The following is a 57,671-nucleotide window of genomic DNA, read 5'->3' as shown; positions in this document are numbered from 1 at the left end:
TGATCTTGGTCCCAGAGCGCTGATACCAGAGAACCGTGTGTGAGGTTGCCGTATTCTGGTTCCAGCGTTCTGCATCGTTAAACCATTGGAACACGCCCAAAGGTCCATCGAAACTCACCGTCCCCCCACCCACAATTGTTGTGCGGACACCGGCCCCCTGGCCATTCCAAACGAAAGCTTTCGCCGGGCTACTGGCGTCCTTGAACTCGCCACTCTGGCCGTCGATGGAGAGTTTCACTTCCCGCTTCATCTCCGGATTCAGCTTCACGGAGTAGCGGAAGCTCGGACTCGGGTTCATCCCGTAGGCCGTCGCCGTCACCGCCGCAAAGCGATTGAAGGAGGCCACAAACTGCGGCGTCAATGCCATCGACGGTGTGGGCACGGCACGGTATTCCCCGCCCTGGTGCACCAGCATCGCCTTCAGCTTGGTTTCATAGAAGCTCCACAGCGAGCCGGTCTGCGGGGCGAAGATCGAATTGAACTCGGCGATCGTGGCCTGATTCTTTGCGGCCGGGTTGAAGGGATACTTCGAGATCAGGTCGCTGAACGCTTTGCAGAAGCCGGCGCCGGCGCCATTCAATTCCGCCGGGCCCAGGCCACGCAAGAAAGTCTCGACATAAGTAATCGGGTCTTCCATCAGCTTCAGCACTTGCCCGTCGATCTTCTCGAGCGGATCGGGCCGGAACTTCTGCGCAACATTGCGCGCCGTCATCTTGGCGGTCGTCGCCAGATTCAAACTCTGAGCGGCAGCAGGATCCTGAGCCGCCTGGCTCGCCGGCATCGTCGAGATCTGCTCGATCGAACCCTGCAACTGCAACAGACCGCCCATGTAGGGCTGATTCTCCCCGCCGATCAGTTGACCGGCACTCCCGGGCGCCACCAGCAACTGCGTCGGCTGGAACAGGTCTGCAATGGTCTTCTCCGAAACAGCCGTATTCTTCGAGGCGAGATAGATCGCCGCCAGCAACGGACTCTGGTTGCTCGAATGCATCTTCAACTTATCCGCAGCGTCCTTCAAGCTCGCATAGCGCAGCACCGTCACGCTTTTCAGATAAGCCTTCCACTGCTCAGCAAAGTCCTTGTTGTAGCGCGCACGCAAGCGCTGCTCCAGCTCACTCAAATTGACGCTGATCTTGACCTCTTCCCCCAGCACCCAGGCTTCGCCGCCAAAGTACTTCGGAAGATTCTTGAACGCATCCTGCATCCAGGCAAAGCCTTCCTTCGAGAAGGATCCTTGTACTTCCTTATCCACCCGGACGGCCTTATATCCATCTGGATACAACTTGTTGTAGTTGATCGGCGGATTGGCCCGATTCGCTTCGGCAAGAATCGCGTTGTACAAGCGCTCTTCCCCGGAGAACTGCTTGAGGAAGCTCCGTGTGCGATCGATCGTATTCGTGTCGTTCTCCCGCGAGAAGGGGTTCGATTCCTTCAACTCCTCGGCATAGAAATCAAACTGCTTGCCGATCAAGCCATAGCGCTGTGGCTCCACTTGCTTGGCCCCTTGCCAGTACTTCAGCAACACCGGAGTGAGAAAGCTCTTCGTGCTCTTGTCCGGGTTCGAGGTCGTGATCAGATAAGCCTTCAGCGCGTTGTAGGTCGTCATGTAATCGTCCTGCGGCGTCGGTGCTGCCGGCAGGCGCTTCATGGAGTCGAGAACAGCCGTCTGCGTCTCGCCAAACATGACATTGCGGAAACTCTCGAAATACAACTTGCGCGAGGTCGGGAGAATCGTGTCGCCCGTATACAAACCAAAGCGCATCATCATCGGCGCGCCATCGCGCTGGTAGCTGCGCAGCCGTTCGAGAACAGCGCGCAATCGATCGAGCTTGGTCAGACTATCGAGACTCGGCACCTCGCCCGGGGCCACTTGCACGCCACGCAAAGCCTTCGACGCTTCTCCCAGTTCGTTCTCGAGCGACCGGTTATTGAAGTAACTCACGGTAAACAGTGTGGTTGCAATCACGCCCAGCGCGCCGGCCACACCCAGCAGCAAGCGCCGGGTTGTGTTCGTCTTCATGCTGGAGGAGGCAGCGCCCAGCGCGGCCCGGTCCTTCAGCAACACTTCACTAAAGAAGCGCGTGACAAACAGCCACTGCGGCACGCGGCGCTGTGTGCCCGCCGCGTCGGTCGTCAGCACCGGACGCACGCCGGTGAAATAGAAACCGCGCACAAAGGGTGATACGGCCAATTGGCTCGGCCGGCAAAGATCAACCAGAAAGGTGGTTGCGGCCTGCTTCAGCTTGCGAAACTCACGCGGAAACTCATAGACCGGCGGGCGCCCCTGCTGATTCGCATCGCGCTCCTGCAAACTCACCCGGCGCTCAGCCAGGCTGCGGAACAGTTCTTCGAGCAGATCGGAAAACTTCTTCGCTGCCGTCTCGGCATAGACTCCCTGCGAGGCCATATCCGCAATCGGAACCGTCGCGCCCAAAATCTGCGTCGCTTCCTCATTGCTCATGTAGGCGACATACGGCGGGAAGTGCGGCATCTGGTCTGCCTTCGTGAACATCACGTAGACCGGGATGCGTGCCCCCAGCATCTTCGACATCTCAATCAGGCGCTGGTTCAGGATGCGGGCCTTCGCCGCCATCGCCTCACCCGCGTTTTGTTGGAAGAACTCTTCCATGCCAACAAACATCAGCACGCTACGCGGAGCCGGTGCGGCATTTGCCTTCAGCGCCGTCATGCCGGTCGGGGCAAAGCGCTGCGCAAAGGCATTCCAAAGCTTGTCGCTCTCGAGCAAGGTCGGCGCCGCTTCGACAAAGACGGTCTGCTTGGCCAGCCAGACATTCGCTGTGCGCGTCTGGACGAGCTGGTTGCCTTCCTGGTATACCAACCCAGCGAGCAACTCCGGCTCCACGCCACTGCGTGTGATCAAAGTCGTCTTAGCCGAGCCTCTGGCGCCCATGACAAAAACCACTGGCATCGTGGCCAGACTCTTGCCGCTCGCCTGCAACTTCTTGTCCGCTTCCGCCAGGACAAATTCCAGTTCCGCGCCTTGTTCTCCAGCCAGGGCGAGCGCCTTTTTGCGGCGATCGGCCATCAGCTTCCAATAAATCGCAAACCCGGCAAATGCGGTGCCAATCAGCCAAAACAGGATGCGGACAAACCAGACATCTTTGCCTTTTAAACTCACCCAGTCCGGCATAAACCAGCCGAGGACCATCCAACCAATCCAAAGTATTGCGGTAATTCCGTAGAAGAGCATTCTGGGTATTCTCCTGGCTTACCTACGAGTCAATTCTTGCGCCAGCGAGCGCAATTCATCGGCGCCCGAACCGAGGAGCACTTTATAAACGACAAAGGCCAGCACTGCCATGACACACAAGCCTCCACCAATCAGAACCATGCGCTGGAACCAGGGGTCCCGGCTCGCCAGCACCGCATCGGTCGGAGGCAGTTCCCCGGACGGCGACAAGGGCGGCATCGCCCCACGAATGCGGCGGCACTTATCCATGCAGGCATCGACAATCCGCTTCAGTTCCGCTTTCCCTCCAGCACTATAGCGGCCCTGAAAGCCCAGGCTGATCGCCAAGGCATAGATTTCCAGAAGATCGGAATTCGGCAGGCTGTCCGGTTGCCGGATGATGTTCTCAAGATTCTGGAAAAAAATCTCACCGGCGATATGTACCCCAAACAGTTCTTCCTGGAGCGGCTTGCGGCGCCAATCGGCAAACGCAGGCTGATTCTGGGTCAGAATCGTCTCATCCAGATAAGCGACAATCGCGAACATCGCCAGCTTTGTCTCTTCTTCTGAAAAACTCTTGCGCCGCGCATCTTCTATCGAAGCCTTCAGCGACGACTTCATATGCTCCCGCAGTCCGTAGGGATCCTGCGTCATCTGCGGATTCGACCAGACGCGCACCACCGCCGTCATCGGTTCTTGAAAAATCACCGCGAGCGTCTCTCGCTCCATCAAACTCGGTGCCTGCATCTGTCCCCCTTATGCTTCCAGGATCACGATCAATTCCACTTCGGCCGAGGGAAATTCTCCCGGCACGTAAACACCTACCTGTTTCAAACGCGCAATCTGCTGCCAACAAGGACCAACGCGCGAGATGGAGAAATACTGCATTTCGGTTTTGATCTGAATCTCCGTTGGAGGAATCGGCATGTGGATCAACTCCAAACCCGGATAAGCAGTCTGCACCAGCCGCTCGATAAAGTCACGCGAGCAAACCTTGATCAGTTGGGGTGTCCGCAGAATGACAACGCTTTCCGCGGCTTGCGCCCGTACGCCCAGAATCCATCTGGCCTTCGCAAGACATCGATCGTCTGCAATGCTGCCTTCCTGTAGATAAGGGGCGTAGGGAGTCAGTGGAATCTGCATCGCACTCGACGGCAGAATCGTTTCGAGCGCTTCGCGGATATGGGCATCCAGTTGCGGAAAACAGCGTTCCGGCTCGGCGTGGTTGTAGAGCGGAAGATCAGCGGGGTCACGCTTCAAATTGAAGGTACAGAGAGCCCCTCCCAACTTCAGCAATTGCCGGTAGAGTTCTTCCGGATGCCCTTTCTTCACTGCAGCGGTATGTTTCAGATCTGCAATTGCAGAATTAATGCAATGCAGATACCAGAAGCTGGCCACATCGCGCTGGCTCATACCGCCCAGCTTGGCACTCGCCCGTTCGGGACGCAAAGCCGTCCCCTTGGAGCCCAGAATCTCCACCAGGCGATTCAACATCACCATCAGGCGACGGGAACCGGAGATAGTCACGAGGGGGGGAATGAAGTCCGGATCAAACACCAGATTCCCCGCCCCATCGCGCATCACACGGCCGATCGGCATGCTCGTCAGCTCGGGCGTCAGTTCCTGCTCGAGCAGCAATCGAAAATTCTTATGCCCTAAGACGACTGGACGTTCTTCGGTGCCACCGTTTTCGTCGACAATCTTCTGCTCGCCGGGAGCAAAGCGCGTCGTTTCGTCGCTGCAGTTTGCCCCGCCAGGATTGTAGGGCGGCACCACAAGATAAATGGTGGAGTAACGTGCCACGGGACTGATCAGGTCGGCAATCGGACGGCTTTCCGGTAAGCCATCGGATTCAGGCATCACAAATGCGAGCCCATCCGGCATGAAACCACGGGCATGCAAAAGCTCTACGCGCCCGTTGCGTAGTGCCTCCTCACTCCATTCGATACCGGCAAAGCCATAAGCCGCGTAATAAAGGGATTGTGAGGTGAAATCGATCAGGTCTTCGAAATACCGTTTTTGCGCCTGAAAATGATGAGGCGCAAGATGCATTCCTTCGGACCAAACGACACGAGAGAGTTGCTTCATCGCCAATGAGATCTCAGGCTATCATAAAGGCACGATTTCCTAGGTTTTTACTACGATGTCCTTCGAATCCACATACCAACTCATTTCCCCCGTCGCCGACTCCGCAGAGGCACTCTCTTATCGCGCTGTAATTAAAATGACCGGCGAAGAGGTGTGGATTCACATCATTCGCCCGGATGCCCATAACCTTTTCGAAATCGCCAAGAAGCAGTTTGCCGCGGCAAGCTTTGGCGAAAAGCCGATCCTCGAAGTGGTGCAGGATGGAGCCAAGGCTTATATCGTCACGCGTCCCCTCCCCGCAGGAGCTACTCTGAGCGACTGGCTCAAGACGCTCGGACATGCGAAGACTCCCGATCCGCTCACACAGGCTGGAGCCTTCAAATTCAATCCCTCCGCTCCAGTGGAGCCCGCAACGCAGGAGATCCCAGCCTTCCGTCCGCCTCCTCCCGCACCTGCTGAAGAAGCCACCAGACTGATGCCCGTCGCGCCAATGCCAACGCCTCCTGCGCCAGTTCCTGCGCCCGCGCCACCGCCGCCTCCACCGGCCTGGACCCCAGTTCCACCCACACCAGCGCCATCCGCACCCGTCCCGCCGGCGCCCGTCGAGCAAGGCCCCGGTGAATTCACACGCATGTTCCAGGCACAGCCGCAACCGGTGGCAAAACCTGCCCCGCCTCCTCCTCCTGTCACCCCACCTCCGGCCTCTGCACAGCCTACTGCGCAGTTCCCAACCTTCTCTGCACCGCCTCCTCCCCAGCCAGCACCGCTCTTTCCGCCCGTGCCCCCTCCCACGGCTTCCCAGGAACCGGGCGAGTTCACACGCATGTTCCAGTCTCCACTGGTGAACCACACGCCTGCGCCTGTCAATCCGATCACCAATCCCATTGCGCCACCGCCGTCCCAGCAGGCTGGCGAGTTTACGCGCATGTTCAAGGCAGTCGAGACGCCGAGCGTCCTGCCTTCAGCGCCCCCGCCCTCCGCAGCACCAGCGTCCGGCCCCGGAGACTTCACCCGCCTCCTCCAGACTCCTTCGCAGACTGGCGGGCACAATAGTGGAGGGAGTGCAGCAGCACCTCCGCCCTTTCCAATGGGGCAACCCACTCCCGCGCCTCCTCCTTTCGGAGCGCCACCTCCGGCTTACGGCCAGCCCCAGGCCCCTCCGCCCTCCGCGTCGGGCGGTTCGTCCTTACCCGGCCTGAACATTTCAACGCCTTCCCCCTCGCTAAGCGGCCCCCGCATCTCTGCTCCCTCCGTCAGCATCCCCAGCTTGAGCGGCCCCTCCATCTCCAGTTCCGGACAGATCAGCGGCCCTCATATTGGAACGCCGTCCTTCAATGCGGGCAGCGCTTACGGCCCGTCCTTATCCACGCCGTCCATGAGCGGCCCATCCCTGTCTTCAAATTCTCTGGGCGGCGGAAGCTTCTCTCTCGACAATCTGCCTGGGTTCGGCGCCGGCTCTGGGGCGCCCCCGCCTAATGTTGCGCCGCCAGCCGCGGGACCACTGTCCTCAGGCAACGCGCCCATGAATCCGAACGCGCTTTCCAGCCCCGATGGAGCCACCAGCTTCTTCAAGGCGCCGCAAGCCTCCTCGGCTCCTGCAGCACAAGCCCCGGTCCATCAGGGCCCTGGCGACTTCACCAGGATGATGCAGTCTCCAAAGCCGGCCTCAGCGCCAGCCATCGGCGTCCCGGTGCCGCAACAGAATCAACCTGCCGCTGCGGCGGCCCCGATTTTCTCGCAACCCAGTGGCGTACCCGCACCACCGCCGGTTGCTGCCCCGGCGCCTGCCGCCGCTCCTGGCTTCCTCAAGGGAATGAGCCCCATGCTGCTCGTCGCCTGCGTGGTGGTCGTACTCATGATCGCCGCACTCCTCTTCGTCATCATTCGCACGAGCCATTAGGCACCCATGGATAAGATCCTTGCCATCCTTCTCGCTGGCGGCGCTGGAGAGCGGCTCTCTCCGCTCACCCGCAATACAGCGAAACCAGCTGTTCCTTTTGGCGGGATCTATCGCATTATCGACTTCACCCTGTCGAACTGCCTGAACTCCGGACTCCGTCAGATCTACATCATGACGCAGTACAAGAGCCTCGATCTCACACGGCACATTCGAGACGGTTGGGCAATCTTCTCCGGCGAAATCGGTGAGTTCATTGAGACCATGCCGCCCATGAAGCGCATGCACGACGACTGGTATCTCGGCACCGCCGATGCCGTCTACCAGAACATCGAATCAATCGAAGCAGAAGCTCCGGAATCTGTTCTGATCCTCTCTGCCGATCACATCTACAAGATGAATTACAGCGAGATGAGAGACTGGCATCGCCGGCAGCAAGCCGACATTACCATTGCCACCATCCAGATCGCGCCCGAAGAGGCAGGACGTTTCGGTGTCGCCCAGATCAATCCGAGTTACCGCATCATCGGGTTTGAAGAGAAACCGGCGCATGGACATCCGGCGCGCTCCCCCTTTGACCCCAGCATGGTCTCGGCCTCGATGGGCATTTACCTTTTCAATACAAAGATTCTGCTCGACGCCCTGCGCACCGACGCCGCTGATCCCCATTCCTCCCACGACTTCGGCAAAGACATCCTCCCCAAGCTCATCCACCAGCACAAAGTGAGCGCCTATGACTTTCACGACTTAAACGCCAAGCGGGTGCGCTACTGGCGCGATGTCGGCACCCTCGATGCCTACTACGATGCGAACATCGATCTGGTCTCGGTCATTCCGGAGTTCAATTTGTACGACAAGGCTTGGCCTATCCGGACGAATCCGCCGATGTACCCGCCCGCAAAGTTTGTGCTCGCCTACGAGGGGACGCGCATGGGGGTTGCGATCGATTCCGTCGTTGCACCGGGGGTGATTGTCTCAGGAGCCCGCGTCCAGCGTTCTGTCCTCTCCCCAGGCGTGCGCGTGAATTCGTATACCGCCATTGACGATTCGATTCTGCTCTCCAATGCAGAGATCGGCCGCCATTGCCACTTGCGCCGTACCATCGTATGTCCGAACGTGCGGATTCCAGAAGGAACTCGTTCCGGGTTCGACCGGACAGAAGACCTCGCCCGGGGTTATACCGTCACCGAGAGCGGCATCACCGTCATCGCGTAGCGGTTGACTTCCGCGCTACCAAGTGAACATCCAGTTCACGATTCTCCACCGCCGGCACGTACTCCTTGCCACTCCCCCGGATCTTCGCCAGCAGAATCTCCGTCGCCACAACGCCGGTCTCATACTTCGGTTGCGCAATCGTCGTCAGCGGCGGATCGAGAAGCGCGGCAATCGGAATGTCATCGAATCCAATCAGGCTCACATCCTGCGGCACCAAGATGCCAGCGAATTTCATTGCCTCCAACGCACCGATTGCCATTGAGTCGTTCACCGCAAATACCGCGCTAAAGTCCAGAGGAGCTGCCAGCAGCTCTTCCATCATCGCCTTCGCCCCGGCGTGACTGTTTTCCCCCAACACCACCCGATAGCCCGATCCAAAGCTCTCTTCGAAGCCTTTCAGCCGCTCCGTCAAATTCCTTTGCTTCAAATTCGATCCGAGTACAACAACCTTCGTGTGCCCTAGCTCGCGCAGGTGCTGGCCCACCAGACGCCCTCCCCCGCGATTGTCAACGCGAACGCTACTGAACGGACTCTTCCGCTCGGTCGCCGCCAGCACGACAACGGGCAAGCGGTAACGGGCCAATTCATCCGTTGCTTTGGCGCCCATCACACCGGCCGGATTCAGAATCAACCCGTCGATTTGCTTGGAAGCCATGGCATGCACGTGGTGCATCTGCCGCTCCCATTTCAGATCGGAGTTCCCCAGTACCAGATCGAAACCCGCTTCAAATGCTGTATCTTCAACGCCACGCGCCAGCTCGGCATAATAGGGGTTGCGGATGTCGTTCACCAGCAGCGCGATGGTTCTCGAGAGTCCCGTGGCCAGCCCGCGAGCCAGGCTATTGGGGATATAGTTCAGTTTCCGGGCAGTCTCCACCACCATCGCTCGAGTGTCTTTATTGATGCCATAGGCGCCCGATAAACATCGGGAAACGGTGCTGATGTCGAGACCGCTTTCACGCGCAATATCCCGGAGCGTTGTCTTCATATCCGGAACTGATTGTATAGGTTAAATCACACTCTGCAAGTGTCCGCTCTCCAATTTTTAATCGACTTTTTGATTTCCTTGCCACTCTTCAGTTGTCCCGACAGCACCTGTCCCACCAAACCAGCCAGTTCTCCATCCGAGGCAAATCGAAGCGCTACAATCTTGCCGACAGGCAACTCGCTGGCCCGCGCAGCAAGGTCGGGAGGAAGAACCGCAGCATAGCGCAAACGTTCCTCCAGGCGAATCGTCCGGTCTTGCGCCTTGAGTGCGGAAGTGCGCGAGACAACCGCCAGCGCCAGCAGTCCGATGGCGACCAACAGCGCTTCTGCACTGTTCCAGCTGGGTTGACGCCACATCCCCCTTGCCGTCCATACAAAATGGAACACAAAGATAGGAGCCACGACGTAGTGAAATGGCGGATGAAACCGCGCATGATTCTTGAAGTTCTGTCCAGCTTCAGACATATCGTACCTTTACTTTCCTACAGCCAATAGAGACGTAAAATCTTCCCCAGGATTGATGAACTGGTTCTTCTCGAACTCGTGCTGCCGATCGTGCAACTCACGATACCGGCCCGCCATTGCCATCAGTTCCGCATGGGTGCCCCGCTCCACAATCTCGCCATCTTCGATCACCAGAATTTGATTGGCAGCGCGAATCGTCGAAAGGCGATGCGCAATCACAAAGGTCGTCCGGCCATGGCGCAAAGATCGCAGCGCATCCTGAATCAAGGCTTCACTTTCGCTGTCCAGGCTCGAAGTCGCCTCATCCAGAATCAGAATCTTCGGGTCCGCCAGGATGGCACGCGCAATCGCCACGCGCTGCCGCTGTCCGCCGGAGAGCTTCACGCCACGCTCCCCGACAATCGTGTCATAGCCCTTTTCAAAGCGTTCAATAAACTCGGCGCAATGCGCCACTCGGCAGGCTTCTTCGATTTCCGCCCGTGTCGCCCCCGGCTGCGCGAAGGAGACATTCTCGGCGATGGTCCCATCAAACAGAAAGTTGTCCTGAAAAACAACACCGAGATTCGATCGATACTCTCGCATCTTCAAACTCTGCAGATCCCGGCCATCCACCAGCACGCGGCCACTCTTGGGTTGATTGAAGTTCATCACCAGGCTGATCATCGTGCTCTTTCCAGAACCGCTGGAGCCCACCAACGCAGTCGTACTTCCCGCTGGCGCCGTGAAACTGACATCCTTCAGCACGAGCGCCCCTGGGGTGTATTCGAAATTAATGTGATCAAACACAATCTCACCGCGGAGTGGCCCGACATTTTCTTTCGATCCATCTTCGGCATCCTCCGTCTTGACGTCCAGCACTTCGCGAATGCGATCCAGCCCCGCAAATGCTTCCGTAAGCTGCGTCCCGATGGAAGCAAGCTCCACCACCGGCATGGCCATCAGGCCGGTGAATGCGGCGTACATAAAGAGGTCGCCCAAGGTCATCTCGCCGCGGATCACGGCACTCCCGCCAAACAGGAAGATCACCATGCCAATGGCGCCCACAATCATCGAGGAGAAAGCCATCACAAACGACACACCAGTCATCGATTCGGCAATATTGCGGAAGAGGCGGTGCACGCCTTTCGAGAATACAAGCCGCTCGCGCCGTTCTGCGGTATAGGCTTTTACAACCCGAATCCCACCAAGACTCTCCGTCAGCCGGCCCGTCACCTGCGCCGTAATCTCGCCCCGCAACCGGAACAGTGGCCTGAGCTTCTTAAAGGCAAATGACATCACGCTACCGAACACGCCCAGCACCCCAATGGTCAGCAACGTCATTTTCCAGTTCAGGTAACACAACACACCCAGGCAAAGTACAGCGGTCACGATGCCGCCGGTCAGTTGCACCAACCCGGTCCCCACCAGATTTCGCACCCCCTCGGCATCCTGCATAATGCGCGAAATCAGTTGGCCGGTTTTCATCGAATCGAAATAGCTTACCGGCAGACGCTCGATATGCGCCTGCACCCGCTTCCGCATCTCCGTAATGGCCCGTTGCGCCGCAACGCCCAGCACCTGCGACACCGCAAAGGACGACAAGGCTTGGACAATCGTTGCCCCGAGCGCAACGACAGCCACCTTCCAGAGCATGTCGCTCCGGCCCTTCCCGATCACTTCGTCGATCACGTACTTGGTCGATGCCGGAAGCACAAGCCCCACGCCTCGGGTAATCAACATCAAGGTCAGACCCAGAACAAGCCGCCAGCGATGCGCATGCACGAGAGTGCGCGCTTCTGCAAACGCTTTCGAATAGTTAATCTTTTTCTTAGGCGGCTTAGCGCTCATTTTCTTGGCTCCAGTTCCACTACAGGCATGGCATTCGTCCAAATCATTCATAGCTACTCGCGATCAACTGCCTTGATCACATCAGCTAATTTCGTTCGATCCAGTCGTCGCAACATATCGTCTTCCGCGGTGGAGAAGAAACGCCGCAATACCTTACCCACTACCATTCCCACCTTGCATTCACACTTATGGCTGGCTTGTGGCACAGCAAGAACCGGACTGTGTTCCACCGCGCGATAGATGTCCCCGAGCGTAATCCGATCCGGGGGCCGCGTCAGCAGAGCTCCCCCATTCTGCCCTTTGCGCACCTGCACAAGACCAGCCCGCACCAACATTCCAAATACTCGCCGCACCACCACCGGATGAGTGCCGACACTCTTCGCGATCGTCTCTGAGGTCACCACCATGCGGTCCCCCAGCGCAATCATGCCTGCACTGTGTACCGCAACCGCAAATCGGGTATTCGTCGCCATCGTGAATTGCAACCAACTCTGTTACGTAATCGCTATTGTTACATAAGCAGCCACTGGATTCGAGCGAGCAAACACAGTCACAGAAAAAGTAAATTCTTTCCCTGAATTGTTAACTGCTTTGTACTGAAAGCCTTAGCTTCTCCAATAAGCTCTCATTTTCTTTGCCGAAAGTTCGTTATCGCCACACCTGCTGGTACCTTCAATTCGTCATGAAACCCCTTCCGTTCAAGCATTCGGTTGCGCTGGACTCGCTCTCGCTTACCTCTGTTCTGATGCCGATTCTGCATCACTACCGGACAGGACTCGATCAAGCCGTTCTGGCCGACCGGATTCAACTGGAACTCGAACTGGCCTACCGCGCCGATGCCGATGCTGTGTGGAATGCCGTGCCCTCAGACGGGCAATATGGCTTCATGAAGTGCGCCGCCCGGGTCTCGCTTCAGATTCAGAAGGCGATGCGCTGTTGGTTGCAGATGTATTGGTTTGCAAACCCGGAAAACTTTGTCAACACAGCCAAATCGTCACAACTCCTCACCTATCTGGCCTGCAGGCCTTATCATCCGAAGGCAAAAAATGCCTATGCGTATGATCCTCTCGATGACTGGTCGATGACTTCGATGGAACGCAGTATTCGGGGAGACCTGCCGGATTCGCTGTCAAGAGCCGCAGGCCTCCTCCGCATCCTCGGAAAGCATGATCTTGCCGACTTTTACCTTCCCACCCATGCCACATGGTTCCTTGAGGAAACCAATCGCGATGGGAAGTTCTTCTTTGAGATCCTGGCGCGTGAGGCCCGCATCATCAACGCCTGGGCTCCCCACATTGGGCAGCCGATGGGTCCTGATCGCCTGCGCAAGTCACGTGAGGCAACCGCCGCTGCCCTACAAGGCCTCTTCCGCCGGGGCGATCCCCTGGCCCACCTCGCACCGATTTTTGAAATCGAAGCCGTGGGCGCGCTCGATCTACAGATTGGCCGGCCCGATAGCCGCTCGCTCGTGCTGACTGGAAATCCGGAGCGCAGTCCCGAAGCCGCCGCGTTGTCTCATGTGATGCCCATCTCCGCCCCACGGCACCGTTTCCGGCGGAGCGGCGAACTCGCAATTCCGTTCTCCTTGATCGACGACGAACAGGCCGCTTGAGAGCAAAAAAATCCCGCCGGGAAGGATGAGGCCATCCCGGCGGGTGTTGAGGGAAAAATTGTTGTTCTAGCGACGGCCGCCACTGTGGCCGCCGCCTCCACCACTCCGGCCAGCAGAGGAACCACCACCGCCACCGCTGTGGCCTCCGCCGCCTCCACCAGACGGGGCACCCCCGCCTCCGCGGAATCCGCCACCACCAGAGGGCGCCGAAGGAGCACTCATCCTGGGAGCGGAGCCACCGCCGCCATAGGAGGGTGCCGAAGGGGCACTCATCCGCGGAGATGGCGAATAGCCTCCACCACCGCCGCCGTAGGAAGGCGAAGTCCGGGGAGCCGATTGCTGGACGGCGGGTCCAGAGCTCCCACCGCCACGAACGCCACCAAAGCCGCTCCAACCGGAATTGCTATTGGCATTCCCACGGCTGCCGCCACCATAGGGGTCACTCGATCCCTGATTTTGGCGTGGCTGCTGTCCGATGTTCTGCGACTCAGAACCCCAAGCGCGTCCGCCATTCTGCACGATGCGCGGACTCACATCCACCGCACCCACACCGCGTCCACGCATCGAGGAGGGATCTGACCCCGAGACCGGCGCACTCGCCGAGCGATCGCGCTGAACGAAGCCATTGTTGTTCTGGCCGCCACCCCGGACTCCAGAGTTCACCCCTGCATCTCCAAAGCGCTGCCATCCACCACGAACGTTATCGTTGCCCGATCCGCTGCTATTACCGCGTTGCACGAAGCCATCGCTTGTCTGTCCGCCGCCGCGGGTGCCAGCTTCAGCCCCGCGTTCGCCGCGTTGCACGAAGCCCTCACTCGTTTGTCCGCCACCACGACCGGCGCCGCTTTCCGCACCGCGTCCGCCGCGCTGAACGAAGCCATCGCTGCCCTGCTGGCCGCCACGAGTGGCTGCATTCGAATCGCCGCCCAGCCTCCGGAATCCTTCATTCGGACTCGAGGCATTGCCGCCGCGATCCACCATACCCGTCTGCCCATTGCCGCGCGAGGCGCCAACAAAGTTCTGCCGCTGCTGCTCAAACGGCACTCGTTCGACAGAACTCACTTCACGACGGGACTGGAAGCGCTGGTCCGGACGGTTGGCAATCGAGCCACCACCCCGGACTCCATCCTGCCGCGAGAATCCGAGACTCTCCCGTCCAGGAACGATTCCTAGCTGTCCGCGCACTTCTCCGGCATTGCGGATGTCATGCAAGTTTGCCGCCTGATAGCCCTTCCCACCGAGATGGCTCACCCCACGATTGAAATTGTTCGCATCGACGAAACTCGCCCCACCCTTGACCCGGGCATTCCGGTAGATGTTCGTGATGTTCGTGTTGTTGATGATGGTCGTGTTTCCAAAGCCACGGCCACCGTAATAGCCGCGTCCCCACCACCGGTTGTAGGTTTCATAGGGAGCAAGAGGCACCCAGCCGACATTGCCGAAATTGAAGCCAATTCCGAATCCGCCGCCACGGCCACTACCGAACCCGAAGAAGCTGACCAGCGCGGGCGACCAGTAGCTCCGTGAGCCACGCGCTCCAGGCCACCAGCACCAGCGGCCTCCGTTGTTAAACCAACGGCCATAGTGATAGGGAGCCCAGCCCCAGGGATCGTAGCTCACCCAGCTCCATCCATACCAGTCCAGCCAGCTCCAGCGGCCGTCGCGATAAGGAGCCCAATCAGCATCGACGCGAGGTTGCCACACATAGCCATAGGGTTCCGAATAGGTCCAGTCTCCGGAATTATCCAGTTGCTCAGCACCATAGGCGCCCTGTGGCAAGTACTGCTGGCTTCGCGACGTAAGCAGTTCCTGGTCGCGCGACCGGTTCCACTGGTCCCAGCCATCGATGCTCTGCGCGTTGACAATCTGGAAGGTGCCGTCAGTACCCTCCGCAGCGGCGCGCACAATCAAAGTCTTGCCTTGTCCCAGACGGCGGGAACCCTGCGGCGTATAGAGGTCGACTTCTCCTTCGCGAACTGTCACCTCGGTTGTGCCATCCTCATTCACCTGAATGCGATATTGGCCCTGCCGCAACGGCCGGACACTCACGCTCGGCGTATTGAGATCGACTTCTGACTGCGAATTCTGCAGCATGCGGAAAGTCACCAGTCCGCCAGCAATGTTCAACTGCACGCGTTGGCTCTGCAGCTCGGCAATGCGGACCTCCGTATTGCCCGACAAGCGCACCAGATTCGCAGCATCAAACTGCATCTCGGCCCGCGCCCCCACACCAGTCATCAAACTGTCCTGCGCCATCAACGGCGCGTTCACAGTGGCAGCAACTTGATCGCCACTGTCTCCTCTTCGCACGGAAACATCTCCGGCGATCACGCTCACTCGTGCAACGCCGCGCGCGGCGTCGTCATCCTGCTGCCCTAAAGCAGGCAGGACCAACCCAGCTAACATGCTCAGCGAATAGATAAAGCGGCGCATATCCTCAATTTCCCTTCGTGGGTTCTCTATACACTTCCTTTGCCAAACGCCTAACTCATTGGAGATACTAGACTTTACCCTTGCCATGACCACTCGTTTCAGGCCCATCGCTGGTGCATTTCAACCACTCTTGGTTCAGGCCAACCGCTTCGGAGGCCCGCTTCTCCTGTTTGCCCTGATGGTTCTTGCTTACTGGCGCATCCTTCTGACCGACCAATACTCCTGGTTAAATGGGCAGGATCTGAGTAGCCAGGTCCTGCCCTGGCTCCAGTTCCAGGCAGGCGAACTCCACGCTGGACGCTTCCCCCTTTGGAGTCCCTACGAATGGGGCGGGCAAAATCTGATCGGACAGGGACAACCAGGCGTCGTCAATCCCTTGAACTGGCTTCTGTTCGCGATGCCCCTACGCAGAGGTTGGCTGCGGGAAGGGGCACTGAACTGGTGGTTCTTCTTCATCCACTATGTTGCGGCGCTCAATCTCTACGCGCTCGCCCGGTCTCTCGGCACCTCTCGCCTGCCAGCCATTTTCGGTGGTCTCGCCTTCGGGTTGCTCGGTTTTCTCGGGTCCAACGACTGGCCGCAAATGATCTGCGGCCTGGTTTGGGCTCCGCTCGTTTTCCGCTTCCTGCTCCAGGCCAACTACGCCTGGGCAGGCTTCTTCCTGGGTTTGTGTTGGCTCAGCGGGCACCACCAGCTTCCGATCTTTGTCAGTCTGGCAGTTGCGGCAACCGCCATCGCATTCCGCCTCTACCCTGCCATCCTCACCTTCATCGTCGCGGGGCTTTTGGCAGCCCCCCAACTCCTGCCCGGTCTCGCTTATGGCCGGACCGCACGCCGTTGGGTTGGCATGGACATGCCCGTTGGATGGCAGGATAAGGTGGCCTACTTTGTTCACGAACAGTATGCGAACGGCCCCAGCGCACTCTTCTCGATCCTGCTGCCCGGCGCGGAGTTGCACACCAGTCTCTTCCTCGGCTGCACCGCGCTGGTGTTGGCCATCTGGGCCATCCGTACCAACTGGATCCGCCGCGAAGTCAAGCTCTTCACCGGCCTCGGCATCGGCGCCTTACTCTATGGCCTCGGCCGCTTTGGGGGATTGGAGCCGCTGCTCTACAGCCTCTTGCCAATGATTGAGAAGGCGCGCAGTCCTTCCATGGCAGGCGCCATCTTTACGATGTCTTTTGCCGTACTTGCCGCCCTGGGCATGGAACTCCATCGCTCCAAGCCCGCACACCCGATTTCCTGGAGAATCCACTGGGGCTTTGGCGCCTTGGTGATTCTGCTCTTTTCGTTTGCCAAGCTACTGCCGGCGAATCAAACCCGATTGGAAGAACGCTGGTTTGCGGTTGCCTTCGTTAGTCTGCTGGTTGGTCTCGCCTACTATGCCGTGGCGAAGGGACAAATGTCGCAACGCACCCTGTATCCACTGCTGCTCTGCGCCATCCTGATCGAAAGCGCCAATATGAATTACTTCAATATGGGGAATCGCCATGACAAATACGTCACCAGCCTGCTGACTCCGATGTCCCGCCATATGGACATCCGTGAGTTCCTTCTCACCTTGCCGCAGCCACTACGCGTCACGATCGATGAGAAGGCGATCCCTTATAACTTCGGGGACTGGCAAGGGGTCGACGTCATGGGAGGCTATCTGGCCAGCCTCGATTCGGCTCATGTCGACCTCAACTGGTCCAATCCCCGAGCCGCGCAACTGATCGGAGTTGGTTATCACATCGGCCCCACGCCGCGAACCGAAGGCTCCCAACTCCTATTCCAAGGTGAGCACGGCATCAACCTCTGGCAGAATCCCCTGCCTCCATTTCCGCGCGCCTGGCTCAGTTCTTCTACGATCTCGTACCGCAATCGGGACGAAGCTGACGCTTATATCGATAACCAGTCGATCGACTTGCGCCAGGTCACGCTCACCCACAACCCGGTGGCCGGCCTCGAGAGCTGCCCACCCGGTGACACCGCCGTCCTCCTCCACAACCCGGGACGCGTCCTGATCCGGACCCACGCCAATTGCAACAATCTGCTGGTGATCTCGGATTCCGACGATGCCGGCTGGAGTGTCACCGTCGACGGAAAACCCGCCCAGCGGATCAACGCCTTCCATGCCCTCCGCGCCGTGCAAGTTCCCAAAGGCAGTCATACGGTCGAGTGGCGCTATAGTGCTCCTGGCTTCCGGCCGGGCCTGGCGCTCGCAGCCGCCGGCTTGCTCATTCCACTGTGGAGCAGTTATCGCCGCAAGAAACAAAACACAAAGGGCGGCATCGGTTAGCTCCCGAAGCCGCCCTTTGACGATGCGTTGGATTCTTATTGCTGCGGAGTAGTACCGCCGCCGACAATCTCAAGAAGCTCGATCTCAAAGATCAACGTAGCGCCACCGGGAATGGTAGGACGCCCCTCGTCACCGTAAGCAAGATTGGACGGGCAAACGAGTTGGGCTTTCTCGCCCACCTTCATTTTCTGCACGCCTTCGGTCCAGCAAGGGATCACTTGATTCAGGCCAAACGACGCAGGCTCGTTCCGTTTGTAGGAACTATCGAATTCGGTTCCATCCACCAGGGTGCCGCGATAGTGCACTTTGACCGTATCCGTCGCTTTCGGCGAGGCTCCAGTGCCGGGTTTCAACTGCTTGTAGATGATCCCGGAATCCGTCTTCAAGGCGCCAAGCTCGGCCGCCGCTTTGGTGAGATAAGCAGCCGAAACCACCTTCTCCTTGGCAGCACGCGCCGACTGGCGGGTTTGCGCGAGTGCTTGGATCTTCGGGCCCCATTCGGAGAGTTCGACGGCCGGCTTCTTTTCAGCAGCATCGCTTAAGGCGCGCTTGACCAGTTCCAACTCAGAAGGGGTCAGATCAAAGGTGCCGAGAGATCGTGCGATCGAAAGACCAAGCGAGTAAATTGTCTTGTCTTCATCGGTGTTCAACGCCGCAGCGGCGACAGGTTTTGGCTTCACTACGGCCACTCTAGCAGTTGCCGGTCTTGCTGCGGGAGTTCCCGGCGCCGCTGGCTTGGCCGGAGCGGGAGTCGGAGATGTTTTTGCGGTACTCGCGGTCTTGGGCGCCGCTGCGGGAGTCTTGGCCGCAGGAGCCTGTGCCAGTACGGAAAGCAATAGGATCGAAGAAGAAATCACTCGTTCAGGCTAACATTCCGAAGAGGTTTGAAGCTTGAAGTAGACACTCGCCCCGACGCCGGGGTGCCCTTCCGCCCAGATCTTCCCCCCAAAGCGTTCGATGATCCGCTTACAGATGGCCAGTCCTAGACCGGTACCGGGATAGTCCTCGTTGTGGAGCCGCTTGAAGAGTCCAAAGATCCGCTCGGCATATTGGGAATCAAAGCCAATCCCGTTGTCTTCGACGCTCACTAGCCATTCCCCGCCCTGGCTTGCCGCGCGGATGTGAATCATCGGCGCCACATCGGCACGTCGATATTTGATCGAGTTGGAAATCAGATTCTGGAATACCTGTGTCATTTGCAGCTCATCGCCGTATACACAGGGAAGCTTTTCGTTTTTGATCGTCACCCCACATTCCTCAATCTGCGTGGCCAGACTCAGCTTTGCTTTTTCCAGTGCCTCGCTGAGATTGACCGATCCAACCACCTGTTTTTCGGAAGTGATCGTTCTCGAATAGGAAAGCAAATCCTTGATCAATTCCTCCATCCGTGTGACGCCCTGATGAATAAATGCTGCATATTGCTTTGCCTGGATGTTCTCCGCAGGTACGCACTTCCGAATCAGTTGCTGCGTAAAGATATTGATCGCCCGCAAAGGTTCCTGGAGATCGTGGCTCGCCACATAGGCAAATTCCTCCAACTCCCGGTTCGCAGCCTCAAGCTCCAGCCGGGCAGTACGTTGCGCAGTGACATCGCTGGCAACAACAATCACGCCACTGACAGATTCGTCATCGTCACGCAACGGGTGATAGAGGACATTGAACCAGTGATCCTCAACATTTCCATCCCGGTCCCGATCGTACTTCACCAACTCCTCGATCCCCACGTAGGACTCTCCAGTTTCCCGGACACGGCGGAGCGTCTCATACACAGGAGCCCCACTCAACTCCGGAATCACCTCAAGAAAAGTGTGGCCCAGTACATCGGACGTGGAGAGCAGATCCAGATAGGGAGCATTGGCTAGTTCGTAGCGCAGCTCTGGTCCACGCAACACACAGATCGGAACCGGAGCCTGTTCAAAAGTACGGGTCATCTGGTCGTTCATCTCTTTGCGCGCTCTCCCCAAGGAGACATGGGCGGCAACGCGCGCCAACAGTTCCCTTGAGGTAAAGGGCTTGACCAGATAATCATCCGCACCTGCTTCCAGGCCCTCTACGCTTGCCTCTTCTCCCGCACGAGCCGACAAAAGCATGACCGGCACAGCACGGGTTTTGGGTGAAGCTCGAAGCGCACTTAACAACCCAAAGCCGTCCATCTCCGGCATCATCACGTCCGCCAGAATCAGTTCCGGGAGATTCTCCGTGGCAGCCGCCAGCGCGAGCTTTCCATTGGAGACTGCTTCCACGGCATAGTTCGCACCGAGAATCCTCACGATGTAACTCCGTGTATCCGCGTTATCATCGGCTACCAAAACCCTGGGGAGCCCTTCGGCTGCGCTGGGCCGGCTGGAAGGAATGGAAGTCTCAGACAGATCCAGCCACATCAGAGCTTCTTCCACAAACGAGTTCTCTTGCACCGTATGAGAAAAAAGCGGCCGCAGCGATTGGCTTTGCTCTACCGGCAGATGTGCGGTACCCAAGGGGATCGCAACTCGAAAGCTGCTCCCCGTTCCCTCTTCGCTCTGGACCGAAATTTCACCTCCATGAAGCCGGACCAGCTCCTGCACGATCGTCAGCCCGATTCCTGTCCCTTCGCTGGTGCGGCCCAAAGCTCCTGCAACGCGATGAAAGCGTTCGAAAATATGGCTCAGTTCCGAGGAGGGAATGCCGCTTCCCGTGTCCGAGACGACCAGCACCGCCGAGCCCTCCTCCTTCGTCAAGCGAACCGTGACTGTGCCGCTCAGCGTGTACTTGAAGGCATTCGAGATCAGATTCAGCACCACCTTTTCCCACATCTGCCTGTCGACATAGACAGATTCTGTCAGGCTGCTGCAATCCACGACATAGCGGAGACCCGCACGGTCCATCGCCGATCGAAAGCTGGAGGCGAGATCGGCAGTGAAGGAGGCCAAATCGGTGGCCTCATAGTTGGCTTGCGCCCGCCCCGCTTCCAGCCGTGAAAACTCCAACAGCGAATTCACCAGCCGTTGCAGGCGTTTGCCGTTGCGATACACCAGATGCAGTTGCTCCCGGTGCGCCGTCAGGTCAATGGGCCCGGCCCCCCAAAGAATGTCCTCCACCGGACCAAGCATCAAGGTCAAAGGGGTGCGGAATTCGTGACTCACATTTGAGAAGAACGCCGTCTTGGCTCGGTCCAGCTCAGCCAACCCTGCGGAGCGGCGTTGTTCCTCTTCATAGGCTCTGGAGCCCGCCAGGCTGGCGGCAATCTGGCTCACCATCAACTGGATCGAGTTCTGATACGACTCATCCCATTGCCGGTAGGGATTCATCGCCGCTGCCAGAAAACCAGCCGGCTGTGCCTGGCCTTGGCGGGGGATGGGCACGAACACGAGTTGATCCGGCTCCCGGTCCCAATCGCCCGTAGGCACCGCAGCCGGTTGCCAGCGGGAAGCAAAGCCGCTGACAATGCGCGTCTGAGGATTCGTATCCATATCGCCCGCCAGCCATGCATCGGCGACACCGCAGATGGCGGGATGGCCCTCTGGAAAACCTGTACTACAGGCCAGCCGCGGGATCCCCTCCGGGTCATAAAGATACAGGAGAGAAAACGGGAAGTCTTTCTTATTGGCGCCCAGGCTTCCCTCAACCGCTGCCAGAACATTGCGTTGGGTCGTCGTTCCCGCTAAGGAGGCGCCCAGTTGCCGCAGTGTCGTCATCCGACGATCCCCGACAATCCGCTCCGTCTCCTCGTTGACCACACAGAAGAGCCCCATCACGTTGCCGTCATCCCCAAACAAAGGGCAATAAGAGAAGGTGTGATAGGTCTCTTCCTTGAAGCCGTTTCGCTCCAGAAGGAGCAGCAGTTCGGCAACGTATGTCGATTCCCCGGTGCGCAACACTTCGAGAACAAGCGAGCCAACCTCGGACCAGATTTCAGACCATACCTCGTCGGTGTGCATTCCCAAGGCACCCGGATGCTTCAAACCCAGTGTCGGGCGATAGGTATCGTTATAAAGAAACGTGAGTTCCGGGCCCCAGCACAGCCACATGGCATAACGGGAACTCAAGAGAATGCTTACCGCTGTCTTCAGACTTTGCGGCCACTTCTCAAGCGGACCCAGTGGCGTTTTGGACCAGTCCTTCTCTCGCACCAAGACGGAAAGTTCTCCGTCGATGGGGAGAAACGGCATATCTTTTTCCATGTTTCCCAGAAATCTGTAGGAATGTTTCCGGCACGGGCAAGCAACCTCGTAATGTTCCAAACTGCTAGAGAAGAAGCCTACGGCGTGCGTTTCACACTCTAATCAATTCTAATCGAAGGAAGTCATTCCAAAGAAGAGTGCATTGCACCGCGATTTTCGCCGTGCTATGCTACAGCGCAAATTACTCTCAGAACCTATGGAACCTGCTGGGCCGCAGAGTCTTATCTACGGATCGCGTCTGCGCTGCACTGGCTAGAGCAATAGCGTGTATAGAACGCATAGCCAGCACGGCCTAGATCCTGCATCGCACCCCGGGCAATCAGAGAATCCACTCGTTCCAGATACAGGGCCGGATCATAGCGATCCACCATGGCGATGCATCCTGCGTCCCGCCAGCGTTGTTCGGTAATGTCCCCGTCATTAGAAATCACGGCTTTGGCCAGGGCCACGGCAGCCATCAGGGTTCCCCGCCGCGAAGTGACGCCGTCCGGATAAGGTTGCACCATCAAGTCACAGGCGCCAATGCGCGTCGCGATCGCATCTCCACTCAACGCGCCGGTTGCAGTGACACGTGCCGCCAGTTCCGGATACTGCGCAATCAGCGCCGCTCGAAATTGTTCACTCCCAGAACCAATGAGAAGAAAGTGCCGTCCCCGGTCATTTGCCAGAAGATGAGGAACTAACTTGGCGATTAGATCGGAAACCGGTTCGCGATAAGTACCAAAGTGACCCAAAAGAAGAGTCCCATCACCCAAGACTTCTGCACGTAATTGGCTGGCAAGGTCTGCATCATAAGATTCCGCGACATTGCTCGGAACTGGCAAGGCCGTCACCGGCACACCCGGCCGGGCCAAAGGAAGTACCTGCGGCAGCCAGGCCTCGGTGGAGAGAAAGATCCGGTCCGCCGCCTTGGCGAGCCAGCGTAACATCAAGCGCGTCACATAGTGCAGAAGGCGCGCGCGCCAGTCCGACCCGGCCTCGGCACTCACCAACGTTTCATGCATCATGACCGTGGTATTGGCAGGCTTGCGCAACAGCAGCCAGAGACAAAACCAGGCCGGTAATCCCCGAAAACGGCTGTGTACCCTGGGCCCAAAGGCCTGAGGAACATATTGCACCAGGATCCGGTAAGGTGGGGGCACTTTCCGGAGTTGCCGCTCCAGTTCGAGAAGCCCACGCGGAGTGAAGTGACTCCCCAGACGAAGAACCTCGACCCCTTCAACTAAGGGCCGTTCCCCAACTCTTGTTTCAGGTCCGCTCCACAACCAGACCCGGTCACCTGCCTCCGCCAGACGCTTGGCTAAAACCAGCGTATAGTCGGCAATTCCGCCTTCATCCGGCGGATAGGATCCCGTAAGAATGACCCAGTTCACAGAGGCTCCAAACACGCTTTTGCTTGCAGTGTAGCGGATTGAATCCACTTCGTTTTTTTTTAATGTGGATCACCGGGAAGATCCATCAGTTCTATGGTACCCACTTAGAACTATTTCCCCGGAACTTTCGTCCTGCCTACACGGATTCAATCTAAGTCTTTTCTCCTAAGTGCTTTAGGGGTATGACAATCCCAATTGCCATTATTTTCAACACACTTCTCTTTGTCCGGGTATTGGAGGGAGGGTGCGTGGGGCGGCCAGAAAGAGCCCTAGGTCTGGCGCGATCGAAACGGTCTCAGTACTAGAGGCCCATTGAAGACCTTAGGTTCAGATTCTACGATGCCAATACGCAATGATACGTGCATTTCTTCTGCTGGCAGCCACTCTATGCTTTGGCCAGTTTGCCGATCGCCAACCCCGGTACCAACTCCAAGTCGGCGATGTCATGGAAGTGCAGTTCCGGCTCACTCCAGAATTCACGCAGACCCTCACCATCCACCCCGACGGTTTTGTCCAGCTCAAGAGCGTCGAAGATCTCAAACTGTCCGGCCTGTCTGTTGCCGAAGCTCGTGACGCCATCGCAAAGGTGTATGCAAAGATTCTCGTCGAACCGGAGATCAGCATCGTTCTCAAGGAATTCGAAAAGCCCTGGTTTGTCGTCAATGGAGAAGTCTCCAAGCCAGGCCGCTTTGATCTTAAGGGCAATGTCTCGCTGACCGACGCCCTTGCCATTGCCGGTGGATTTACCCGCGACGCCAAACGGGGCGAGGTTTTGCTGGTGCGCCGGATCTCGAGTGCCCAGTACGAGACCAAGCGGATCCGGACCCGGGAGATTCTCGAGAAGGGTCATTTTGAGGAAGATCTTGCGTTGCGAAGTGGGGATGCCGTTTACGTTTCCCGTTCGCCCTTTGCCAATGTCGAACGTATTCTGAGTGCCACGCAACTGGGCTTTATCTTAAGTTCGGGTGTTCTCTGGAGATAGCAACATGGAGATGAACAGCCTGCCCCAACTCCCCTCCAATCGCACCGCACGCCGGACTCCTAGCAGAGGAGCGCAGCATCGCAGAACGGATTCGCAGGATCTACGCGTCGCCGGTACGGCCGAGGTCGGCACCATTCTGGCCCTGATCCTACGCCGCCGCTGGCCCATTCTCCTCACCTTTCTGGGAGTGTTTGGATCCGCCGTTGGATATACGTTTTTCAAACCACCCCTCTATGAAGCCGAAATGCGCATCCGCCTTTCCGGCCAGCCAGAAACAGCCGGGACGCCGAACCACGATTCCGGGGTTGCCGAAGTCGAGATCCTGAAGTCCCGCAGCGTGCTTGAAGAGTTGGCCCGGAAGACAGGGATGGGAGCCAAGGGCGTCGAGACACTCGAAAACGACATCAAGGCCACAGGCTTGACCGGAACGAATCTAATCCAGGTGAAATACCGCGACCGGAGCGCAGAAAACAGCGCGCGCATTTTGAATCTGCTCGGGGAGATCTATCTGTCCAAGCAGAAACAACTGAACCAACACCCTGCCACTGCCACCCTGTACACAGCCAAGTTGCAGGAAGTGGAGGCCCAGTGGGCCGCCGCGCAAGAAGAGCTTGATCTGCTCCGCCAGGAATCGAGCACGCCGATGCTGCTCGAACAACGGCAGTCTGCCGTGCGCCGCGGCAGCGACCTCGAAAGTGGACTCGAAGAGGTCCGCAGCCAGATCGCCGAAGCACGCGACAAACTGGCCGCCATCCAGGCACAACTGGCGCAACAACCTTCGGCAATCGAGAGCAACCGCAGAACGGCTGCCAGCACCGGACTGGTGGAAGGGCTGAAGAGCCAGTTGCTGCAACTCGAAGTCCAGCGCACCGACCTGCTCAGCAAATATGATCCGTCCAACCGGAATGTGAAACAGCTGGAAAAACAGATTGCAACCGTCAAAGAGATGCTCGAACGCGAACAGAGCTTTCGAGTGGTTGAACGAACCGAAAGCCTGAATCCGCTCCACCAGAGCCTCTCGGCAGAAAAGCTGCGGCTCGAGTCCTCGCTGGCCGGGCTGCGGGCCCGGGAAGTCGCATTGACCGGTGCCGCCAGCCGTGTGCGTGGGGCCAGCGCCCAGATGGAAGAGTTCTCGATCCGGTTGGAGGAACTGACCCGGAAGGCAAAGATTGCAGAAGACACCTATCTGCTCTTTCTCAAGAAGGAACAAGAGGCGCAAGCGGCCGATCTGGCAGCCGGCATCAGCGGAATGCAAGCCTCGATCCTCGAAGCGGCGGCGGTACCGCTGGCCCCGGTCAGCAATCATCGCAGCTTCGTTCTCGCACTGGGCTTTCTGGCAGCCTGCTTCTTTGCCGCAGCAGCCAGCCTGATTACGGAATATGTGGTCTATGCGCTCCCTCATGCGATTGCGGCAGCGCGCATCGTACAATCCGCCCCGATCCGGGTGCCCCTGGCCGGACCGGGAGATGCGGCCGCCTTCCACCGCAAACGGCTCGATCCAACGAACCTCAGTTCGCTGCCCGTTCCGCTGCACCAGGAAGTGATCTCCACTACGGAAAGCGAACCCGTGCAATGAAAATGAAAACGACAAAAACTACCCAACGCCTCGCCCTGTCGTTTCTGATTTTCCTCTCTGCAGTCTCCTACCTCCTGGCTTTTGAGCTGCGCTTTGAGTTCCACCTCAGTACCTCCGACTGGGCGAGCATTGCCATCACTCTGCCCGTGCTTGTCGTTTTGCGCCTTCTTGGTTTTGTCACCTTCGATATCAACCGCCGCCCGGCATCGACGGGAAGCTTCGCCGATTTCGCACCGCTGGTCTCCTCGATCGCACTGTCTTCGCTTGGCTTCAGCCTGGTCGTGCTGCTCCTGCTCCAACCGTTGGGCATCTCCCGCGCCGTGATCCTCATCGAAGCGCTTCTGAGCATCCTCACGGGCATCACCTACTTCAGCCTGGCCCGGGTGACCAGCCGGGTGAAAGGCGACCTGGACCAGACCCGCGAACGCGCCATCGTCGTCCTGGGCGAGGAGCCGATTGAATCGTTGAAGGCCGTCTTTGACGATCCCCGCTTTCTGCCTGTTGGTTTCGTGAGTACGAAGACGATGCCGCCGTCCAGCCTCATCTTTGGCGTTCCTTATCTGGGGGCGATCCAGGAAGTTTTGGAACTGGCCAAGCGCCATCGCTGCGGCATCGTCGTCATTGCCTATCCGTCGCTCCAGCACCGCGAGTTGCTGCACCTCACCCGGAAGACGATTGATGCAGGTCTGGAATATGTCCTGCTGCGCAGCGGCCGTAGAAACCGCTATACCAGTATTCCGCTGGTGGATGAAGTGGGCATCGAAGTGCTCCTGCAGCGGGAAGAAGTGGGCATCCACTATGACCAGCTGAAACATTTTATTGAGCATCGTCCGGTGCTGGTGACCGGCGCGGGTGGCTCGATCGGAGGCGAGTTGAGCCGGCAGTTGGCGGCGCTCGAACCGAGCCACCTTTACCTTTTAGACCATTCGGAGAACTGCCTCTTCTTCATCCTGCGGGAACTCAAAGAGAAGTTCCCCAAGCTGCATCTGGTGCCGTTGCTGGTTGATATTACCGATGAGCACACCTTGCGGGAAGAGTTTGAACTGGCGCGGCCCGAGCTGGTCTTTCATGCCGCCGCCCATAAGCATGTGGGCATGATGGAAGCCCGCCCGCAGGCTGCGTTGCGGAATAACTTGATCGGCACCACCAATGTCGCGCTGGCAGCGGCAGCCGTCGGAGTAGACCGGATGATCAACATTTCCACCGATAAAGCCGTGCGCCCCACCTCCTTTATGGGCTTGTCCAAGCGCCTGGCCGAGATGGTGATCTCGGAGTTGAATGAGCGCCATGGAACGCACTTTGTCACGGTCCGCTTCGGCAATGTTGCCGGATCCAATGGCAGCGTGGTCCAGCTCTTTGATCAGGAACTCCGCCAGAGCCGGCATCTCCACGTCACCGACCGCAAGGCCACCCGCTTCTTTATGTCGATTCCCGAGGCCGTTCGCCTGGTGCTGCAGGCAGGAGCGTTTGCCGAAACAGGCGGCATCTTCATGCTTGAGATGGGCGCACCCGTGAATATCTATGAGCTCGCTCACACGATGATCCGTCTCAGCGGCCAGCGCCCGGGGAAGGACATCAAAATCCATCTGACTGGGCTCACCGCAGCCGAAAAGATGAATGAAGAATTGAATGACGATGGCGAGATTCCGACCGCGACCGCACATCCTCGCATTCTCGGAATCCAGCCCACAGCGCCCTCGCGAAAAAGCGAACTGGTGGAGCAGTTGCCCCGCTGGCGCCACTTACTCGCAGCTGGTAAACACCTGCAGGTATTTGAGGAACTGCCGGGCTACTGGCCGGCGACCACACAAATCACAATCCCGGCACAGAAGCTTGCCCGGGGAGGAACTCGATGAACAATGCTACAGTCGCTGCACAGCGCAGCGTTCCTTTCTTTCGGCCCTCTGTAGGAGAGGCGGAAAAGACCGCCGTCCTCAAGGTCCTCGAAGGAGGCTGGCTCACCACCGGCAAGAAGACCAAAGAGTTTGAAGAACGTTTCGCGGCCAGCGTCGGCGCCAAGTACGCGGTTGCCTTAAATTCCTGCACCGCTGCGCTGCACTTAGCCCTCGAGGCGATCGGACTCGCCCCTGGCGATCAGGTGCTGGTGCCGAATATGACGTTCGCCGCAACCGCAGAAGTGGTTCGCTACTTTGGAGCCAAGCCGGTGCTGGTGGATTGCGAAGCCGAGACGCTCTGCCTCGATCCGCAGCAGGCCTACAGCGCCGCGCGGCGGGCCCAAGCCAGCGGCCCGCTGAAGGCAATTCTTCCGATGCATTATGGCGGGCAGATGGCCGATATGGACGCTATGCATGCCTTGGGTGCGGAGTTCGGAATCCCGGTGATCGAGGATGCGGCTCACACCTTGCCGGCCTATCGCCGGGATGCGGCAGGGGAATGGCGTCCGGTCGGACATGGCTCGAGCGCCGCCTGTTTCTCTTTCTATGCAAACAAATGCATCACCACCGGCGAGGGGGGCATGGCGACCACCAATGACGAGGCCCTGGCCGACCGCATGCGCATGATGAGTTTGCATGGCCTGTCGCGCTCGGCCTGGAATCGGTTCGAGAGCAAGGGGAGCTGGTATTACGAAATTGTCGCCCCCGGCTTCAAGTACAACCTCACCGATGTCGCCGGAGCGCTGGGCGTTGCGCAGTTGGGACGCAGTGAAGAATTCTGGCAGGCTCGCCGCCGCATTGCCTCGCTCTATCGGGAGCAGCTCAGTGAGGTGGCTGAAATCGAAGTCCCCGCCGAACGGGAAGACTGTCAAAGTTCGTGGCATCTCTTTTCAACGCGGCTGCATCTCGATCGCTTGACGATCGACCGGGCCCGCTTCATCGAGGAGATGAAGGAGCATGGCATCACTTGCTCGGTGCACTGGATGCCCTTGCATCTCCATCCCTACTATCGCGAGACCTACGGCTTTGCACCGGAAGAGTATCCGGTGGCAAACGCGCTGTGGCCGCGCCTGGTTTCTCTTCCCATCTTTCCTTCGATGACCGACGAAGAAGTGGAAATTGTAGTGAGCGCCGTACGCACGATCTGCGCGGAGAACCGCGCTTAACTATGTCTCTCAAACGGACATTCGACGTACTCACCAGTGGCGTCGCGCTACTGGTGCTGGCGCCGCTGTTCGGTCTGATCGCACTCGCAATCAAGATCTCAAGCCCCGGGCCGCTCTTCTATGTGGCCCCGCGAGCCGGACGGGGCAAAACGCTGTTCGGCCAGCTGAAGTTTCGGACAATGCATCTCCACGCGGATCGGGCCGGAGCATTCACCGCGAAGAACGACACCCGGATCTTTGCCGTAGGCAAGATTCTGCGGATGTTGAAGGTGGATGAGCTCCCACAGTTGCTCAATGTCCTCAAGGGAGAGATGTCGATCGTGGGCCCGCGTCCGGAGGACTGGGAAACCGTTGCAACCTGCTACACGCAGGAGCAACTCCGCGTTCTGGAGGCGACGCCGGGACTGACCGGATTGCCGCAAGTGCGCTTTTTCCCGGACCTGTCGATCATCGACACCGGCGGCATGGATCCGCAAGAGCACTACCGCAAGATCATTCTCCCCATGCGTCTTGCCATGGACCTGGAATACATCGAGAAGCAGAGCTTCCTGTATGACCTTGGCCTCATTTTTCGCACCGCCTATCTCATCGCTTTCCGGGCTCCCTGGATCTTAGTCACCGGCCGGATGCCGCGTGTTGAAATTCCCGCATGAGCAGCATCGTCCATCCTCATCCGCAGATGTTGACCGTGATCGCGGGCGACTTTCCGCGCTTGCGCCGTGTCCTGCTCGTGCTCTTCTTTGCCGCGCTGCCCTTGAGCAAAGTAGTGCTGATGAGCGGCAAGGCGATCAACTTCTCCTTTGCCGATCTGCTGCTGCCGCCGGTCTTCGGGTTGCTTGCCTGCCTGAGCATCACCGGAAATCTGAAGCTGCCCTTCCTCACAATCAGTCTGCTGAATTGCGGCCTTGTACTCGCCAGCGCATTGCTCAACATGGAGACCGGGCTGCTCACCCGCGGCCAGACCAGTAACCTGGTCGAGCTCATCAAATGGTTCGTTCTCTGGGCCTATTTCTACGCTGCTATCAATCTGATGCCGCAGGCGCGGGACTTTCGGCTGGGGCTCTTATCCTGGGTGCTTTCGAGTGCTGCGGTGGCAGCGCTTGGCGTGGGTGGTTCGCTGTTCTATCAGCTCACCGGCATCCAGAATCCATTCAGCCTGCATTACCGCGCACAGGGCACCTTCGAGGATTCGAACTTGTTCGCAACCTATGTCAGCGCCTCGATGCTCCTCGCAATCCTCTACCGCCGCATCTCCGGCTATCGTGCCTCCTGGATCTGGCTCATCATCGGTCTGGATCTCTGCGCCGTGGTCCTATCGGCATCCCGCGGGGCGCTGCTCGCGCTCACCCTCGGCTTCGGCTTTCTGTGGCTCTTCTTCACGTCGCTGCGCATGAAAATCGCGATTGCGAGTCTTGCCGGAATCGTGATCTTGCTCGCCCTTGCCTCGCCGGGGCAAAAAGAATTTCTCGCATCGAACCCGATCACCCAACGCCTCGCCACAACGACGGTGAATGTCAATAATCCGGAAGCAGAACAGCGCAAGTGGCTTTGGAGCGAAGCGATCCAAACCTGGAAAGAGCATCCGTTCTTTGGCGCCGGACGCGGTAACCATGGCCCCAAACTACCGGGAGGAAAGATCGAGATTCCGGCGGCGCATAATACGTACCTCGGCCTTCTTGCGGAACTGGGCGTCTTTGGCTTTCTCAGCCTCGCCGTCCTGGTGGCCGCAATCGCCTACCCGTTGCTCTGGACAACGGGTACAATCGACCGTTTCTCCCCTGCCCTGCTCATCACCAGCCTGCTGATGTTTGCGCTGAACGGAATGACGATCAACCTCGAGAACTGCCGTGCGCTGTGGGTGCTCTTTGCCATCTGCACAGTGTTCACCCAAAACAGGCGAGAGATCCTCGGCGTTTGGAGGGACCGATGACTGTTGTCTCCGACGTTCGCAAAATGAGCATGGCCGCGGCAATCGGCGTGTTGCTGACCGCGGCCCGCTCAATCTTGCTGCTGCGTTTCGTCGGCCCGGATACGATTGGCGTCTGGAAGTCGGTGATGATGCTTTATGTCTTCGCCGAAATCCTCCGTTTCGGAGTCCAGCGCGGGCTGAGCGCCCGCTTGCCGCTGCTGCTCGGAGAGGGAAAGACCGACGAAGCAGACCGCATCACGAGATCCGTTACCTCCTTCGCGTTCTACTCAGGACTTCTGATGGTGGCAGTCTGTCTCCTGCTCAGCCTGCTGAATCGTGGCTCCCAGTACGGAATGGGTTTCCTCTTGATGGCGGGAGTTCTCTTCTCGGCCCAGTTCCATATCCTCATCCGCGAGGTGACGGTCGCGCGTCATCGCTTTGGCAACCGCGCCCTCGAGACCCTGTTCTCCTCCACCATCGACTTTGCCGCCATCCTGGGGCTCGGTTCCTGGTTTGGGCTGGTAGGAATCGGAATCGGAACCATCGCCTGCATCGCCATCCCGGCCCTCTATCTCTTTGCCGCCAACCGTCAGGCGATCTCGCTCCGTCCCGCATGGCCCGATTGGATCAGTTTGGCGCGTGAAGGCTTCCGTTTCAGCATCATGGATGCGCTGTACTCCTGTCTGCGCTTCTCCGATGTCGCGGCGCTTGCCTTTCTCGGAGGAAGCCATGTTGTCGGACTCTATACGCTCAGCCAGCTTTCACATGACTTCTCGATGTTCATCATTCTCGCGGCCGTGGGCCAGGTGGTGACACCCCATCTGATGCGAGTCTATGGCGAGACGGGGTCACTGGCCCGCGCCGCCGAAGTGATGGATGGTCCCTTGCGTTGGATCTCATTGCTGCTGCCCCCCATTCTGGGCTTGGGCACCCTGGTCGGCCCGCCCATCGTCGAATGGCTGCTGCCTGCGTATGCACCGGGACTCGATGCGCTGCAATACTCACTGTGGAGCGTTTTTTTCCTGGCGCTCCATGCCGCGCAGGTCGCCTTTTTCCAAGCTTCTGGACAATTCCCCCGGCTCTTCCGCATCTTTGCCTGGATCGCACCAGCTGGGCTCCTGGCGCAATGGATCTCCTGGAATCATGCGGGCGGTCTCGATGGCGCCGCCCTCACCGGCGCGGCCACTCTCTTTGTGGCGGCAGCGGCCGAGTATCTGTCGATCCGGAGAATCCTCGGCGAATCTCATTTCGAGAGCATCCTACGCTTCAGCCGCCTGTGTCTGCCCTTTGCCGTCTCCTTTGCGGCCTGTCAACTTTTACCGAACCCGGCGATCACGCTCGTGGTTCTCTGTATTACACCTTGCGTCGCCTTCTGGTGGCGCCCTTTACGACTTCAATTGGAGCAATCGCAATGACCTCGATGGAAGCTTCGCTCCCCATCCCAACCTTGGCCAGCCGTCCCCGCGGGGAACGCACCGCAGAGTTTCTCGAACGCCGCGGCAGAACTGTTTTTGCCGATTCCGGCTATTGGTGGGCCAGCATTGATGCCGGCAGCCGCTCGTTTCTCAGTTGTTCCGAGCATCTCGTGCTGCCCTTGCAGCCCGAGGAAGTCAGTTCCATCCTCCGCCGCCACAACGGTGTCGCCGCACAGTATGCGAACCAGGATTCTGGCGCTGACAGCGGTGTGTATCTACAACCGGACCGCACTTACAACTTCGAGCATGTCCAAAAGCGGATGCGCAACTTCATCCGCAAAGGGCTGCAGCACTTCACCATCCGGCCGGTGGAGAAAGCGGACTTATCCTTGCGCGGGATTGAGATCAATACCGACACAATGAGCCGCCATCAGGTGTTCCGGGATGAGTTTTCCGACCCAGAACTTTGGAACCGCAACGTCGAAGCGATCTACGGCATGGAAGGCACCGTCTGCATGGGCGCCTACCAGGACGGCCTGCTCGTAGGTTATGTTTATGGCGTCATCGATGACGGCATCCTCTTTCTGATGGTCCAGAAATCGACAAATACCGCGCTCGAATTGCACGCCAACCCAGCACTGCTGTTTGAGACCTGCCGCGCTGCCTTTGCCAGCGGCCAGGTGCGGGCGATCTCGCTCGGCACGGTTCCTTTTCTGAACTCCCCCAATCTGCATCACTTTAAGACCCGGATGGGCTTTGAACTCCACCCCTACAAGATGCGCATTCAATTGCATCCTGTGCTTGAGCCGTTCGCACACCCCGGTCTGCTGAGCTTCCTGGCCAATCATGCGTCGAAGCTTCCGAAGATCGGCGCCAGATTGGAATATCATGCAAAGCTTCTCAAGCTGGGACGTGGATACAACACGCAGCCGTTAGTGGAAGCGAGTACGGAGGCCACAGAACATGCAGGGAGTTAAGACAGCGAAGTTCTTTGAACGCCGCGGACGGCGTATCGAGGAGTTTGGCGGCGTCCTTTGGCACGCAGTGGAGAAACGCATGCTCATTGCGCTTCCCTACCATCTGGACCTGAGTTTTGAACAAGCGCAAACGGCTGGGTTTCTCTGGAGCACCAACAGTGCGGGGTTGCGTTACGGATCTTCCACGCAGCCCGGAACGCCCAGCGGCATTTACACGATTCGAGACAAAGAGTACAGCATCGAGAAACTGCCGAAGAAGTACCGCCGGGATGTGCGCATCGGGCTCGAACGCTGTGAGATCCGTGAGGTCGACGGCGACACGCTGCTCCGTGAAGGGCTGCAGATGAATATCGAAACCATGCAGCGGCAGAAACGCTGGGAAGCCGAATACGGCGACGCCAAGCAGTTTGAACGCCTGGTGCGCGCCATTGCGGACAGCGACGGCATTTTTGCCTTGGGAGCCTTTGTCGAAGGCCGTCTCGGCGCGTATGCGGTTTGTGCCCGCGAAGACGGCTGGCTCCATCATCTGCATCAATTCTCCGCACTCGAGTTGCTTCCGCACTACTGCAACCATGCGCTGTGCTTTGAGATGACACGCCGCGAAATGGCCCGTCCCGATGTCGAGGCCTTCTGCGATGGCTTCACGCCCTTGGTGCCGCTCGATGGGCTGGACCACTTTAAGAAGAATCAACTGTTCCAATTGGAAGCACGCAATACCGTCAGCCACTTGCATCCCGTCCTCGACCACACCCTGGCCAGTTCTGCCGGCAAAGCGCTGCTCGGTCGATGGCAGGCTAAGCATCCGGAAGACCAGCGCATCAGCCGCGTGCTGAGCATTGTCGAGGCCGCCCGCGCCGCCAAACAACCCATGACAGTCGAGGAGTTCGGAGCACAATGAAAGTCGTTCATTTTCTCGGTGGCGGCAACTTCGGCGGTGGGACGCTGGTCGTCCTTCCCATCGTGCGCGCCCAGGCCCAGCGGGGCGATCAGGTTTGGGTGTTTGCCAATGATGGCGAATCCTGCCGTCTGCTGCGCGAAGCTGGAGCGCAAACCATCTCCATCCCGTGCTGGCGCGGCCCCATCACGCCTCTCGACATCCTTCCGTTTCTCAAGTTCTTCTGGTTCTGCTGCAGCAAACGGATCGACCTGGCGATTACTCACACCTCCAAGGGGGGATTCCTGGGGCGCATTGCCGCCCGTCTGGCCGGAGTACCAAAGGTTGTTCACTATATCCATGGCTTTGGCTTCCATACCTTCACGCCGCCCCGGCAGCGCAGCTTCTATATCAGTCTTGAGAAACTGGCGGCCCGCTTTGCCGACATGCACGTAGCGGTGGGGGATATGCACCGCATCATCGCAATTGAGGAAGAGATCTGTCCCCCGGAGAAGGTCGTCACCGTTTTGAATGGCGTGGATCTGAGTCCCTTTGATCGCATCGACCGCAACGAGGCACGCAAGAGTTTCGGCTTTGGACCGGCGGACCTGATCCTCGGCAGCGCCGGGCGCCTGGCTACACAAAAGGGCTTTGAGTACATGCTCTCGGCGATGCCGGCGATCCTGGCCAAACATCCTCGCGCCAAGCTTGCGATTTGCGGAACGGGAGAACTTGAAGAAAGCCTCAAGCAGCAGGCGGTTGCGCTGCGGATCGAAAAGCAGGTGCAGTTCCTCGGCTTTCGCCCCGACGCCCGCGAGTTCATGGTGGGCTGTGACATCTTTGTCCACCCCTCACTTTGGGAAGGTCTTTCGATCTCGCTGATGGAAGCAATGGGCTCGGCGACACCGATTGCAAGCTCGCGCATCCCCGGGAATATCGAGATGATCCGCCATGCCGAAAACGGCTTGCTCATGGAACCCCGTGACCCAAAGAACATCGCCGCCACCGTCCTCCGCATGTTAGACGACCCGGCCTGGGCGATCTCCCTTGGCAAGCAGGCAGCCCGGGATGCCCGGGAGTTCTTCACCGTCGAACGGATGGTGACCGAGAATCTGGCGGTCTATGACAGGCTCTGTGGAAAATCGCCCGTCGCATCGGAGACCCGGACCGTCAATGCGTAAGTGGATCGCACTCTTGGGCCTGCTCAGCCCGCTCCTGGCGGTCGAGACGGGCACACATTGGGCGAACCCGGCTGATTTTGTGCAGCTGCGGAAGCTCGGCTATCAATACGCCGTAGTCTCCTTCTCTACCCGGGAATCCGAATGGAAATCCACCTTCGACGCTGCAGATGCAGCAGGAATCCGGCTGGTTGCGGGAGTCTATCCGCCGCCCTACACCCTGTCCAACGGGAGTTGGACCATCAGTTCCGCCGGGCAGCGTTTCCTCAGCTATGCCGCCACCCGCTCCACCACGGTGAAGGCCATCTTCGGCTTCAATGAGCCCTATTGGACGAATCCCTTTACCGGCACAACAAGCTACTGCGGCAATCTCAGCGCAACCGAATTGCGCTCCTTACGCAACGCCATCCGGCAGGTCTGGCCCGAAGCCAAGGTCTATCACGACATCGGCAACCCATCCGCCTGGGCTCCCGGCGGTACGCTCCGCAGGCAGTATGCCTGTATCGGAGACAAATACGCCGACCAGACCGGCGTGGCTGATTTCGTTGGCATCTGGGCTTATCCCTTCGATAAGAACGGTCAGTACAACAAGACCGAGTCGCTCGAAACACTACGCATCGAGACCAGCTACACGCGGACGCAGATGAAGGCCGAACCCGTCCTGCTCGGCCAGAGTTTTCTCTGCCCGAATTGTGGAGAGGCCACCCGCTTTCCGAGCGTCGCGGAGCTCCAGGATTGGAACTGCGCCCTCCGGACCCTGAAACCAGAGAGCCTCAGTTGGTATGTCTGGCAACAAGAGATCTATGCAGACTATCTGAAACTCCATCCAAGCCACTGGACCTCCACCAGCGCCAGCGTCTGCCCAGGCGCCACAACGCCACAGATCAAGGCCAGCATCGCGGGGGAGAGTTTGATTGAAAACACCAGTGCGCCCGGAGCCATCCTCAGTCTGTACGGAACCAACTTCTCGACACAGACGGCCAGCACCGGCGGCTATCCGCTCCCTCGCACCCTTGCCGAAGTGGTGGTGATGATCAATGGGATTGCAGCACCGCTCTACTATGTATCTCCCACACAGATCAACGTCCAGGTGCCTTGGGAAAATCGCACCGGCAGTCTGCTGCTCCAGGTCCTCAGCAGTGGGGTAGAAAGCAATGCGCTGAGCCTCCTGGTAGTGGACTCCTATCCCAGCCTCTTCACCTTTCCATACAAGACCCTCGAACTGGCCGCAGCGCTCAACGCAATCACCAATGCGGTGATCACCACCGATACGCCGGCGAAGACCGAGAGCATCGTCGCGCTCTTTGCCAGTGGCCTCGGAGCCCTGCAATCGACCAATCCGCCCTCGGGAGAGCCCTTCCTCGAAGCGGCTTCGATCACCACCCCGTTGAGCGTCAAGGTGGGAGGGGTGGCGGCGACGGTCCTCTACGCGGGTGCCGCCCCGGGTTTCGCAGGCGTCTATCAAGTGAATGCGAAACTGCCGCCCGGCCTCTCCCCGGGCAATTATGCGGTCTGGATCGAGATGGCAGGCCGCGCCAGTAATGGCGGTCTCTTACCCGTCCGGTAGCTTCACGCTACAATGAAAGCTTCCCCCTTGATCCAAGTAAATTCTGTATCCATGCGCTTCGGCGCCAAAATTCTGTTTGAAGATGTCAGCGTCTCCTTCCAGCCCGGTCGCCGTTACGGATTAACGGGTCCGAACGGTGCGGGTAAGTCGACTTTTGTCAAAATTCTCACCGGCGATCTCGAACCCACCAAAGGTTCGGTCTCGCGGCCGGCCAAGATGGGCGTCCTGCGGCAGGACCAGTTTGCCTTTGACTCGTATCGCGTGCTCGACGTCGTCATCATGGGCAATGCGCCGCTTTGGGCTGCCCTGACCGAGCGCGATGCGCTCTATGAGAAAGATCCCGCGGCGCTCACCGACGAAGACGGCATGCGTCTCGGCGAGCTCGAAGGCATCGTGGGCGAAGAAGGCGGCTATGAAGCCGAGTCCGATGCGGCGATTCTGCTCGACGGATTGGGCGTCTCAGACGAGGTTCACGAGCGGAAGATGGGCGAATTGCAGGGTGGCCAGAAGGTCCGCGTACTGCTCGCGCAAGCCTTGTTCGGCAATCCCACAGCGATGCTCCTCGACGAACCGACGAACCATCTCGATCTCGACAGCGTCCATTGGCTCGAGGACTACCTGAACAAGTTCACCGGTACGCTGATCACCATCTCGCACGACCGTCACTTCCTCAACAACGTCTGCACCCACACCGCCGACATCGACTACAACACGATCATCACCTACACCGGCGGCTACGACGACATGGTGCTGGCCAAGACGCAGATCCGCTCGCGCATCGAGGCGGACAATGCCGAACGCCAGAAGAAGATCACCCAGTTGAACGAGTTCATCGCCCGTTTCGGAGCAGGTACCCGCTCCTCGCAGGTGACCTCGCGCAAGAAGGAAGTGGAGCGCCTGCAAACTTCCGATCTGGCCCGTTCGAACATCGCACGTCCCTTCATCCGCTTCCAGATGAAGCGTCCCTCGGGCCGCACGCCGCTCGAGTTCAAGAATCTCTCGAAGACCTACGATGGCCTGAAGGTATTCCAGAACTTTGAGGGCCTCATCACCCGCGGCGAAAAGATCGCCATCATGGGCAGAAACGGCGCCGGTAAAACCACGCTCCTGCGCACGCTACTGCGTAACGCTCCCATTCTGGCGCCGCACAAAGAGAACGAGTTTGAGTTCGATTCCGGAGAGGTGATCTGGGGCCACGAGACCAGCGTCGGCTACTTCGCCCAGGATCATTCCGAAACGATCGAGCACGGCCTCACCTGCATTGATTGGCTGCGGCAGTACGACGAGCAGTCTTCCAATGAAGAGTTGCGTGGGCTTTTGGGCCAGATGCTGTTTTCCGGAGAAGACGGCCAGAAGCCAACAAAGGCGCTGTCTGGAGGCGAGGCCGCACGCCTCATCTTCTGCCGTCTGATGTTGATGAAGCCCAATATCCTGATCTTCGACGAACCCACCAACCACTTGGACCTCGAATCGATCAACGCGCTTAATATCGCGATCCAGAAATTTGACGGCACGGTCATCTTCGTCACTCACGATGAGGACCTGCTCGATGAATCGGCCACCCGCATCTGGCATGTTCACGAAGGCCGGATCGACGACTTCAAGGGTCCGTACTCCGAATTTACGGCCGCAAAGAAGTAGAGGACTGGGGCGAGTAGCTGGGCGTTCTAAGACGTTTCCACTGCTCGCGCCACAAACTGAATCGCGCCGCATCACGGGGAAACAGTGGCATGCCTGCGTCCATGGTATCGGGCGCCGCATGCACCTCATCCAAGCGGACAAGCGGGTCTTGCGGAGTCAGCAAACCGAGGATGGCGTAGGTCATCCTGATTCCGAATTTCGGCTCCGCTTTCGGTACGGGAACGAGCCGCAGACGGTAGTCTTCGATTGAGGCGTCAAGGCTTGCCTGCGTGAAGGGGAAGGCATAGTCGGCCCGAATCCAGTCTCCATGTTGCCATCGCATCGCCACCTGCAGCATCCCGCCGAGCAGAATGCCGAGAAACAGGATCGCCGTCAGAATCGACAAGCGCCTCACCTCCAGCCGCTGCAGCAATTCCCACACCAGTCCACACCCCAGCACCCCCAGCGAGAGAACCAGGGGAATCGAACGCCTCACTCCGAAGGGCAATCCGCTCGCGATTCCAATCCCGGCAGACCCGATTGCCAGCAAGACCCAGACGCCATAGCGGCGAAACCGGGCAACCCCATAGATCCCTCCAAGCAGGCCTAAAAATCCAATTGGAAAATAGCCGAGCGCTGACATCGCCGGCATCGTGAAGTAATAACTGTAACCAGAGCGTGTGAGCTCAAAATAAAGCCCCCTCGCTCCATTCCAGAGTGAAGATCCGCCGCTGCCCCCTCCCAGAAACAGCACTTGCGTGTTGGTCCAGTAAAAGATCGAGGCCAGCACCAACGCGAGGCCACTACAGGCCGCCACACTGAGAGATTGCCACCGCTGCGGCCGGCGCCAGAGCAAATAGGCGACAGGAAACACGAAGGCTAACCCCGAACCATAGGACAACGCCGCAAAGGACAGGAAGAACCCTGCGCCAATCGCGCTCCACGCAGTCGTCCCGAAAGCCAGATAGATCGCCAACAGGCCAAACGGAACATCCATCGCCATGTCCAGCGCGAGAACCGAATAGTAGAAGACGCCCGGCAAGAGACCTACCACCACAGCAGCCAGCGCGGCAAAAATCCAATTCAGTTGCAAGCGCCGATGGAGAATGAGATACACCAGCGCCGGAATTCCGGCCATGACAACGCTTTTCACCAGACGCCCGTAAAAGATGCCTGGGTCAGGAATCGCCTGCAGTCCGAGCCAGAAGACCAGATACGAAGCGATATTCGTGGTCACCTGACACACTTGCAAGCGGTTCTCGAAGTACAGAACATCCAGAAAAGAACTACCTGCCTCTTCCATCAGAAGGAAGGAATTGGAATTGAGGGAGAAACGCAGAAGGCTCAGAACGATAAACTGCCACACGTAAAGTGCGAAGGGGATCAGGAGAAACCGGAAGGGATTGGACACAAAGGGATGCGAAAGGCTCCACCCAATCTCGCATCTTTTACTCCAGGCCGGCAAGTGCCACGCAATGCCCCAGAACGTTGTGCCTAGCTCTGAACGGCACCACTAAGCAGAGAAGCAGTTAGCCCGACTTAGAACAACAACTGGATCTGAGAAAGTCTCGCGCCGAAATTCACTCACAACAGAGCCGGAATTTCCTGAAAATTCAAAAGCAAATCGCAAGGACTTCAAGGAGAACCCGGAGCGCTGGAATGCGTGGAGGGAAAAAGCACTCCAGCACTCGACAGGTCAAAGTGGTCGCACAGAACCACCACCTCTAGGTTCATTCTCGTCCCGACGGCACGATGTTGCAAGTTGTAAATTACAAAAATATGAAAATCTTTTTTATTGCGAACAACTTGCAAGACGCCTCGCAAAACTAATTGGGAGGTAATCTATAGTTTCTTGCTCTTAGGTCCTACGAGCATTCTCCCCTACTATCTGGCAATATTTCCACGCACCTCAAACTCAATCGGGTCTCCGGTTCCTTTCACGCCTTGCACGCTGATCCGCCAATGGCCACTTTCCGGCTGCTCCACGCGCAGACGCTCCGGATTCTGATACGGTCCTCCATACTGCCCACCCGACGGGCTGGTGAGATAGACATCCACCTTCTCCGTCTCCTTCCGAGTCCATGCCACCAGTACGTCAAGCGCCTTGGCACCTTTGGGCACGGTGAGAGTCTGGCTCCACCATTCGGTCAACCCGACTTTCGCACTCCACTTGGTTCCTGGCGGTTCCAGTTTCTTCGTAGTCAGTGCCGGAACGGGATTCATTCGTGACACCTCTGTCGCTCCATCGAAAAGCACTCCGCAGCTTCCTAGCAGGGGAACAGAGTTACTCACCACCTTGCCTCGTGCGGCATCGGGCATGGTCGCAAAGGTGAAAGGAATGCTCTGTGCGGAAGCGGGAAAACTCCTCGTCACATGGGCATGCACGTGGTATCCGCCTCCCTGCCCCACCGTATGTCCACTATTGCCCACTCGAGCCAGTGCCTGTCCCGCCTCGACACGTTGCCCGGTCTTGACGACAAAGCTTCCGGTACTCAGATGCGCATAGTGGCTAAACTCGCCATCCTCATGCTGAATCGTGATGAAGTTTCCAAAGCTGTGTCCACGTGAGTTCTGATATTCTCCCCGGTCAAAAGCATGCACAATCCCTGCCCGCATCGCAGTGACGCAACCGCCACTGCGCAGACTTAAGGGCGCAATATCCCAAGCATGGAGGCTCCGCCCCCAATGAGAAGTCCCACCGTAGTTTGCCTGGGTGATCATCCATTGCTCACCTGCGGCGATCGGAAGAGAATAGCCGACGGAGCTGGCAACTACCAGACGCGCGGGGGCACTCTGCGCGCCATCCGGATTCTTCACCACCAGCCAATATTCACCCGGTGTCAGAGTCCCGGCATACTTCACCGTGAGACGGCCGGACTCAACGGAAGCCGGATTCATGGAAGCAATAAACTGCCACGCATTGGCGCCACTGTAGGTTGCCAGATGGACCACGCTATCACCACTCATGCCCGCGCCATCGAGCACGATACTGGTTTCTGCCGCACTGAGATCCAGCTTTGTCACGCGCCGCACCACCAACCCTCTCGCAGCGCCGGGATCTCCTCTGAGCACAAACTTCGTCTCATGCAGAACCTTCCCTCCTGCAACCACCCGCACGGTCCACTCTCCTGGTTTAGTTGCCTGCTCAAAGCCTGCCAGTGGCATCTGGGTGACAAAACAAAGTAGAGGAGCAGCAGGCAACTGCTCATAATTGAGAAACTCCATCACCTGCGCTCCTGGGGCGAGCCACTCCACGCTCAATCCACGCAAGCCATTCGGCCGGCTCAGCAAGAAGCGGAAAAAGACCTGCCGCTCCGTGTTGTCCACCTTCTGCACCGCCTTCCCGACAGAACATCGATCCTCACTGGCACTCAGTGAGATCGAGGATTCGGTCACTCTCTGAGCAAAAGCCAAGCTACCCCATAACAGCAGGAAGACGGAAAGCTGGAAAATACGGCCCAAATCAGCATATCGGCACCAGGTGTCCTGAACTTCAGACTCGTGGGAGCACCAAGGGACAAGAAGCCCGGTAGAGCAACTAATCCTTCCAACAAAAGTCCTTTTCCACTACAATCCCACTCATGGCAAATGCTTCCCCGAACCAGATGGAGTTTACGGCTGAACCCATTCCGTTCTTCATCAAAAGTATTATCGCGGGCCTCTGTATGCTCATTTACGTACCTGCGCCGGCCCAGCTCACAGACTTGCTGAAGTACGTCATCAGCAATTTTCGTTTTGCCGACGGCACAACCGCCAGCTATGTGGGAACCGAGGAAGCGCTGAAACAACCTCTTATTGGCGTCACAGGCAGCATTTGGGCACAAATCCTGCTCCCACGCTTCTTCGACTCTGCCCTTCTCAGCCTCATCATCGGATTAGCCGTCGGACTCGCACAAGCTTATTTCGTCTACCAGTTGCTCAAGGTGATCTTCCCCAATATCGTCACCAATCACGGCAGCCGTCTGAATTTCGCAGCCTCGCAGGAAGAGTACCTGGCCTGGCTGCTCGTCATTCTGGGAGCTGGCGTGATTCCCTCGTTGTTCCTACTAATCCTGCCATTTGGACTTCTCCTTGGAGTGCTCATGTCACTCGTCTCGCTGGTATTTACATTCGTTCTTCGCGGCATTGCACTTTCCCTGTACTGCAAATGGTTTGCCTCGAAAGTCCAGGGAGGCTCCCGCATCCCTTCTTTTCAAGCCGATCCCTTCACTTATGTTGCGATGATGATGGGCTTCCTCCTTTTCTGCTGTCTAATCGTCACCATCCCCTGGGCAGTCATCTGGTTCACCAAGTGGCTGGCAAGCCGTACTTCGCTCCCGGCACGCCCAGACACAACCGCAACCAATTTCGCATTCTGAGGATCAGAGGCAGCTCCCACCGCAGAGAGCTGCCTCTTTTCTTACCCACAATCGCCTTGCACCCGGATATGCTTGCTAGGAATGCGTTTTCCGTCCCTTCTTCTCCTGAGCCTTTCCCTGCTCGCCGCAGAGCCGCAATACTCCCCGCTCAAACAAATTACGCCAGCGAATGTCGCGAAGCTTGCCAAAGCCTGGGAATTTGATACAAACGATGCATTCCAAGGCTCCGAGATGCAGTGCCGCCCCGTGTTCTCAAAAGGCATCCTCTATGTCACCAGCCCGAAAGGGCGGCTCCTTGCCCTCGATGCGGCCAGCGGCCAGCAGCGTTGGGCCTTTGATCCGAATCCAGCCAACCAGCGAGCCACCAAGTTCCGCAATCGCGGCGTCACACTGTACGAATCAGGCACCACCACACGGATCTTCTACAGCATCCGGCAGCATCTCTATGCCATTGACGGAGCGACAGGCAAGCCGGTGCCCAGTTTTGGAGCGGGCGGAAAGATCGATCTGCGTGAGGGTCTGGGCAGGCCCGCCGCGACGCTCTCCGTATCGAACACCAGTCCTGGGGCCATCTACAAGGATTTACTGATCCTCGGCAGTATCGTGAGTGAAGACCTGCCTGCGGCTCCCGGTTTCATCCGGGCCTACGACGTTCATACCGGCGCTCTTCGCTGGACCTTTCACACCATCCCCCAGCCTGGCGAACCGGGCGCGGAGACTTGGCCGGCAGGTGCTCACGAATGGACTGGCGGCGCAAACAACTGGTCCGGAATGACACTCGATGCGGCACGCGGAACGGTCTTTGTTCCGACGGGAAGCGCGAGTTTCGACTTTTATGGCGCAAATCGTGTGGGCGACAACCTGTACGCAAATTGTCTTTTAGCTCTAGATGCTAGCTCCGGAAAATTAAAGTGGCACTTCCAATTTGTCAAGCACGACGTCTGGGACCGCGACCTCCCCACGGCCCCTGTGCTGGTGACAGTCAAGCGGAATGGACGCAAGGTGGAAGCAGTCGCCCAGGCCACAAAATCCGGCTTCGTTTTTGTGTTTGATCGCGACTCCGGCAAGCCGCTTTTCGATCTGAAGGAAGTCGAGGTGGAAGCCTCCGCCATCCCTGGCGAAAAACTCGCCACCAAGCAGGTGCTCCCGCTGAAACCACCGCCTTTCGCACGCCAGCAGGTGACCGAAGAGATTCTCACCACCCGGACCCCGGAAGCACACCAGGCCGCGCTCGCACGCTTCCGGAAGCTGAAGACTGGCCCGCAATTCACCCCGCCCTCTACGGAAGGAACCTTTGTATTCCCTGGCTTTGATGGTGGAGCCGAATGGGGAGGCCAGGCATTCGACCCCAAAACGGGTTTGTTTTATGTCAATGCGAACGAGATGGCCTGGATACTCCGTATCGTGCCGAGAGTCAATTCCAGTGCCGATGCAAAGGCGCTCTATGACCGCAATTGTGCCAGTTGCCATCGGCCCGACCTCGCCGGAACGCCTCCCGAATTCCCAAGCCTCATCGGGATCGCCACCAAACTCCCAACCGATGACATCCGCCGCATCATTCGTGAAGGAGCCGGCCGCATGCCAGCCTTTTCAAAACTAACCGCCATTGAACTGCGAGCCCTCACAAACTATATCGCCACAGGTGCCAATGAAGCCATCGCAAGCACCGACCGGAGCCTCAACCCGCAGCTTCCATATACTACCGATGGCTATAACAAGTTCCTCGACTCCGAAGGTTATCCCGCTATCCAACCCCCTTGGGGAACGCTCAGCGCCATCGACCTCAACAAAGGAACCATCGCGTGGCAAGTTCCACTGGGCGAGCACCCCAAACTCAATCAACCCAACACCGGAAGCGAGAACTATGGCGGTCCCATTGTGACGGCGAGTGGATTAGTGTTTATCGCCGCTACCAATTTCGATCAGAAGATCCGAGCCTTTGACAAACGCAATGGCAAATTGCTTTGGCAGTCTGCGCTTCCCGCTTCAGGAAACGCAACGCCTGAAGTCTATGAATGGCAAGGGCGGCAGTATCTGGTCATTGCCTGTGGGGGAGGAAAGAGCGGAGCACCGTCCGGCTCAAAATATGTTGCATTCGCGCTGCCACAACAATGATCCAGCGCGGCAATGGTTGTGTCATACCTATCATTAGTGATATATATAGATTCCGTGTGAAATATTTCACACTTGTTCAAATCTCTCTCCAGCACTGAATCGATCACCACGCGTTGGGTAGTCTCCTTGTCGTCATCTATTGGCACAATTCATCATGAACCCGTTACTCGATGAGTTTCGCGAATATTGTCCGCTCACGGCGGACGAGATGGTTGCTCTGAGCTCGCCGTTATATGTCTTCGATTCAAATGCTCTGTTGGAGTTTTACCGTTATTCACGCTCGGTTCGCGATGAATTTATTTCTGTTCTCAAGCAGCTTCGACACAATCTTTTTATTCCGTATCAAGTTGCTTTAGATTTTCACCGCAATCGAGTGGATGTCATTGCAGAACTCCAGGCGCTGGGAGATCAGGCAATCCGCACTCTGGATGAAAAATTAGTGGAGGTGAAGAATGCAATTGAGGAAATTCTCACTCACAAGCAACACTCTTCTACGGAAAAATCCGACTTACTCGCTGCATTTCAGAATCAACTGATTGCTCTCCGCGAAACAGTTGTTCTTGGAGCCCAACAACATGATGCAACCTTCAGCGACGATCCGGTTCTGAATGCCGTTCATGAACTCATCGAAGGGCGCATTGGTCCCCCACTCTCCGAGGAAGAACTCGAGTTCATTCCTCTTAAAAATGAGGGCGAGCGTACGGACCACATTGTTTGGCAAGAGATTCTGAGTCACGGTAGAGAAGCCAAGCGCGCCGTGATCCTTGTCACCACCGATGACAAGAGAGACTGGATCTGGCGTTCCCACGGCAAAGAGATCTTGATCCGTCCAGACTTGCGCCGCCAGTTTCATGAGGTGGTGGGGCAGCCTGTGTGGTCGATTACGCCAGAGTTTTTTCTGGAAGTTGCCACGGAGCGGCTCGCACAGCCCATGGAGGACCTTCCGGTTCCGCAGCCCACAGAAGTCATCCTGTCAAAATCCACAGGAATCCCGTGCTTTCACCTTGAATCCAAACAGCAAACGCCGCTGAAACTGGTTGCGAATGGCCCCACCCTCGCCGAGAGCGTCGAATATTCCGTTTGGCCAAACGCCAAAACACGCAAGTAGCGGACTCCACGTCTGCAGATCGCTACCGTGTCCGCCTCGTAGGCCATCCCGAACACAACGCCAGGCCACATTTCATCACTCAGGTCTCTTGGGTATTGTGGGGCCCAAATGCCCCTGTAACAGCCTGGATGTCCATTGCAACGAGGCTCCCGACGAATCATGACCCTGCGCGCAAAGATGCGGGTCAAAACACCAAAGGGCCGCCTTGCGGGCAGCCCTTTGGAAGTTAGGAATCGAGAGCGTTTCCGCTTAGAAGCTCAGCCGTAAAGACAACTGGATCTGACGCTGCGCGCCCAGCCCAACAGCAGACTCTACAGTCTGGAGAGCGCTTCCAAAGCTACCGCCGGTTGTCGCGTTATACGCCTGGCCCGGTTGCAACTGATTGGTTCCAGTTCCGAGTACGTTGTTGAGACGCACCACCGGATTGGCAAAATTGGCCCGGTTGAACAGGTTATAGGCCTCAAAGCGGAACTCGGTGTTGATGCGCTCTGTAATCGTGAACTTCTTGTGCAGCGTCAAGTCAAACTGCGAAAGTCCAGGACCATGCAGCGCCCCTCGACCAAGGTTCCCGAAGGTACCAGGAGCCGGAGTGGTGAACGCTGCCGGATTGATCATCATCCGCTTGTCGCCGCCCGTCAGGAAAGGGTTCACACCGGCAACGACATCCGGAAAGCGAACGTCACGTGAGTTACCGCCACCGGGCACGTTGATCACCGGCACAGTCGCAATCGTGCCATCTCCAAGAACAATCGGAGAGTTCACAATCGTGTTGTTCCGAGTGTCCCGATAAACAATATCGGGGCGCGTGATGCGAATGTCGAGCGGGAGCCCTGTGCGCGCATTCACGATGCCGCCCAACTGCCAGCCACCCGCAATCAGGTCAGCCGTGCGGCCCAAGCTCGAAGCATAACGGCGTCCTTTGCCAAAAGGCAGTTCATACATCGCCGAGATGTTCATGCTATGCCGTACGTCGAAGGCGTTATTCCCGCGATCTGCGGCAAAGCTGTAGTTGTTGGAAGCAGTGTTCGCTTCATTGGAACCGCCCGTGTTGCCGATGCTATGACCGTAAGTCCACTGCGCGCCCAGCGTGAAGCCATGGGAATAGCGCCGGTTGACGGAGGTCTGAAGCGAATCGTAATGATCGGTGCCACCAGTCGTCTTATAGTCGATTTCCCCAAACTGCGAACCGAACTGCCGGACGGCGCTAGCCACACCGGTCGTCGGATTCATCGTAAAGCCGGTCACCTTGTTCGCGATGCTGCGCAGGAACAGATTGCGCCCCTGGCTTCCGACATAAGCCAATTGGAGAATGACGCCGCCCGGCAGAGCATGCTGCATCGAAGCGGTATAAGAAAGAACCTTCTCCGGAATGCGATAGCCGGGGGCATAAGCGCGAACCCCGATGCCGGTCGCAGTATTGACGTTGAAGTTCTTGATGACACTCAGTGCGTCGATCGGATACTTTCCGCTGGCCGTGGTGCTCACGCGATCGCTCTCGATCGGCTGAATGAGATCCTCGCCCTGACCGGGACCATAATAATAACCACCGCCGACACGGAAGACCGTTTTCCCCTGCAGCGCAGTAGGCGACCAACTGATGCCGAGACGAGGGCCAAAGCCAAGCTTCGAGGTCTCATAGAAGGGCCGGCTGCCAGGAGCATCCAGCTTGCCGGTGACGATGTTGTAGAGCACCACCAGATTCCGATCCTCCCGCATGGGCGTGTAGTATTCGTAGCGCAGGCCGTAGTTGATCGTCAGGTTCGGACGCATCTTGTATTCGTCCTGAATGTAGGTGCTGAACATCTCGGTCTTAGCCAGGCGGTTGCCGGTCGCGCCATTGTTGAACGGACTCGGTGCGCTGAGATCGCCGTTGATGCTGATGGTTGGTGTATTCGCAAGAAACGCGTTGAGATTACTGAAGGCATAACTCACGCCGCCCAGACGGTCGGTGTACATCCGGACCTGGCGGAACTCGCCGCCCATCTTGATATTGTGGGAACCCTTGATCCAGCTCAGGCTATCGACATAGCTGAGAGAGTAATTCGTATAAGGCTGGCCACGGCCATTCGTCGAGCTATTGGCGCGAACCTGTCCGCTGGGAATGGAGACACCCGCACTCGCGCCCTGACCACCGATCCCAACCAGCACCGTAGCGCCGGTAATGTTCAGTGTGACGCCAGAGAGGTCAACTCCAGGCACCGTGGGCGCAACGCCGTTGGTACGGGTCTTGGGGCCGTTGTATCCGATCTTCGCCTCATTGATGAGGTTGGGCGAAATGATCCGCTGCCATTGGAGCACACCATTCTGGGCCACGGCCTTCTGCTCGAAGGCGCTGCCAGAGACGTCAAAGGGAGAAGTAGAGGTACCGTCATCGCGGAACCAGCGGACATAGAAGGAGTTCTTGTCGCTCTGGCGATAGTCGAGGCGCAAGCTGCCTGAATTTTCGTTGACAACCGCTCGTCCGTCCAACTGCGCAAGATCGAAATCCGGATTGGAAGTGGGGCCGCGATTGCCGATCGGAAAGGCGCCAAAGAGAGGCTTAATCGCTGCATCGACGCAGCGCCCGGTGACGCTCGCGCCACAGACCGGAAGATTGCGCACCGCCAGGCTAGGAGTCTGCCCGACAAGCGGAAAGCCCGCGCGCTGGCGAAGCCCTTCATAGTGACCGAAAGCAAAGAGCTTGTCCTTGAGGATCGCGCCACCGAGCGAGGCGCCAAACTGGTTCAGGCGCAGAGGAGACTTATCCGTGCCATCGAAGAAGTTCCGCGCGTCCAAGGCATCGTTACGGAGGTATTCAAAAACGCTGCCATGGAGCTGGTTGCCACCCGACTTGGTGATGATACTGATCTGTCCGCCGGTGCCGGTGCCATACTCAGCCGGATAGTTACTGGACTCCACCCGGAACTCCTGCACCGTCTCGAGGCTTGCCTGCAAGCGGAAGCTCGAAGAGGTCTGGCCATTCAGATTGCCTGGCGAAGCATCTACGATCGAAGACGCCTCGACACCATCGAAGCGAACGGCATTTTGCTGGTTCGCGCGGCCTGAGAAACGGATGTTGTCATAGGTGCCACCACCCGCCGTCTGCGCACCAGGAGCCAACAGATAAAGTTGTGAGATCTGACGGCCGTTGATTGGCATCTCAGCCACTTCACGTGCGTTGACATTCGCGCCGACCGTCGCGGAACTCGTGTCGATCACGGCCAGTTCCCCACCGGAAACAGTGACTTCCGTCGAAACCGAGACCGGCTTCATGACAATATTCAGCGTGCGTTCCTGGTCGAGGGTGAGGTTGACGTCTTTATAGACGGTTTCGGCCATGCCGGGACTGCTCGCAGTCACAATATAACTGGATGAGCTCAAATTAGTAATAAAAAAGAGCCCTTTTTCATTCGTGGTGGCGCTCCGCTCGGCTCCGTTTTTCTCATTCCGAACCTTCACCGTCGCACCCGGAATCAAGCCTCCGGAAACGTCGACCACCGTTCCAGTAAAGCGACCATTATTCTGTGCCAGGGCCACACTCATCATGGCTAGCACCATCAACAGCAATCTCGCAAACGTGCGCACAAATCCTCCGAATCTGCAGCCGCACAACAAAGTCTTTCGGCTGCTACGAACTCAGAAGACCACACCAGTATGAATTTCCGATTTCAACTGAATGTCCTTTCTGTCACAGCACTGTAAAAGAAAAAAACCGGAGGCCTCATGGGCTCCGGTCTTTTGATTTCGCAATCCAGTCGGTTCTAGCTGAGCTTCCAGGGTTTGCGGTAATGCCGCGTCACCATCTGGTTCGCTTTGGAGTCGCCGACAATTGTTTCGTTCGCATCATCCCAGACAATGCGGCGGCCTGTCCGGTAGGCGATATTTCCCAGCAGGCCAGCCTTGGTCAATCGATGTCCGTAATCAACATCGCAGGTGGTCAGCTTGCGGGATTTCGTCGAATCGAGAAACTCGCGCAAGTGCCCGGGAGAATCGGGAATGCTCGGCTCCGGACGCTTGAAGTCTGTCACCTGCTTCCCTTTGACATACAGTTCATGCGAGCCGTAATCGACAAAGAGACTGCCGGCGCTGCCTTGGAACACACAACCAATTCCGCGGTTCTCAAAGCCCGCAGGCGCGAAAGGACTGAGCGACCAGGTGAGATTGAGCCCCGGATACTCATAGATCAGGTCCATGTGGTTGGGCGTTTCGCCATTGTCATCGGTGAGTTCGCGGCGTCCCGTGGCCACTACGCTCTTGGGAGCCTGGAGATCCAGCGCCCAATAAGCAACGTCGGTGATGTGGCACCAGAAGTCGATAAACATGCCGCCAGAATAATCCCAGAAGTAGCGATAGTTGAAATGGGAACGGTTTGGATTATAAGGACGCTTGGGCGCGGGGCCGAGCCAGGTCTCATAGTCTAAGGTCGCAGGAGCTTGCGAGTCAGGAGGAGTTCCAAGACCCTTAGTCTCGGATGTTCTCCAGATGTTCACATGCTCAACTTTGCCGATCAACCCGGAACGCACCAGTTCCACGACACGGCGATAGTTCGGCAGGTCATTGTGGATGTGATTGCCCATCTGGGTGACGCGATTGTATTTGCGCGCAGCCTTCACCATGGCGCGGCCCTCGCCAATCGAGAAACTGAGTGGCTTCTCCACAAACACATCTTTCCCGGCCTGGCACGCCTGCACGGTGGGGAGGGCATGCCAATGATCGGGAGTGGCAATACAGACAGCATCAATATCTTTGCGGTCCAGGAGCCGCCGGAACTCCTTCACGGTGTCGGGAGCCGAGCCACGCGCCGTCCGGACCACAGCAGCGGCCTTTTCAAGGCGAAGCGTATCGAGATCGCAAACAGCGACCACGTTCACATCAGGATGCTTGAGAAAGCCATTCAGACGGCTGGTGCCCATCCCCCCGAGTCCGATGAAACCCATGTTGATTCGATCGTTGGGAGCGGCGAGCGCAGCGCCGGTGGAAGCTAAAAAGAGACGTCGATTCACTCGACTATCTTAATCGAGGTTGCCAGGACCGTGGCGGCCAGTCCTCATGGTAGGGTCAGGAAGATCATGCGTTTCTGCTATTTCGGTTTCCTACCCCTCTTATTCTCATCGACCCTAGCAGCGCAACAGATCTCTGCCGGAATCACGACCGGAGCGAATTGCCTTACCGGCTCTCCCTCGGGCAACCGCGCCATGGCAATCCCCACCTCCAACCCCTTCATAATTCCGGAATCCAACACCGCTTCGCGATTTGTCGTTGGCCCAGATCCCAGTCGGCGCGTGTTCCGTGGAGCACCAGACACAAATTCGCATTTCGGTGCGACGGTGGGCGCAGGACTGAAGCTCCAGTATTCCCGGCTCATTGCCGAACCGATGTTCCGCTATACAAGATGGACGAAGGAAGGGAGATCTCCAAATCAACTGGAGTTTCTAGTCAGCTTCCGCGGTCTCGTCAAACGATAAGGCTACGCAGTTCCTGCCTTTGCGGCCCGGGCTGCCGCTGATTTCTGGTTGCGTTTCTTCTCCAGGCGAGGCAAACGCTTTTTCTTCGTCACGACCGCAGCGGCAACTTCCACGAGCGGGCTCTCTTGTGTTTTTAACTTGGTAGGCATGTGTCAGGCATTAGAGTGCGTGGAGCACACTCTGTTCCAGAAACTGATAAGATCGCCTGCGATGACACGCTCCCTCAGCCTTCTCCTCGTACTTGGAAGCATCGCTCTTGCCCCCGCCCAGCAGCCTGGCCGCATCTTCAACACCGTAAAGTCGAAGCTCGCCGCCGGGAAACAAGTGGTCGGTGGCACCGTCCAGATTCCCGATCCCGATACCTATTGCGCGATGGCGCACTCCGGGTACGACTTCCTTTGGATTGAAATGCAGCACAGCCCCATGACCTATCAGGATGTCGCCCACATGATCATGGCCTGCAAGGGAGCGCCGGCCATGCCGTTCATCCGCGTCCCCGACGCGACCGAAGGCGATATCCAGAAGGCGATGGACATTGGCGCAGTGGGCATCATCATTCCGATGGTAGAAGACGTGGAGAAGGTCAAAAATGCCATCAAGTTTGCCAACTATCCGCCAATCGGCAAGCGTAGCCAGGGCGGCGGACAGTATGGCGCACTGTGGGGCGACGACTATCGCGCCATCGCCAATCAAAATCTTATGATCGTCGCGATGATTGAATCGCCCGCCGGCGTCAAAATCGCGACAGAGATCGCCTCGATTCCAGGCGTCGATGTTGTCTTTGTGGCCAGCTCCGATCTCAGCAGTTTCTCTGGCCTCAAACAGGGGGATGCAAAGTACGAAGCAATGGTGGACACCATTCGCGAGGCCACGCTGAAGGCGGGCAAGAAGGTTGCTGGTCCGCTCGCCTGGAAGTCCACCCGCAAGGGATACGCGTTCTATCAGGGACCAAGCGAAACCTCCTTGATCAAGACCGGCGCCAAGCTGAGTCTTGGTGATTCTCCCTTGAGCGAGTCCAAGCGGGGCGTCGCCCAGATGGAAGGCTCTGAGAAGCATTAAAGGAGCGGCAGTCTCTGGCCTCGTCCCAGAACCCCGTGATAGAGATCACCGATTTTTCCGAGCCGCTTGAGAATATTCCCCATGTGGAAGTTACTGGGTTTGAGGGATTTTCTCACCTCGTCCCAGGCAAGCGGCGTTCCCACAGGAGCACCCGGATAGGGCCGAACGGAATACGGTGCAGCAATTGTCTTCCCCCGGCCCACCTGGACATGATCGAAATAGACATGCCGCTTGGGACGTTTCTTGAGCGTGCGCTCGGTGGTAAAGATTGTGGGCCAGCGCTCGACAGCTTGCCCGGCAAGCAATCCGGTAAATTCACTGACGTCTGGATAGCTGTGTCCCGGCAACAAGGGCACCACGACGTGCATCCCGTGTCCGCCGCTGGTCTTCACCCACGATTTCAACTTCAGTTCGTCCAGCATCAACCGGATACAGAGAGCAGCCTCGACCACTTGGGGAAAGTCTGATTCGTATGGGTCCAAGTCGATCAAGAGGAAGTCCGGCTCATCGAGTTTCTGAATCCGGCTCATCCACGGATTGTGATCGATACAACCCAGGTTGACCAGATACAACAGCGAGTCCCGGTCTTGCGCAACCGCATAACGGATCTCGCGAGCGCTGTCCTTGTTATCAATTACAACCGTCTCCAGCCAACTGGGCGTATTCTCCGGCAGATTCTTCTGGAAGAAGCTCTGCCCGTGAATCCCGTTGGGATAGCGCCGGAGAGAGAGGGGCCTGTCCTTCAGGTAGGGCAAGAGATACTCGGACACGGCATCATAGTAGTCGAGGAGTTGTCCCTTCGTGATGCCATCCTCAGGAAAGTAGATCTTCTCAAGGTGCGTGAGTTTCAGATCGCCCCGGGCGCGCTTCGCAGACAGGATAGGCTTCTCCCTTCTGCAATCGGCCGGTCTTCGATCCGGCCGGATCCCGAGAAAGACTGGCGAGCGAAGCTTCCCCTCCTCCGTCCATTGTGCGAACTCCACTTCGGCAACCAGTTCGGGACGCACCCAATGCGCGCCACTTGGGAGATCGGAAGCCTTAAAGACACTCTGCTTCAGTTCCGCACGTTCCAACTGCTCGAGCACCGGCCCAATGGTAGCTTCGGAGAATCCAGCGCCGACATTGCCGCACCAAACCCACTCCTTCCCTTCCCGCACTCCCAGCACCAATGAGCCAATCTTCCGCTTTCCCTCAATCCACCCGCAGATCGCAAATTCCTGGCGGAGATGAAACTTCACCTTGAGCCAATCGCGTGAGCGTCCCTCTTGGTAGGGACTGTCGAGCTTCTTGGCAATCACCCCTTCCAGCCCATTCTCGCGAGCCGCTCGCAGAATCTCCTCACGCCCCGTCACAAAGTGCTCGGAGAGATGAACGGTCAACTCGGGATGAAAGATCTTGGTGAGCGCCGCTTTGCGCTCTACAAAAGGCCGATTCCGCAGATCCTTTCCGTCGAGAAACAACAGATCAAACAGGAAGAGATGCACTGGATCTGTGGTGCCGAAGAGGAGCTTGGGCAAGGTTCCCATTCTGGCCCCTCGCAACCCAATCCGAGGCTGTAGTGCCTGGAAGCTAGGTTTCCCCGCTAAGTCCAGCGCGACAATCTCGCCATCGACCACAACCTGATGGCCGGCAAAGCACTGCGACAATACTTGCAGCTCCGGAAACTGAGCGCTGTAGGAGAGTCCATTCCGTGAGGTGAGGATCACCTCCTCGCCATCGATGGCACATAAGACGCGGACGCCATCCCACTTCACTTCATAGGCCCAGCCGGTCTCAGCCGGAAGCTCTGCGCTGAGCGTCGCCAACATCGGCTTCTCAAACGTCGGCATAGCGCGGCGGCCCAAGCCTCCGCCGACAGACTTCCCTTGCGCGATCTCCTCCTGCTTCCGGCTCGACCGGACGCTAACCGCGTACTTCTCGATATCCCACCCACTGGCCGCTTCCGCATCTTTCTTTTTGATCAACAACCATTGCGGCTTCTTGGCGCTCATGCGAGTGCGCACCAAAGCGAACTCCCCTTTGAGCTTCTCGCCGTGCATCCGAAACTTCAAATCTCCCTTCTCCAATTGGGCAAGAGCATCAAGTTCCCCAAGCAGCTCGAAGGTGCCGCGATCCCACAGCATGACGCTCCCGCCGCCATACTCCCCTTCTGGAATGGTGCCTTCAAAGTCCCCATAACTCAGAGGATGGTCTTCCACTTCCACCGCCAGACGCTTGACGGCAGGATCGAGAGTCGGACCCCTGGGAATCGCCCAGCTCTTCAGCGTGCCATCGATCAGGAGACGGAAGTCGTAGTGCAGATGGCTCGCATCATGCCGCTGAATGAAGAACTTCGATTCTTCTCCTGGCTGGAGCACACGCTTCTTGGCGACGCGGCCCGGCTTCGGCTCGGCCGTCTTCTTAAAATTGCGCTTCGAGGCATATTCACGCAGCTTGCTTGGCATCTGGCGCCGCCCCCATGCTGGAGCGAGAAACATTTCGCAGTCGAGCTAGTCTGATAGGCAAAAGAATATGGCAAGCTCTGTTTGGAGTGGACATCTCACATTTGGCCTTGTGTCATTTCCCGTTGAAATCGCAACAGCCGCCCGCCGGCGGACCATTGACTTCGATCTTCTTCACCGAACAGATCACTCGCGCATCAAGTACGTTTCTTATTGCAAAAATGAAGATGCGCCTCTCACCCGCAATGAAATCGTAAAGGGCTATGAGTACGAAAAGGACAAGTACGTCATTATTGACCCGGAAGAACTTGCCAAAGTTGCTCCGCAGACGGCAAAGGTCATGGAAGTCCTAGAGTTTGTCGACGCCAAGTCCATTGATCCGGTGTATCTTGATACTTCTTATTACTTAATGCCCGCTGAAGGAGGTGAGAAGCCGTACAGTCTTCTTTACCTCGCCATGAAAGATACCGGATACAGCGGCATCGCTCGGCTGGCGATGCATAACCGTGAGCATCCGGTGGTGATTCGTGCCGCGAGCCGGGGTCTGATTCTGCACACCATGTTTTACACCGAGGAGATTCGGGAGAACGCGGAGTTCCGGAGCGATCAGCAGTTAGTCTCAGAGAAAGAGCGGAAGCTCGCACGAAGCCTGGTGGAATCCTTATCGGGTGGCTTCCAGCCCTCGCAATATCACGATGCTTATCGCGAGAAGGTAGAGGCCCTGATCCAAAGCAAGATCAAGGGGAAGAAAGTGGTTGCCACGCCCTCCCCCAAGGTGGCGCCCGTCATCAACATCCTTGAAGCCCTGCAGAAGAGCCTCAAGAAGGCTCCGGCGGCAAAGAAGAAGTCCCGGGTGGCATAACCAAGAGCTTTTCTCTTGCGATCATAAGAAAGTGCCGGTATTCCCTTATCCTCCAGACGACTGCGCAGAGGCCTCTGGATTCCGGACGCAGTTGCTTCTCGACATTTCCAAAGCAGCCAATGCGCACCTCGACCTGGGACATGTCCTGGATGCACTCGCCCAATCACTCTCCCCACTCATCCGTTTCAATGCCATCGCTGTCGATTTGATCGATCAGGACTTTCTCCGTCTCCATTCGGTTTCCCTCAAAGACTTCCCTCGCCTTCCTGGCGAATCGCTCAGCGGCCTGATCTCCCGTTATCAGAAGGTGCCGGAAGAAGTTGTGGCCCCGACCATTCAGAAGGGTCTACCGTTGCACGAATCGAGGCTTTGCGCCATCTCGCGCGACCACGGCCCCTATGTTTGCTCCGACCTCGAGCAGCAAAAGCTCTATGTGGAGGAAGAGCTCTTCTATGAATTCGGTGTGCGGAGCTACATTTGTCTTCCACTCTGGAAACGGGATCACCTGCTCGGCGCCCTTTACTTCAATCTCGACGAGAAGCGGGAGTTCAGCCGCTACGAGATCCAATTGGTAGAAGATGCGGGCGAGGTCATCACGATGGCCGTCAAGAATGCACTGGCCTACGAGATGATCCAATCGCTGAAAGAGCGGGTCCAGCAGGAGAACATTCTGCTGCGCGATGAGATCGTGCAGCGCTCGATGTATGAGGAGATCATCGGATCTTCCCCAGCCTTACTGAAGGTGCTCCGCGACATTGATCGAGTTGCTCCCACTGACTCGACCGTTCTGATCAGCGGCGAGACCGGTACGGGCAAAGAATTGCTGGCCCGTGCGATTCACCGCCGTTCTCCCCGGGCCTCCCGCGCCCTGGTGAAGGTGAATTGCGCCGCCCTGCCTGCCGAACTGATCGCCAGCGAATTGTTTGGCCATGAGAGGGGCGCCTTCACCGGTGCGCTCAACCAACGGATCGGACGCTTTGAAACGGCTGACGGCGGCACCATTTTCCTCGATGAGATCGGCGAACTGGCGCCCGACATGCAGGTCGCATTGCTACGCGTCTTGCAGGAGAAGGAATACGAGCGAGTGGGTGGCAACATCACACGCCGCACGGATGTGCGGGTCATTGCCGCCACCAATCGCAATCTGGAGCGCGAGGTGGCCGGAGGCCAGTTTCGAGGAGATCTCTACTACCGGCTAAACGTCTTCCCGATGGAGGCGCCCGCACTGCGCAACCGCCGCGACGACATTCCCGCCCTGGTCGAGTACTTTGCCTCCCGCTTCGCCAAGAGCATGCATAAGAATATCGAACGGATCGAGAAATCGGCGATTGCCTCCATGCAGAACTATTCCTGGCCCGGCAACATCCGCGAACTGCAGAATGTGGTGGAGCGTGCGGTCATTCTCAGCGATGGCCCCATTCTTCAACTCGACCCGGCTTCGTTTCCCAAAACGATCTCCGGGGCGGAACTGCAAGATCCTCGCGAAGAGATCTTAAGAGCACTTGAAGCCACGCAAGGAAGAATCTCCGGTGCCCATGGCGCGGCCGCGCGCCTGGGAGTACCAGCATCCACGCTCGAATCGCGGATCCGCAACCTG

General features: G+C 57.9%; 39 protein-coding genes (2 of these 39 only partly in view). 22 read left to right on the top strand and 17 right to left on the bottom strand.

Translation table 11 applies throughout. The annotated features are described in order from the left end of the window. The 3 genes in view from M017_RS0123085 to tssK are tightly spaced (at most 18 nt apart) and all read right to left on the bottom strand, a layout consistent with a single transcriptional unit that may run on beyond the window. Nucleotides 1-3,211: the 5' portion of an ImcF-related family protein gene (locus M017_RS0123085; protein WP_031500604.1), read on the bottom strand. The gene continues 125 nt to the left of window position 1, outside the view; the window shows 3,211 of its 3,336 coding nt (coding positions 1-3,211); its start codon is at nt 3,209-3,211; its stop codon lies off the left edge, out of view. 18 nt (nt 3,212-3,229) lie between these two features. Next, nucleotides 3,230-3,937: a DotU family type IV/VI secretion system protein gene (locus tag M017_RS28215; protein WP_051670769.1), complete on the bottom strand. Its 708-nt coding sequence runs from the start codon at nt 3,935-3,937 to the stop codon at nt 3,230-3,232. A gap of 9 nt (nt 3,938-3,946) precedes the next feature. Beyond that, nucleotides 3,947-5,278 carry a type VI secretion system baseplate subunit TssK gene (gene tssK / locus M017_RS0123075; protein ID WP_031500602.1) on the bottom strand — a complete coding sequence of 444 codons (1,332 nt, stop codon included), beginning with the start codon at nt 5,276-5,278 and terminating at the stop codon, nt 3,947-3,949. 55 nt (nt 5,279-5,333) lie between these two features. On the opposite strand from tssK, the gene M017_RS29525 reads away from it, so the two are divergent. Beyond that, nucleotides 5,334-7,178 (top strand): hypothetical protein, encoded by a 1,845-nt coding sequence (locus tag M017_RS29525; protein WP_031500600.1) that lies wholly within the window; start codon nt 5,334-5,336, stop codon nt 7,176-7,178. Between the two features lie 6 nt (nt 7,179-7,184). After that, nucleotides 7,185-8,390 (top strand): glucose-1-phosphate adenylyltransferase, encoded by a 1,206-nt coding sequence (glgC, locus tag M017_RS0123065; protein WP_035958794.1) that lies wholly within the window; start codon nt 7,185-7,187, stop codon nt 8,388-8,390. Here the strand turns inward: glgC and M017_RS0123060 are convergent. Genes M017_RS0123060 through M017_RS0123045 form a run of 4 tightly spaced genes read right to left on the bottom strand, consistent with a single transcriptional unit; the run spans nt 8,380 to nt 12,142 of the window. Then, nucleotides 8,380-9,378 carry a LacI family DNA-binding transcriptional regulator gene (locus M017_RS0123060; protein ID WP_031500598.1) on the bottom strand — a complete coding sequence of 333 codons (999 nt, stop codon included), beginning with the start codon at nt 9,376-9,378 and terminating at the stop codon, nt 8,380-8,382. The genes glgC and M017_RS0123060 overlap by 11 nt on opposite strands. A gap of 26 nt (nt 9,379-9,404) precedes the next feature. Beyond that, complete coding sequence (locus M017_RS0123055; protein WP_031500597.1) at nt 9,405-9,842, bottom strand: DUF6526 family protein; 438 nt, start codon at nt 9,840-9,842, stop codon at nt 9,405-9,407. A gap of 9 nt (nt 9,843-9,851) precedes the next feature. Then, nucleotides 9,852-11,669 (bottom strand): ABC transporter ATP-binding protein, encoded by a 1,818-nt coding sequence (locus M017_RS0123050; RefSeq protein WP_035958963.1) that lies wholly within the window; start codon nt 11,667-11,669, stop codon nt 9,852-9,854. 53 nt (nt 11,670-11,722) lie between these two features. Next, nucleotides 11,723-12,142, bottom strand: a complete 420-nt coding sequence (locus tag M017_RS0123045; protein ID WP_031500595.1) for an Rrf2 family transcriptional regulator — start codon at nt 12,140-12,142, stop codon at nt 11,723-11,725. A gap of 209 nt (nt 12,143-12,351) precedes the next feature. On the opposite strand from M017_RS0123045, the gene M017_RS0123040 reads away from it, so the two are divergent. After that, nucleotides 12,352-13,281 carry a hypothetical protein gene (locus M017_RS0123040; RefSeq protein ID WP_155121582.1) on the top strand — a complete coding sequence of 310 codons (930 nt, stop codon included), beginning with the start codon at nt 12,352-12,354 and terminating at the stop codon, nt 13,279-13,281. Between the two features lie 66 nt (nt 13,282-13,347). Here M017_RS0123040 and M017_RS29995 read toward each other — a convergent pair whose 3' ends face one another. Then, nucleotides 13,348-15,714: a DUF6600 domain-containing protein gene (locus tag M017_RS29995; RefSeq protein WP_031500593.1), complete on the bottom strand. Its 2,367-nt coding sequence runs from the start codon at nt 15,712-15,714 to the stop codon at nt 13,348-13,350. Between the two features lie 85 nt (nt 15,715-15,799). On the opposite strand from M017_RS29995, the gene M017_RS0123030 reads away from it, so the two are divergent. Beyond that, nucleotides 15,800-17,995, top strand: coding sequence for a YfhO family protein (locus M017_RS0123030; protein ID WP_031500591.1), 2,196 nt, complete (start codon nt 15,800-15,802; stop codon nt 17,993-17,995). Nucleotides 17,996-18,030: 35 nt separating this feature from the next. Here M017_RS0123030 and M017_RS0123025 read toward each other — a convergent pair whose 3' ends face one another. The 3 genes from M017_RS0123025 to M017_RS0123015 form a co-directional block, all read right to left on the bottom strand. After that, entirely contained in the window at nt 18,031-18,684 is a 654-nt protein-coding gene (locus M017_RS0123025) for a BamJ family beta-barrel-assembly machinery protein (RefSeq protein WP_420313872.1), read from the bottom strand. Nucleotides 18,685-18,861: 177 nt separating this feature from the next. Continuing rightward, nucleotides 18,862-22,155, bottom strand: coding sequence for an ATP-binding protein (locus M017_RS0123020; protein ID WP_031500589.1), 3,294 nt, complete (start codon nt 22,153-22,155; stop codon nt 18,862-18,864). Nucleotides 22,156-22,376: 221 nt separating this feature from the next. Beyond that, nucleotides 22,377-23,528, bottom strand: coding sequence for a glycosyltransferase (locus M017_RS0123015; RefSeq protein WP_162180024.1), 1,152 nt, complete (start codon nt 23,526-23,528; stop codon nt 22,377-22,379). 352 nt (nt 23,529-23,880) lie between these two features. On the opposite strand from M017_RS0123015, the gene M017_RS0123005 reads away from it, so the two are divergent. Genes M017_RS0123005 through M017_RS0122950 form a run of 12 tightly spaced genes read left to right on the top strand, consistent with a single transcriptional unit; the run spans nt 23,881 to nt 38,708 of the window. Continuing rightward, complete coding sequence (locus M017_RS0123005) at nt 23,881-24,510, top strand: polysaccharide biosynthesis/export family protein (protein WP_031500587.1); 630 nt, start codon at nt 23,881-23,883, stop codon at nt 24,508-24,510. A gap of 10 nt (nt 24,511-24,520) precedes the next feature. Then, nucleotides 24,521-26,086, top strand: a complete 1,566-nt coding sequence (locus M017_RS0123000) for a GumC family protein (RefSeq protein ID WP_238326020.1) — start codon at nt 24,521-24,523, stop codon at nt 26,084-26,086. A gap of 2 nt (nt 26,087-26,088) precedes the next feature. Beyond that, entirely contained in the window at nt 26,089-27,942 is a 1,854-nt protein-coding gene (locus tag M017_RS0122995) for a polysaccharide biosynthesis protein (protein ID WP_035958793.1), read from the top strand. Continuing rightward, nucleotides 27,939-29,147, top strand: coding sequence for a DegT/DnrJ/EryC1/StrS family aminotransferase (locus M017_RS0122990; RefSeq protein WP_031500584.1), 1,209 nt, complete (start codon nt 27,939-27,941; stop codon nt 29,145-29,147). The genes M017_RS0122995 and M017_RS0122990 overlap by 4 nt, the downstream gene beginning before the upstream one ends. Nucleotides 29,148-29,149: 2 nt before the next feature. Then, nucleotides 29,150-29,800 carry a sugar transferase gene (locus M017_RS0122985; protein ID WP_051670766.1) on the top strand — a complete coding sequence of 217 codons (651 nt, stop codon included), beginning with the start codon at nt 29,150-29,152 and terminating at the stop codon, nt 29,798-29,800. Continuing rightward, a complete protein-coding gene (locus M017_RS0122980; protein WP_031500582.1) occupies nt 29,797-31,077 on the top strand; it encodes an O-antigen ligase family protein in 1,281 nt (426 codons plus the stop codon). Before M017_RS0122985 ends, M017_RS0122980 begins: the two co-directional genes overlap by 4 nt. Then, nucleotides 31,074-32,471, top strand: coding sequence for a lipopolysaccharide biosynthesis protein (locus M017_RS0122975; protein ID WP_031500581.1), 1,398 nt, complete (start codon nt 31,074-31,076; stop codon nt 32,469-32,471). The genes M017_RS0122980 and M017_RS0122975 overlap by 4 nt, the downstream gene beginning before the upstream one ends. Beyond that, complete coding sequence (locus M017_RS0122970) at nt 32,468-33,448, top strand: hypothetical protein (protein WP_031500580.1); 981 nt, start codon at nt 32,468-32,470, stop codon at nt 33,446-33,448. Before M017_RS0122975 ends, M017_RS0122970 begins: the two co-directional genes overlap by 4 nt. Then, nucleotides 33,435-34,346: a hypothetical protein gene (locus M017_RS0122965; RefSeq protein WP_031500579.1), complete on the top strand. Its 912-nt coding sequence runs from the start codon at nt 33,435-33,437 to the stop codon at nt 34,344-34,346. The genes M017_RS0122970 and M017_RS0122965 overlap by 14 nt, the downstream gene beginning before the upstream one ends. Beyond that, nucleotides 34,343-35,503 (top strand): glycosyltransferase family 4 protein, encoded by a 1,161-nt coding sequence (locus tag M017_RS0122960; protein ID WP_031500578.1) that lies wholly within the window; start codon nt 34,343-34,345, stop codon nt 35,501-35,503. Before M017_RS0122965 ends, M017_RS0122960 begins: the two co-directional genes overlap by 4 nt. Then, nucleotides 35,496-37,067: a hypothetical protein gene (locus M017_RS0122955; protein ID WP_031500577.1), complete on the top strand. Its 1,572-nt coding sequence runs from the start codon at nt 35,496-35,498 to the stop codon at nt 37,065-37,067. The genes M017_RS0122960 and M017_RS0122955 overlap by 8 nt, the downstream gene beginning before the upstream one ends. Nucleotides 37,068-37,118: 51 nt before the next feature. Then, nucleotides 37,119-38,708: an ABC-F family ATP-binding cassette domain-containing protein gene (locus M017_RS0122950; RefSeq protein WP_202901712.1), complete on the top strand. Its 1,590-nt coding sequence runs from the start codon at nt 37,119-37,121 to the stop codon at nt 38,706-38,708. Here the strand turns inward: M017_RS0122950 and M017_RS0122945 are convergent. Continuing rightward, a complete protein-coding gene (locus M017_RS0122945; protein ID WP_162180023.1) occupies nt 38,689-40,053 on the bottom strand; it encodes an ArnT family glycosyltransferase in 1,365 nt (454 codons plus the stop codon). The two genes, M017_RS0122950 and M017_RS0122945, sit on opposite strands and share 20 nt — an antisense overlap. A gap of 518 nt (nt 40,054-40,571) precedes the next feature. Then, nucleotides 40,572-42,083, bottom strand: coding sequence for a M23 family metallopeptidase (locus M017_RS28210; RefSeq protein WP_238326019.1), 1,512 nt, complete (start codon nt 42,081-42,083; stop codon nt 40,572-40,574). Nucleotides 42,084-42,268: 185 nt separating this feature from the next. Between M017_RS28210 and M017_RS0122935 the strand changes: the two genes are divergently transcribed. The 3 genes from M017_RS0122935 to M017_RS0122925 all read left to right on the top strand — a co-directional run bounded on the left by M017_RS0122935 (nt 42,269) and on the right by M017_RS0122925 (nt 46,268). Further along, nucleotides 42,269-43,045 carry a hypothetical protein gene (locus M017_RS0122935; RefSeq protein ID WP_155121580.1) on the top strand — a complete coding sequence of 259 codons (777 nt, stop codon included), beginning with the start codon at nt 42,269-42,271 and terminating at the stop codon, nt 43,043-43,045. Nucleotides 43,046-43,126: 81 nt separating this feature from the next. Further along, entirely contained in the window at nt 43,127-45,160 is a 2,034-nt protein-coding gene (locus tag M017_RS0122930; protein WP_035958792.1) for an outer membrane protein assembly factor BamB family protein, read from the top strand. A gap of 154 nt (nt 45,161-45,314) precedes the next feature. Further along, entirely contained in the window at nt 45,315-46,268 is a 954-nt protein-coding gene (locus M017_RS0122925; protein ID WP_031500571.1) for a PIN-like domain-containing protein, read from the top strand. A gap of 249 nt (nt 46,269-46,517) precedes the next feature. Here M017_RS0122925 and M017_RS0122920 read toward each other — a convergent pair whose 3' ends face one another. The 3 genes from M017_RS0122920 to M017_RS29520 form a co-directional block, all read right to left on the bottom strand. Continuing rightward, nucleotides 46,518-49,832, bottom strand: coding sequence for a TonB-dependent receptor (locus M017_RS0122920; RefSeq protein ID WP_202901711.1), 3,315 nt, complete (start codon nt 49,830-49,832; stop codon nt 46,518-46,520). Between the two features lie 176 nt (nt 49,833-50,008). Beyond that, complete coding sequence (locus tag M017_RS0122915; protein WP_031500569.1) at nt 50,009-51,250, bottom strand: Gfo/Idh/MocA family protein; 1,242 nt, start codon at nt 51,248-51,250, stop codon at nt 50,009-50,011. A gap of 464 nt (nt 51,251-51,714) precedes the next feature. Beyond that, nucleotides 51,715-51,861 (bottom strand): hypothetical protein, encoded by a 147-nt coding sequence (locus M017_RS29520; protein WP_155121578.1) that lies wholly within the window; start codon nt 51,859-51,861, stop codon nt 51,715-51,717. 61 nt (nt 51,862-51,922) lie between these two features. Between M017_RS29520 and M017_RS0122900 the strand changes: the two genes are divergently transcribed. Next, a complete protein-coding gene (locus tag M017_RS0122900) occupies nt 51,923-52,771 on the top strand; it encodes an HpcH/HpaI aldolase family protein (RefSeq protein ID WP_031500567.1) in 849 nt (282 codons plus the stop codon). On the opposite strand, the gene ligD is transcribed toward M017_RS0122900, so the two are convergent. Continuing rightward, entirely contained in the window at nt 52,768-55,215 is a 2,448-nt protein-coding gene (ligD, locus tag M017_RS0122895; protein WP_031500566.1) for a DNA ligase D, read from the bottom strand. The two genes, M017_RS0122900 and ligD, sit on opposite strands and share 4 nt — an antisense overlap. A gap of 67 nt (nt 55,216-55,282) precedes the next feature. Between ligD and ku the strand changes: the two genes are divergently transcribed. Together ku and M017_RS28910 are read left to right on the top strand one after the other, a co-directional pair. Beyond that, a complete protein-coding gene (ku, locus tag M017_RS0122890) occupies nt 55,283-56,074 on the top strand; it encodes a non-homologous end joining protein Ku (protein ID WP_031500565.1) in 792 nt (263 codons plus the stop codon). Between the two features lie 91 nt (nt 56,075-56,165). After that, nucleotides 56,166-57,671: the 5' portion of a sigma 54-interacting transcriptional regulator gene (locus M017_RS28910; RefSeq protein ID WP_162180021.1), read on the top strand. The gene runs 36 nt beyond the window's last position; the window shows 1,506 of its 1,542 coding nt (coding positions 1-1,506); its start codon is at nt 56,166-56,168; its stop codon lies off the right edge, out of view.

The sequence above is a fragment of the Bryobacter aggregatus MPL3 genome (assembly GCF_000702445.1).
Classification (GTDB): Bacteria; Acidobacteriota; Terriglobia; order Bryobacterales; family Bryobacteraceae; genus Bryobacter; species Bryobacter aggregatus.
This window is presented reverse-complemented; position numbering and strand designations above follow the sequence as displayed.

Excerpts from the sequence above, each read along its gene's own strand:
- M017_RS28215 (WP_051670769.1), bottom strand. The coding sequence starts at position 3,937 with ATGCAGGCACCGAGTTTGATGGAGCGAGAGACGCTCGCGGTGATTTTT.
- tssK (WP_031500602.1), bottom strand. The coding sequence starts at position 5,278 with ATGAAGCAACTCTCTCGTGTCGTTTGGTCCGAAGGAATGCATCTTGCG.
- M017_RS29525 (WP_031500600.1), top strand. The coding sequence starts at position 5,334 with ATGTCCTTCGAATCCACATACCAACTCATTTCCCCCGTCGCCGACTCC.
- glgC (WP_035958794.1), top strand. The coding sequence starts at position 7,185 with ATGGATAAGATCCTTGCCATCCTTCTCGCTGGCGGCGCTGGAGAGCGG.
- M017_RS0123060 (WP_031500598.1), bottom strand. The coding sequence starts at position 9,378 with ATGAAGACAACGCTCCGGGATATTGCGCGTGAAAGCGGTCTCGACATC.
- M017_RS0123055 (WP_031500597.1), bottom strand. The coding sequence starts at position 9,842 with ATGTCTGAAGCTGGACAGAACTTCAAGAATCATGCGCGGTTTCATCCG.
- M017_RS0123050 (WP_035958963.1), bottom strand. The coding sequence starts at position 11,669 with ATGAGCGCTAAGCCGCCTAAGAAAAAGATTAACTATTCGAAAGCGTTT.
- M017_RS0123045 (WP_031500595.1), bottom strand. The coding sequence starts at position 12,142 with ATGGCGACGAATACCCGATTTGCGGTTGCGGTACACAGTGCAGGCATG.
- M017_RS0123040 (WP_155121582.1), top strand. The coding sequence starts at position 12,352 with ATGAAACCCCTTCCGTTCAAGCATTCGGTTGCGCTGGACTCGCTCTCG.
- M017_RS29995 (WP_031500593.1), bottom strand. The coding sequence starts at position 15,714 with ATGCGCCGCTTTATCTATTCGCTGAGCATGTTAGCTGGGTTGGTCCTG.
- M017_RS0123030 (WP_031500591.1), top strand. The coding sequence starts at position 15,800 with ATGACCACTCGTTTCAGGCCCATCGCTGGTGCATTTCAACCACTCTTG.
- M017_RS0123020 (WP_031500589.1), bottom strand. The coding sequence starts at position 22,155 with ATGGAAAAAGATATGCCGTTTCTCCCCATCGACGGAGAACTTTCCGTC.
- M017_RS0123005 (WP_031500587.1), top strand. The coding sequence starts at position 23,881 with ATGATACGTGCATTTCTTCTGCTGGCAGCCACTCTATGCTTTGGCCAG.
- M017_RS0123000 (WP_238326020.1), top strand. The coding sequence starts at position 24,521 with ATGAACAGCCTGCCCCAACTCCCCTCCAATCGCACCGCACGCCGGACT.
- M017_RS0122995 (WP_035958793.1), top strand. The coding sequence starts at position 26,089 with ATGAAAACGACAAAAACTACCCAACGCCTCGCCCTGTCGTTTCTGATT.
- M017_RS0122990 (WP_031500584.1), top strand. The coding sequence starts at position 27,939 with ATGAACAATGCTACAGTCGCTGCACAGCGCAGCGTTCCTTTCTTTCGG.
- M017_RS0122985 (WP_051670766.1), top strand. The coding sequence starts at position 29,150 with ATGTCTCTCAAACGGACATTCGACGTACTCACCAGTGGCGTCGCGCTA.
- M017_RS0122980 (WP_031500582.1), top strand. The coding sequence starts at position 29,797 with ATGAGCAGCATCGTCCATCCTCATCCGCAGATGTTGACCGTGATCGCG.
- M017_RS0122975 (WP_031500581.1), top strand. The coding sequence starts at position 31,074 with ATGACTGTTGTCTCCGACGTTCGCAAAATGAGCATGGCCGCGGCAATC.
- M017_RS0122970 (WP_031500580.1), top strand. The coding sequence starts at position 32,468 with ATGACCTCGATGGAAGCTTCGCTCCCCATCCCAACCTTGGCCAGCCGT.
- M017_RS0122965 (WP_031500579.1), top strand. The coding sequence starts at position 33,435 with ATGCAGGGAGTTAAGACAGCGAAGTTCTTTGAACGCCGCGGACGGCGT.
- M017_RS0122960 (WP_031500578.1), top strand. The coding sequence starts at position 34,343 with ATGAAAGTCGTTCATTTTCTCGGTGGCGGCAACTTCGGCGGTGGGACG.
- M017_RS0122955 (WP_031500577.1), top strand. The coding sequence starts at position 35,496 with ATGCGTAAGTGGATCGCACTCTTGGGCCTGCTCAGCCCGCTCCTGGCG.
- M017_RS0122950 (WP_202901712.1), top strand. The coding sequence starts at position 37,119 with ATGCGCTTCGGCGCCAAAATTCTGTTTGAAGATGTCAGCGTCTCCTTC.
- M017_RS0122935 (WP_155121580.1), top strand. The coding sequence starts at position 42,269 with ATGGCAAATGCTTCCCCGAACCAGATGGAGTTTACGGCTGAACCCATT.
- M017_RS0122930 (WP_035958792.1), top strand. The coding sequence starts at position 43,127 with ATGCGTTTTCCGTCCCTTCTTCTCCTGAGCCTTTCCCTGCTCGCCGCA.
- M017_RS0122925 (WP_031500571.1), top strand. The coding sequence starts at position 45,315 with ATGAACCCGTTACTCGATGAGTTTCGCGAATATTGTCCGCTCACGGCG.
- M017_RS29520 (WP_155121578.1), bottom strand. The coding sequence starts at position 51,861 with ATGCCTACCAAGTTAAAAACACAAGAGAGCCCGCTCGTGGAAGTTGCC.
- M017_RS0122900 (WP_031500567.1), top strand. The coding sequence starts at position 51,923 with ATGACACGCTCCCTCAGCCTTCTCCTCGTACTTGGAAGCATCGCTCTT.
- ligD (WP_031500566.1), bottom strand. The coding sequence starts at position 55,215 with ATGCCAAGCAAGCTGCGTGAATATGCCTCGAAGCGCAATTTTAAGAAG.
- ku (WP_031500565.1), top strand. The coding sequence starts at position 55,283 with ATGGCAAGCTCTGTTTGGAGTGGACATCTCACATTTGGCCTTGTGTCA.